Genomic DNA, 42,188 nt, shown 5'->3' on the forward strand with positions numbered 1-42,188 from the left:
CGCGGCGGCGATCTCCGCGGCGGCGTACTGGTCGGCATCGGCCGAATCGGCCCGCGCGACCGCCTGCCCGGCCGCGGCCAGCTCGCCGGTGGGCGGCGGCAGGCTGGCGCAGCCGGCGAGCGCCGAAGCGAGAACCAGCGCCGCAAGGGCGTTGCGCAAGTATGCGAAGCTTGGGGTCATGGGGCCCGGGCCGTGTCGTGGGGACGCGCGGTCATTGTGGCCACGCCGCGTGATGCGGCGCAAACCGCGAGAGATTCCGAGGAGACCGCATGGATATCGGCTACTTCCTGAAGCTGATGACCGAGAAGAACGCGTCGGACATGTTCCTCACCACCGGCGCGCCCGTGTACATCAAGGTCGAAGGGAAGCTGCAGCCGCTGGGCAATACCGGCCTGCCGCCGGGGATGGTCAAGAAGATCGCCTACTCGCTGATGGACGAGGGCCAGGTGCCGGAGTTCGAGAAGACCCTCGAGCTCAACATGGCCTACGCCCTGCCCGACTCGGGGCGTTTCCGCGTCAACGTGTTCAAGCAGCGCGGCGAGGTGGGCATGGTGATCCGCGCGATCCGCAGCGTGATCCCGTCGATCGAGGAGCTGCAGCTGCCGCAGGTGCTCAAGGACATCATCAGCTCGCCGCGCGGGCTGGTGCTGATCGTGGGTTCGACCGGCTCGGGCAAGTCGACCACGCTCGCGTCGATGATCGACTACCGCAATACCCACCAGACCGGCCACATCCTCACCATCGAGGATCCGATCGAGTTCCTGCACCGGCACAAGAAGTCGATCGTCAACCAGCGCGAGGTCGGGCTGGACACCCACAGCTTCCACGCGGCGCTCAAGAACGCGATGCGCGAGGCGCCCGACGTCATCCTCATCGGCGAGATCCTCGACGCCACCACGATGGAGGCGGCGATCGCCTTCGCCGAGACCGGCCACCTGTGCCTGGCCACGCTGCACTCCAACAACGCCGACCAGACGCTGGAGCGCATCCTCAACTTCTTCCCCGAGTCCGCGCACAAGAACGTGCTGATGAACCTCGCGCTGAACCTGCGCGCGGTGGTGAGCCAGCGCCTGGTGCCCGGCGTGGACGGCCGCCGCCTGCCGGCGACCGAGGTCCTGATCAATACGCCGCACGTGCGCGACCTCATGCGGCGCGGGCAGGTGCACGAGATCAAGCAGGCGATGGAGGAATCGCTGGAGGAAGGCATGGAGACCTTCGACCAGTGCCTGTTCCGCCTGCAGAAGGAAGGCCGCATCTCGATGGAGGACGCACTGCGCGCGGCCGACTCGCGCGATGGCCTCGCCCTGCGCTTCCGCCTGTCCGAGGGCGCGGGCGCCGAGCACGATCCCTATGCGGACGTGTTCGATCCGATGGCCCAGTGAACCCGCAGGACTCTAACGCGTAGCCCGGGTAAGCGAAGCGCACCCGGGTGACGGCATCGGCCCTCGATCCAGTCGCGTGACGCGCAGGTCGCGCCCGCCGGAACAGGCACGCCTGCGCGGGATGCGTGCCGCGTTCAGCTGCGCCTGGCCAACCGCGGCGACGCTCAGGCCGACGCGGGAGCGTCGGGCTGGCGTTCGGGACGCGCGGCGTCGAAGGCCGGCAGCGCGAGGCAGGCCTTCTCGATGCGCGAGAGCGTCGGAAAGCGCTGCATGTCCACGCCGAAGCGGCGGGCATTGTAGATCTGCGGGATCAGGCAGCAGTCGGCAAGCGAGGGGCTGTCGCCCTCGCAGAACTCGCCCGTGGCCGGGTGGTCGTCGAGCGTCGCCTCCAGCGCGCCGAAGCCTTCGACGATCCAGTGCCGCACCCATTCGTCGCGCTCGGCCTGCGGAACGCCCCATTCGCCCTCCAGATACCTCAGCACGCGCAGGTTGTTGAGCGGGTGCACGTCGCAGGCGATGAGCTGGGCGATGGCGCGCACGCGCGCCCGGTCGCGCCCGAGCGCCGGCAGCAGCGCGGGCTCGGGCCAGGTCTCGTCCAGGTATTCGAGGATGGCCAGCGACTGCCGGTACTTGCGCGTGCCGTGCTCGAGCACCGGGACCAGGCGCTGCGGGTTGATGTCGGCGAAGTCCGGGCGACGCTGGTCGCCGCCGTCGCGCAGCAGGTGCACGGGCACCGTTTCGTAGCGCAGGCCCTTGAGGTTGAGCCCGATACGCACGCGATAGGCCGCGCTCGACCTCCAGTAGGAATACAGGCGCAGGGGTTCGGTCACGCTCGGCCTCGGTCAGGGCGGGGATTCGCACCTTAGCGGCGGCACGGGCGGCTGTCATGCCGCCCGCGGCGCGGCGTGCTCAGCGCGCGTGCGGCTCGATGCGCTGCTCGATGGCGCCGAAGATGTCGCGGCCTTCGCGGTCGCGCATCTCGATGCGCACGGTGTCGCCGAACTTCATGAACGGCGTGAGCGGCTTGCCGTGCTCGAGCGTCTCCACCGTGCGGCGCTCGGCGAAGCAGGACGCGCCCAGCGAGGTGTCCTCGTTGGCCACCGTGCCCGAGCCGACGATCGTGCCGGCCGACAGCGGGCGCGTCTTGGCCGCGTGCGCCACCAGCTGGGCGAACGAGAACTGCATGTCGACGCCCGCCTCGGGGGCGCCGAACCACTCGCCGTTGACATGCGTCACCAGCGGCAGGTGGACCTTGCAGTCCTTCCATGCGTCGCCGAGCTCGTCCGGGGTGACGAACACCGGGCTCAGCGCCGAGCGCGGCTTGCTCTGCAGGAAGCCGAAGCCCTTGGCGAGCTCGTCCGGAATCAGGTTGCGCAGGGACACGTCGTTGACCAGCCCGACCAGCTGGATGTGCCCGGCGGCCTCATCCGGCGTGACCGCCATCGGCACGTCGTCGGTGACGACCACGACCTCGGCCTCGAGGTCGATGCCGTAGTCCTCGCTGGGCACGCGCACGGGATCGCGCGGGCCGTAGAAGCCGGCGCTGACGGCCTGGTACATCAGCGGGTCGACGTAGAAGCTCTCCGGCACCTGGGCGCCGCGCGCGCGCCGGACGCGTTCCACGTGAGGCAGGTAGGCCGAGCCGTCGACGAATTCGTAGGCGCGCGGCAGCGGCGCGGCGAGCCGGGTCATGTCGAGATCGAACGCGCCCGGGGCATCGCCGGCCTCGAGCTGCGCGTAGAGGGCGTTCAGGCGCGGCGCGACGTTGGACCAGTCCTCAAGCGCGCGCTGCAGCGTGGGCGCGATGCCATCGGCGCGCACGGCGCGCGCGAGGTCGCGGGAGACGACGATCAGCGTGCCGTCGCGGCCGCCTTCCTTGAGGGAACCCAGCTTCATCGGATGCTCCAGAGCCCGGCGCCACGCGGCGCGATGGTTTCAATTGTAACGACCGATGCACTGCGCGAGGCGGTGCCGCGACGTGCGCCCGGCTCGGCGCTCCGCGTGGCGGCCGAGGCGGCGCCCGTCGCGGTCCGGCTGCCGTCGCGCGCTGCCGCGGGGCTTCATGCCGACGTGGCACGCGAGCGCAGGCGAAGCCGACGTCCGTGCGGCCGGCTTCCGCGCGTCCGACGTGACGAAGCAGGGCGTCCGGCGGCCGCCGGACGAGGCCCCAGCCCTCGCGGGATCGCGCGCCGGCGTCGCCCAAGAAGCCGCCCTCGCGGCCGTGATCGTCACCGCCCCGACGTCGCCGGGACCTGGGCCTCGCCCTGGAAGCTACCTGCGCGATAGGTCAGCACGAGGGTGTCACGATGCCCCGGCGTCGCCGCATCCACGGGCTGGATCGGCGTCGACTCGTGGATCACGCGCGTATCGTCCAGCAGCAGCGCCGACCCGGGCTGCTCGAGGGTGAAGCGCTCGCCGCGCGGACCCTCGGCCTCGAACACGCGCGTCTCCCCGCCCTTGATGCCCTGGCGGGCGATGAGCAGCACGGCGACGAAGTCCACGCCGTCGCGATGCGCGCCCTCCGGCGTGGGCCGGCCGACGCCGTCGGTGGTGTCGATGCGGAACTGGTGGGCCTCGACGTACCAGCGCGGCGCCGCGCGCACCTGCGAGAACAGCCGCCCCAGCCCCGAAAGCAGCGCGTGAAGGGCATCGGAGCCCGCGATGCCTGGAAGGATCGGCTCGAACCAGCGGTGCATGCCGCCGTGCAGGGCGTTGTAGTCCAGCGACTGCCAGTGCGCGCGGTGCGGCACCTGCTCGATCCGCCCGGGCTCGACCACGAAGCAGGAATGCCGGCGACGCCGGTAGCGGCCGCCGTCGCGCAGGTAGGCATCGGGTTCGAGCCCGTCCCAGGACGGCGTGATCGCGCCCAGTTGCCGGGAGCTGGTGCCGCAGAGCGCGGCGACCCCGTCGGCCGACACCACCGCATAGCCCTGGGCGCGCAGCCGTGCGGCGGCCGCATCCGGCGGCACGAGCGGCGGTTCGAAGCGCAGGACCACGGGCGTCGCCTCCCGAAAACGCGAAGACCCGCACGCGGCGGGTCTTCGGGTGGCCTCATCGGCCGTATATGGCAGCCCCGGATGGATTCGAACCACCGAATGCCTGAGTCAGAGTCAGGTGCCTTACCGCTTGGCGACGGGGCTATACAACTGATTTTACCGCGACGGAGGCTGACGGCAAGCCCGTCAGCACCGTGCGAAGCGCGATTAACGCTTGGAGAACTGCGTGGCGCGGCGGGCCTTGTGCAGGCCGACCTTCTTGCGCTCGACCTCGCGGGCGTCGCGGGTCATGAAGCCGGCGCGGCGCAGGTCGCCCTTCAGGCCTTCGTCGTACTCGACCAGCGCGCGGGCGATGCCCAGGCGGATCGCACCGGCCTGGCCGGTGATGCCGCCGCCGGCGACGGTGACCACCACGTCGAACTTGTCGGTGGAGTTGGTCAGCTCGAGCGGCTGGCGCACGATCATGCGCGCGGTCTCGCGGCCGAAGAACTCGTCGATCGGACGCTGGTTGATCGTGATGTTGCCCGAGCCCTTGCGCAGGAACACGCGGGCGGTGGAGGACTTGCGGCGGCCGGTGCCGTAATTCTGATTCGTTGCCATGACTTAGATATCCAGGACCTGCGGCTGCTGGGCGGCGTGCGGATGCTCGGCGCCGGCGTAGACCTTGAGCTTGCGGTACATCGCGCGGCCCAGCGGGCCCTTGGGCAGCATGCCCTTGACGGCGATCTCGATCACGCGCTCCGGATGGCGCTCCAGCGCCTGGGCGAGGGTCTCGGTCTTGAGGTTGCCGACGTAGCCCGTGAAGCGGTGGTACTTCTTGTCCTGCAGCTTGTTGCCCGTGACGGCGATCTGCCCGGCGTTGACCACGACGATGTAGTCGCCGGTGTCGATATGCGGGGTGTAGACGGGCTTGTGCTTGCCGCGCAGGCGGCGGGCGAGTTCCGAGGCCAGGCGGCCCAGGTTCTTGCCGGTGGCATCGACGACGTACCAGTCGCGCTGGACCGTCTCGTTCGTGGCGGTGTAAGTCTTCATGGCTGAACCTTGCTGGGTGCCTGGTCGGGCTGATTGGGACGTGCTTCGTCCGAACTTCGCCGCGCGTTGTGGTGAGGCGGATGGAGCAAAGAGGCGGGATTCTAGCCGCCCGGCCCGTCCTGTGCAAGCCACGTCAAGGCCGCGTAGCATCGCCGCCATGCCCGCGCCCTGCCCGCCCTCGGCCGACCCGCTGGTCGCGCTGGCCGACCGCTGCGTGCAGTGCGGCCTCTGCCTGCCGGCCTGCCCCACCTACCGGCAGGACGGCATGGAGCCCGAGTCGCCGCGCGGCCGCATCGCACTGGCCCGTGCCTGGGCGCTCGACGCCATTCCGGTGACGCCCGCGGGCGAGGCGCATCTGGCCCATTGCCTGGGCTGCCGCGCCTGCGAGAGCGCCTGCCCCGCGGGCGTGCGCTTCGGCGCCCTGCTCGCCCTGGCGCGGAGCCGGCAGCGCGAGCGCCGGCCGGTACCGCGTCGCCAGCGCTGGCTGGAAGCCCTGGCCGCGCGGCCCCGCCTGCTGGCGGCGCTGCTTCGCGCTTACGCATGGCTGGCGGCGCCGGTTCCGCGGCGGCTTCGCCCGGTGCCCGTACCGCCGCCGGCGGACGCATGCGACCCCGTACGCCTCCGCCACGCCACGGTGATGCCACCTTTCCCTGACGCGACGGCCGCACGCGCGCAGCAGACCACCGGAGGGCCGGCAGGCGACGCCGGCCCCGTGGCCCTGTTCGTCGGCTGCGCGGGCCGCGCCTACGAGTCCCCGGCCCGCGCCGCGCTGGTGCGGCTGCTCGAAGCCGCCGGGATCGCGACCACCGTGCCGTCCGGCCAGGGCTGCTGCGGCAGCCTGCACGCGCATGCCGGCAACGCCACGGCCGCGGCCTCGCTGGCCGCCCGCAATGCCGCCGCGTTCGCCGGCCATCGGCAGGTGCTCACGCTCGCGAGCGGCTGCCACGAAGCGGTGGCGGCCGCGATGCGGGCCGGTACCGCGGCGGTCGACGCGCTGCAGCTGCTCGCCACGCATGTGGAGCGGCTGGGCTTTCGTCCCACGCGCGAGCGCGCCGCGCTGCACCTGCCGTGCACGCAGCGCAACATCGTGCGCAGCGACGGCGCCCTGCGCCGGCTCCTCGCGGCGGTGCCGGGGCTGGAGGTCGTGGCCCTCGACGCCGGCAGCGGCTGCTGCGGCGCCTCGGGCACGCACTTCCTTCTCGAGCCCGCGCAGGCCTCGGCCCATCGCGCCCCGCTGCTCGCGCAACTGCACGCAAGCGGCGCGACGCGGCTGCTGAGCGCCAATTTGGGCTGCCGGCTGCACCTGCAGGGCGGCACGTGCCTGCCGGTCGAGCATCCGCTGGAATTTCTCGCGCGCCACCTCGAGGCGCCCACGCCCCGCCGGTAAACTGCGCGGCATGAGCACGCGCCGCCTGACCGCCCTCGACCGCTGGATCGACACCGCCCAGCGCGCCCTGGAAACCGTGGCCGGTGATCCGCCGGCGGTACGCCGCAACCCGGCCGACGACCACGCCGAGATCGTGCTGGACGAGGCCGAGCGCCGGCACGCCGCCGGACTCATGCGCATCAACCACGTGGGCGAGGTCTGCGCGCAGGCGCTCTACGTCGGCCAGGCCTCGGTGGCGCGCGACGCGCGCACGCGCGAGCACCTGCTGCATGCCGCACAGGAGGAAACCGACCACCTCGCCTGGTGCGCCGATCGCCTGCGCGAGCTCGACAGCCGCCCCAGCCTGCTCAACCCGCTGTGGTTCGCCGGCGCCTACGCGATCGGGCTGGCCGCCGGCCTGCGCGGCGACGGCTGGAACCTGGGCTTCGTGGTGGAGACCGAGCGCCAGGTCGAGGCGCACATCGACGAGCACCTGGAATCGCTGCCGCCTGCCGACGCCCGCAGCCGCGCGATCCTCGAGGTCATGAAGGAAGACGAGATCCGCCACGCCCACAACGCCGAGGCGGCCGGGGCGCGCGTGCTGCCCGCGCCGATCCCGCAGGCGATGGCGCTGGCGTCGAAGCTGATGAAGGCGGTGGCGTATCGGGTGTGAGGGATTCGGGATTCGGGATTCGGGATTCGGGATTCGGGATTCGGGATTCGGGAAGGCTCGCACGCGGGGCTGACGATGCATCGGCCCGTGCCTGGCGTCGCACCCGACCTCGCGCGCCGCGGGGCTGGCCGCGAGGTTGATCCGCCCCATGCCGGCCAAGGCCCACGCTGCCGGCCCGAACACGAAAAAAGCCCGCCGAAGCGGGCTTTCTTGCTTTTGACTCTGCGAATCCCGAATCCCGAATCCCGAATCCCGGCTCAATCGACCAGATTGCGCCCGTGGTAGAGCTCCTCGATCTCGCGCTTGAGGCGCGCCTCGATCTTCATGCGCTCCTTGAACGAGAGGTTCTTGGCCTTTTCCTCGAACAGGTAGGTGTCGAGGTCGAACTCCTTCAGGTGCATCTTCGTGTGGAAGATGTTCTCCTGGTAGACGTTGACGTCGAGCATCTCGTAGCGGTTCTTGATGTTCTTGGCCAGGTAGTCCTGGATCGAATTGATCTTGTGGTCGATGTAGTGCTTCTTGCCCTTGATGTCGCGCGTGAAGCCACGGACGCGGTAGTCCATGATCACGATGTCGGACTCGAAGCTCTCGATCAGGTAGTTCAGCGCCTTCAGCGGCGAGATCACGCCGCAGGTGGCCACGTCGATGTCGGCGCGGAAGGTCGCGATGCCGTTGTCCGGATGGGTCTCCGGGTACGTGTGCACCGTGATGTGCGACTTGTCCATGTGCGCGACCACGGCATCGGAGATCAGCTCCTTGCCGGCGTCGCGCTTGTCGATGACCGGCTCCTCGGAGATGAGGATGGTCACCGACGCGCCCTGCGGGTCGTAGTCCTGGCGCGCGATGTTCAGGATGTTGGCGCCGATGATGTCGGCGACGTCCGTCAGGATCTGCGTCAGGCGGTCGGCGTTGTAGGCCTCGTCGATGTACTGGATGTAACGCTGGCGCTCGTCTTCGGAGGCGGCGTACGAGATGTCGTAGATGTTGAACGACAGCGCCTTGGTCAGGTTGTTGAAACCTTGGAGCCGCAGGCGCGGCAGTGGCTTGACCACGTGCGTGGATCCCGGTGCGTGAAGAGCGCGGGATTATGGGGCAAGCGGGGTGACGGGGGAACGAATGCCCGCGCAACGCCGGGCGACGGACGGCACGCCCAAAGGGTGACCAAGTGGCCGTTTCCGGGCCGATCGCTTATATAGTCGGGCAAATCCCCCGGAAAACGCCCATGTCCCCCGACCTGGCCTATCCGCACGCGAGCCGGCGCGCACAGAGCCCCCTGCTGCCCGACGCCGCGGCGATCGACCGCTTCCTGGCCCACTGCCACCGGCGGCGCTATCCCTCCCGTACCGACGTCTTCCGGCCGGGCGACGCGGCCACGACGCTGTACTACGTGATCTCCGGCTCGGTGAGCATCATCAACGAGGAGGAGGACGGCCGGGAGCTGGTCCTGGGCTACTTCGGCCCCGGCCAGTTCGTGGGCGAGATGGGCCTGTTCATCGAGAGCGACAAGCGCGAGGTCACGCTGCGTACGCGCACGGCGACCGAGCTGGCCGAGATCGGCCACGAGCGCTTCTACGACCTGCTGATGACCCGGCTGTCCACCGACGCCCCCAAGCTGCTGTACGCGATCGGCGCCCAGATCTCCCGCCGCCTGCTCGACACCAGCCGCAAGGCGGGCCGCCTGGCCTTCCTCGACGTCACCGACCGCATCATCCGCACCCTGCACGATCTGGCCAAGGAGCCGGAAGCCATGAGCCACCCGCAGGGCACGCAGATCCGCGTCTCGCGCCAGGAACTCTCGCGGCTGGTGGGCTGCTCGCGGGAGATGGCCGGCCGCGTGCTCAAGAAGCTCCAGGCCGACGGCGTGCTGCACGCCCGCGGCAAGACCGTCGTGCTCTACGGCACCCGCTGAGCATGGTGGGCGAGACGATCGAGGGTGTCCGGGTCCGCGACGCGCGGATCGGCGATGCCGCCGACGTCGCCACCCTGCTCGACCTGCTCGGCTACCCCTGCAGCCGCGCTGAGGCGGCCGACCGCATCGCCATGGTGCTGGCCGACCCGCGCCAGCGCCTGCTGATCGCGGAGATCGGCGGGCATGCCTGCGCGCTGGCGGGCATGGACCTGCGCTACTCGCTGGTGCGCGGCACCGAGCAGGCCCGCATCACCGCCCTGGTAGTGGCCCCCGACTGCGAACGCCAGGGGGTGGGCCGCCGGCTGCTGCGCGAGGTGGAGGCCATCGCCCGCCAGGCCGGCGCCGCGCGCATCGAGGTGACCAGCGCCGCCAGCCGCGAGGGCGCGCCGGCCTTCTACCACGGCTGCGGCTTTACCGACGGGGCCCGGCATTTCGTGAAGCTGCTGGGCGACTGAGCCGCAGCTTCCGCTTCACCCGATCGGTGGAGCGCGAAAGTAAGCTTGCAGTGGCTGCCGCGATTCGCCCGCGGCAGGCTCGCCCGTCCCATGCCCATGGCTGTTCCATCTCTCCGTCTTTCGAGCCCCTCTCTGGCAAAGCCCGACCCGCGCCGCATCGTCGCGCTGTCGACGGCGATCGCGGTCCATGCCGCCGTCGGCCTCGCACTGCTTCTGCCTGCCCACCCGCTTCCGGTCGCGGTGGAGGAAGCGTCGGCGGTTCTGGTGGGATTCGTGGACAGGGTGCCCCCGCCGCCCCCGCCCCCCCCGCCACCCGTGCCTACGGGCACTGCAAGCGAACCTCCGGCGAAGCCTGCCACTCCTCCCCAGGGCGCGCTCACCGGCCAGGCGGCCACGATGCCCGCCCCATGGGTATTCGACCCCAATGCCGGCGTTTCGCTGGTCGTGTACGGGGAGCGCCCGGCGTTGGATCTCGAGAGCTACGACGTGCCTCCCGCCGAACTCCCGGAGTACCGCGGGGGTTTCGACCCGGCCGCGATCCCTGGTTTCGTCGGAGCGGATGCCGGGGGCGCGGTCACGTTCGACGTGCTTGTCGACGTCGACGGCCTGCCCGTGGCGGTCGTGATACGGCGGCAGGCGTGTTCGGAACGCGCTTTGGACACGGCCATGTCGGTCGTCGGGCAGTGGCGCTTCGCACCCGCGACCCGCGGCGGCGCCCCGGTGCAGGCTTGGCTCGAGGTCAGCCTCGCCTTCTAGGCGGGCACGCCGTGGCCATGAGGGCACAAGTCAACGCGCCGTGGTCGCGGTGCCCTCGCCGCCGCGATCGCGGCAGCCCCAGTTGAGGATGGGCGTGCCCGGCGGCAGCAGGCGGCGGAAGAGGTCCACGCTGTCGCGCTTGGGGTTGACCACGACGGGGCGGCGGGCGGCCTGCAGCAGCGGCAGGTCGGCGGTGCTGTCGGAGTAGGCGGCGGCGACCTCGCCCACGAAGCCCGCCTCGCGCAGCATGCGCATCTTCATGGCGTGGTGGCAGTGGCGGGTGGCGATGACCGCCCCGAAGCGCCGCCCGACCTGGGTGCCCACCACCGGCACGTCCTCGTGCGCGACGAAGGCGAGGATGGCGCGCGCCAGCTCGGGCGGGGCACCGGTGGCGACGACCACCCGGTCGCCCGCCTCGCGGTGGCGATGCAGCACGTCGAGTGCCACCGGCAGCAGGCGCGCGCGGATGGCCTCGGTGTTGGCGGCCACGTAGCGGTCGATCAGCTCGTCCAGGTCGCGCCGGCGGCGAAAACCGATCGTGCCCACCCAGATGAAGGCACCGATGCCACGCCGGCGGGTGGGCAGCCAGGCGATCATCGGGCCGGCCACCGGCGCGATCAGCAGCGCCAGCAGCATGCGCCAGGTGCTGCGCCGGATCATCCAGCGGATGAGATGCGAACCGGAATCGCCGTCATACAGCGTGTGGTCGAAGTCGAAGACCACCAGCGGCGCGTCCGCCTTCGCCGCCGGATAGCGCGGGCCGGCGACGCTCATGCGAACAGGCGGCGCAGCGCCGCACCCGGGTCGGCTTCGCGCATGAAGCTCTCGCCGACGAGAAAGGTCTCGATGCCGGCGCTTCGCATCCTCGCCACGTCCGCGCTGGTGGCGATGCCGCTCTCGGTGACGAGGATGCGGTCGGTCGGCACCGCCGGCCGCAGTCCCAGCGTGGTGTCCAGCGAGACCTCGAACGTGCGCAGGTTGCGGTTGTTGACGCCGATGAGCTCGCAGTCGGTCTGCAGCGCGCGCTCGAGCTCGTCGATGTCGTGCACTTCCACCAGCACGTCCATGCCGAGCGCGCCGGCGAGGTTGGCCATCTCGATCATCGGGCCGTCCTCCAGCGCGGCCACGATCAGCAGGATGGCGTCGGCGCCGATGAAGCGCGCCTCGTACACCTGGTAGGGGTCGACGATGAAATCCTTGCGCAGGATCGGCAGCGCGCAGGATCGGTGGGCCAGGCCCAGGTAGAGGTTGCTGCCCTGGAAGAAGTCGACGTCGGTCAGGACCGAGAGGCAGGCCGCCCCGCCGGCCTCGTAGCTGCGGGCGATCTGCGCGGGGTCGAAGTCGGGGCGGATCAGCCCCTTCGAGGGGCTCGCCTTCTTGGCTTCGGCGATCACGGCCGGCTGCCCCGCCGCATGCCGGCGGCGGATCGCCTCCACGAAGCCGCGCGTGGGCGGCAGGTCGCGCACGCGGGCCCTGAGATCCTCCAGCGACCGCACGCGGCTGCGCTGCTCGACCTCCTCGGCCTTGCGCTTGAGGATGGTGTCGAGGATGTCGCTCATCGGTTACGGCCCTGCGGAATGCGGCGGTCGGTCGGAAACATGGGGAGGCTGCTCAGGTGGCGGCGAGCCCGCGCGTGGCGGCGACGAACTCCGCCAGCTTGGCGCGTGCAGCGCCCGAGGCGATGGTGCGCCGGGCCAGCGCGATGCCTTCGGCGATGGACCCGGCCAGGCCCGCGACGTACAGCGCCGCACCGGCATTGAGGCAGACGATCTCCCGCGGCAGTCCGGGCGTGTCGTCCAGCGCCAGCATCAGCATCGCGCGCGACTCGGCGGCGTCCGCCACGCGCAGGTTGCGGCTGGCGGCCATGGCGATGCCGAAGTCCTCGGGATGCACCTCGTATTCGTGCACCACGCCGTCGCGCAGCTCGCCCACCAGCGTGGCCGCGCCCAGCGAGAGCTCGTCCATGCCGTCGCGGCCCCAGACCACCAGCGCGCGCTCGGCGCCGAGCTCCTGCAGCACGCGCACCTGGATGCCGACGAGGTCGGGATGGAACACGCCCATCAGGATGTTGGGCGCGCCCGCCGGGTTGGTCAGCGGCCCGAGGATGTTGAACAGCGTGCGCACGCCCATCTCGCGTCGCACCGGGGCGACCTGCTTCATCGCCGGGTGGTGCAGGGGCGCGAACATGAAACCGATGCCGGTGCGCTCGATGCAGTCGGCCACGCGCTCGGGCGGAAGCTCGATGTGGGCGCCCAGCGATTCCAGCACGTCGGCACTGCCGGAGCTGGACGAGACGCTGCGCCCGCCATGCTTGGCCACCTTCGCTCCCGCCGCCGCGACCACGAACATGCTCGCCGTCGAGATGTTGAACGTGCTCGCGCCGTCGCCGCCGGTGCCGACGATGTCGACCAGGTGCCGGCGGTCGCCCACGTGCACCGGCAGCGAGAACTCGCGCATGACCTGTGCCGCGGCGGCGATCTCGCCGACCGTCTCCTTCTTGACGCGCAGGCCGGTGAGGATGGCCGAGGTCATCACGGGGCTGACCTCGCCGCGCATGATCATGCGCATCAGCTCGACCATCTCGTCGAAGAAGATCTCGCGGTGCTCGATCGTGCGCTGGAGCGCCTGCTGGGGGGTGATGGGCATTATTCGGGATTCGGGATTCGGGATTCGGGATTCGGGATTCGGGATCAGCGGGAAGCGTCGCGTGATGGAGCGGGGCGTGGTCGACCGCGACGCGGCGCCGGCGCCTTCGCATCACGTCACTCCTCACGACCTTTCGAGGAAATTCCTCAGCAGTGCATGGCCGTGCTGGGTGAGGATGGACTCGGGGTGGAACTGCACGCCTTCGACGGGATGCTCGCGGTGGCGCAGGCCCATGATCTCGTCGAAGCCGCCGGCGTCGTCCTCGGTCCAGGCGGTGATCTCGAGGGACTCGGGCAGCGTGTCGCGCGCCACCACGAGCGAGTGGTAGCGCGTGGCCTCGTAGCCGTCCGGAAGGCCCGCGAACACGCCGCGTCCCTCGTGGCGGATGCGCGAGGTCTTGCCGTGCATGATCGTCTTCGCGCGCACCACGTCGCCGCCATAAGCCTGCCCGATGCCCTGGTGGCCCAGGCAGACGCCGAGGATCGGCGTGCGCGGGCCGAGCTCGCGGATGACGTCGAGCGAGACGCCGGCCTCGTTCGGGGTGCACGGGCCGGGCGAGATCACGATCCGCTCGGGCGCGAGCGCCTCGATCTGCGCCACCGACAGCTCGTCGTTGCGCACCACCTTCACCTCCGCGCCCAGCGCCTGCAGGTACTGGACGAGGTTCCAGGTGAAGCTGTCGTAGTTGTCGATCATCAACAGCATGGTGGCTAGTCCGCGAGCAGGAAGACGGCGTAGATGCGGTCGTTGTAGGTGACGTAGCCGGCTTCGATCGAGCTGCCGCCGCGCACCCCGCCGCCGGCATGGCCGGGGCCGATGCGCGAGCCGGTGACGGTCACGCGGTCGAGACCACCTCCCTCGGCGCTCGGGATCCATTCGTAGAGCGCGGGCCAGTCACCCTCGCGGATGCCGTACTCGAACTGTGGCGCGACGTCCGAGACGCTGTACAACGCGCCCAGGCGCGCGCCATAGGCCTTCGCCATCGTCTCGGCCTTGCGCCGCGACGATTCGATGGACTTCGTGCGCAGCGCCTCGCGCAGCGCGGGCTCGGCGGCCAGCTCGGTCTCGATGTCCGACACTGACAGCTCCTGGGAGGTCTGCAGGCCGTCGAGGAAGCTCTCCAGCGCCGCCTTGCGATCGAAGCGCGCGGTCAGCGAGCGGCGCACGCGCGTGCCGGCGAAGACGTGACGGCGGCCCACCTCCTCGTAGCGCTGCTCCGGCTCGATGGACAACGCAGTGGCGACAATGCCGCCGTCCGCCACGCCCGCCTTGCGAAGGCGCGCCACCACGTCGGCGAGCGATTGCTCCACGCGACGGCGCGCGGCGCCGGGGTCCATGTCCAGCGCCGAGAAGTTGACCGTGATCCTGAAGCGGTCGGGTATCGCGCGAGCCTGCGCGTCGCCATAGACGAGAATGTGCCGCGTGGGCGGCAGCGCGTTGACCTGGGCGAGCGCGGTGCCGGCGAACGCGAGCAGGAGGAGGACGAGGGCGAGGCGACGGATCATGGGATCTCCTTGAATACGTGGCGCATCGGGCGATGCACTGCCTCCAACGCCCGACGGCAGGGAACGGGGTCCATCACAGCCCCTTCGCCGCCTGCGCCACCGCGCGGAACAGCGCGCGGCCCTTGTTCATCGTCTCCTCCCATTCCTTCTCCGGGTCGGAGTCGTAGACGATGCCGGCGCCGGCCTGCACGTAGAGGCGCCCGTCCTGGATGACGGCGGTGCGGATCGCGATGGCGGTGTCGGCATCGCCGTGCCAGCCGATGTAGCCGATGCTGCCGGCATACACGTTGCGGCGGATCGGCTCGAGTTCGCGGATGACCTCCAGCGCGCGGATCTTCGGCGCGCCGCTCACGGTGCCGGCGGGGAAGGTCGCGCGCAGCACGTCGGCGTAGGACAGGCCGGCCTTCAGCCTTCCCGTCACCTCGCTGACGATGTGCATCACGTGGCTGTAGCGCTCGATCACGAACTGCTCGCCCACCTCCACCGTGCCCGGCTCGCTCACGCGGCCCACGTCGTTGCGGCCGAGGTCGATCAGCATCAGGTGCTCGGCGCGCTCCTTGGGGTCGGCCAGCAGCTCGGCCTCCAGTGCGTCGTCCTCGGCCGGGGTCGCACCGCGCGGGCGCGTGCCGGCGATCGGGCGCACGGTGACTTCGCCGTCCTCCAGGCGCACCAGGATCTCGGGCGAGCTGCCGACCACCTGCATGTCGCCCACGTCGAGGAAGTACATGTAGGGCGATGGATTGAGCGCACGCAGCGCGCGGTAGACGTCGACCGGGCGCGCCCTGAAAGGCACCGACAGGCGCTGGCTCAGCACCACCTGGAAGATGTCGCCGGCGCGGATGTAGTCCTTCGACTTCTCGACCGCGGCGATGAAGCCTTCCTGCGTGAAGCCGGAGACGAAGTCCGACTCGTCGAGCGCGGCCGACTGCAGCGTTTCCGGATACCCCGGCCCACCCTGGCGCAGGCGGTGCACCAGCTCGTCCAGGCGCCGGTTGGCCTTCGCGAACGCACGCTCCTCGCGCGGGTCGGCGTGCACGATGAGGTACAACCGGCCCTTGAGGTTGTCGAACACCGCGACTTCCTCGCTGAGCATCAGCAGGATGTCGGGCGTGCCGAGCTCATCGGGCTTGCCGCGGCCGGAGGCGGCCAGGCGCGGCTCGATGAAGTCGATGCATTCGAAACCGAACCAGCCCACCAGCCCCCCCGTGAAGCCGGGCAGGCCCTCGAGCTTGGGCACCGAATGCGCGGTGCGCAGGCGCTCGACTTCGGCGAAGGGGTCTTCGACCTCGCGCGATCCGACCAGCTCGCCGTCCTCGGTGACGAACAGCGTGTGGCCGGCGAAGGCGTACACGCGCCGCGCCGGCAGGCCGATGATCGAGTAGCGCCCGAAACGCTCGCCGCCCTCGACCGATTCGAACAGGTAGGTATGCGGCCCGTCCGCCAGCTTCAGGTAGACCGAGAGCGGCGTGTCGAGGTCGGAGAGGACCTCGCGGACGACGGGGATGCGGGTATGGCCTTCAGCGGCCTGCTGCTGGAACGTCTCGAACGATGTCACGGGGCATTTCCTGGGCGATGTGGACACGGGCGGCGGCGGCCGTCGGCCACCATCGCCAACCCGCGTCGGCCCTGTGGGAATGCACGTGCGCCCGGAAATCCATGGGCGGACTATAGCGGCTCCGTGCCGGCCATGCGATGCGGGTCGGGCATGTGCATCCCGCGCGGCGGGGATGAGCGCGGCGAGAGCAGCGGGCAGTCGCGCGGCAGCAGCATGCGCAGTGCGCGCGGCACGCATTCGATGCGCAGGCGCGCGGCGGCCACGGGTTCGCCGTCGAGGTTGAGCCGGATCGGCGCGGGGCTGCGCACCTCCACCCAGGGCACGCGCGCCTGTTCGGCCACGCGCTCCAGCGTGGCGCGCTTGCCTTCGCGGATCACCGTGGCGACGGTGCGGCCCATGCCCTCGTCGAGCTCCGGGATGATGGTGACGTCGAGCAGGCCGTCGTCGATCAGGGCCTCGGGGCAGAGGGCCTGCCCGCCCCCGGCCTGCCGCGCATTGCCGATGCCCAGCACGATCATCGGCCCGGCCCAGCGGAAGCCCGGCCCCTGCAGCTCGATCGGCTGCGACTCGATGGCATGCAGGCGCGCCAGGCCCCTGACCACGTAGGAGAACCCGCCGAGCACGCGCTTGAGGAATTCGTGCGCCTCGACCGTGGCATCGGTGCCGAAGCCGCCGCTGGCGAGGTTCATGCACCAATGCGAGCGCCCGCCGATGCGTGCGCGCAGGATGTCGACCTCGTGGGCGCGGCCGTGCACGAGCAGGGCGAGCGCGTCGTCGAGCTCGGGCGGGATGCCGGCGGCACTCGCGAAATCGTTGGCGGTGCCCAGCGGCAGGGAGGCCAGCAGCGGGCGGGGCGATGCGTCGTCGCGGCGCGCGGCCAGCGCGCCGGCGACCTCGCCCAGCGTGCCGTCGCCACCGCCGGCGATCAGCACGTCGACGTGGTCGGCGATGGCCTCGTCGACGTAGCGGGCCGCATCGCCGCGCTCCCAGGTCACGCGCACGTCGAAGCGCCGCCCGGCGCCGCGACGCGCGAGCACGGCCTCGCGCAGGCCGGGCGCATCGGCCGACTTGCCGTTCACGATCAGCCGCCAGTGCCTGGAACGCGCCACCGTCGCTCCTCGTCGGGAAGCGGCAGGCTAGGGCGGCGCCGGTCGCATGCGGGTGAAGCTGTCATGCGCCGGTCGCCGCGCGGTCATCGCGGTGTCATGGCGCACACGGAGCATGGAAGGCCATCGCAGGGACGATCGACGAGGCAGGACGCCTCCACCATTCCCCCACCGGTGCCGGAAGGCGCCGGTTTTCTTTTGCCTTCAGCGCGCCGCCGCCACCGCGGCCTTCATGCGGCCGATGACGTCCGCGTAGTCCGGCGCGTTGAAGATGGCCGAGCCGGCTACGAACGTGTCGGCGCCGGCCGCGGCGATCTCGCCGATGTTGTCGGCCTTCACGCCGCCGTCGATCTCCAGCCGCACGGCACGGCCGCTGGCGTCGATCATCGAGCGCACGCGGCGCAGTTTCTCCAGCGCCGACGGGATGAACGCCTGCCCGCCGAAGCCCGGGTTCACGCTCATCAGCAGCACCATGTCGATGTCCTCGAGCACCCAGTCCAGCACGTCCACCGGGGTGGCCGGGTTGAGCACGATGCCGGCCTGGCAGCCATGCGAGCGGATCAGCTGCACCGTGCGGTGCACGTGGCGGCTGGCCTCGGGATGGAAGGTGATCATCGACGCGCCGGCCTTGGCGAAGTCGGGAACGATGCGGTCCACCGGCTCGACCATCAGGTGCACGTCGATGGGCGCGGTCACGCCATGCCTGCGCAGCGCCTCGCAGACCATCGGGCCGATGGTGAGGTTGGGCACGTAGTGGTTGTCCATCACGTCGAAATGCACCCAGTCGGCGCCGGCCGCGAGCACGGCGTCGACCTCCTCGCCGAGCCGGGCGAAGTTGGCCGAAAGGATGGACGGGGCGATGACGGTGGGCTGCATGGCGGCGACCGGAGCGTGCGGGGCGCCCATTGTCGCCGAGGCTCAGCCGCGGCGGGCGCGCAGGGTGCGGATGCGGTCGTAGGCGCCATTGATCTCGCGGGCGCGGCTCTCGGCCCTGCGGCGCAGCTCGGGCGCGGCGGTGGCGAACTTGTCGGGGTGGTACTGCGACATCAGCCGGCGGTAGGCCTGGTCGACCTCGGCCTCGGTCGCGTCCTCGGTGATGCCCAGGATGCGCCAGGGATCGTCGCGGCGCAGGCGGAACCAGTCGCGGTCGAAGGCATGGCCGACGAGCAGCCCGATCAGCGCGCCCAGCGGCGGATTGGCGCGGAAGATCGCCGCGCCCGCCAGGAAGCCCAGCAGCTTGCCGTACCACCGGGTCATCGCTCGCCCTGCCTCCTCCTGCACCCACCGGGCAGTCTACCTGCAGCGCGGCCGCGGCCGGCGTACACTGCCCGGCCCGCCGCGGGCGCGGCGGCCGCCGCCATCCAGGAACCTGCGTGTCCCAGCCGACGTCGCGTTCGCTGCTGACTTCCGACCTCCCCGGCCTGCACCTGCGCCACCGCGGCAAGGTGCGCGACGTCTTCGACGTGCCGGCCGACCGCCTGCCGGCCGACGCGGCCGCGCGTGGCGACCATCTGCTGATCGTCGCCACCGACCGCCTCAGCGCGTTCGACGTGGTGCTGCCCGATCCGATCCCGGGCAAGGGCGAGATGCTCTGCCAGATCTCCAACTTCTGGTTCGGCAAGACCGCGCACCTGGTGCCCAACCACCTCACCGGCATCGACGTGGCCAGTGTGCTGCCCGAGGGCGTGGACGCCTCGCTGTACGAAAAGCGCGCCGTGGTCACCCGGCGCCTGAAGCCGGTGCCCATCGAGTGCATCGCGCGCGGCTACCTGATCGGCAGCGGCTGGAAGGACTACCAGCGCACCGGCCGCGTCTCCGGCATCGCCCTGCCCGACGGCCTGCGCCAGGCCGAAAAGCTGGCCGAGCCCATCTTCACCCCGTCGACCAAGGCCGCCGTGGGCGAGCACGACGAGAACATCGACTTCGACGCCGCCGTGCGCCTGTGCGGCGCGGAACTCGCCGAGGCGGTGCGCGACGCGACCCTGCGCCTGTACGCTTTCGCCGCGGACTTTGCGGCGCAGCGCGGCATCCTGCTGGCCGACACCAAGTTCGAGTTCGGCACCGATGCCGACGGCCGCCTGTACGTGATGGACGAGATGCTGACGCCGGACTCGTCGCGCTACTGGCCGGCCGATTCCTACGAGGTCGGCACCAGCCCGCCCAGCTACGACAAGCAGTTCGTGCGCGACTACCTCGAAGCCGTCGGCTGGGACAAGACGCCGCCGGGGCCGTCGCTGCCGCCCGAGGTGATCGCGAAGACGCGCGCGAAGTACGCCGAGGCGCTGCAGCGGCTGGCGGGCATCTCGATCGACTGACCCGGCCGCCGGCACACGGCGGCCCATGCACGTCGACACCGCGGCGGCGGCGCTGCGTCATCATGCGCGCAGCGTCGACCCGAGGCTGCCGCCATGAACGTTCCCGCCCGACCCATCGACCGCTGGTTCGACAGCTACAGCGGCGACCACCGCGATGCCACCAACCAGCGCATCCACGTCGTCTGCGTGCCGGCCATCCTGTGGAGCGTGATCGCGCTGCTGTGGTGCATCCCCTCGCCCGCCGCCCTGTTCCGCCCGGGCGTCTGGGCCGGCCTGGCCATGGTGGCCGCGGCGCTGTTCTACCTGCGGCAGTCGCGGCGGCTGGGCGTGGGCATGGCCATCGCCTTCTTCGTGCTGGGCCTGATCACGCGCCTGCTGTACGACGCGCTGGGCCCGCGCGACCTCGCGTGGCTGGCGCTGGCGGTCTTCGTGGTGGCCTGGATCGGGCAGTTCGTCGGCCACAAGATCGAGGGCCGCAAGCCCAGCTTCCTGACCGACCTCACCTACCTGCTGATCGGCCCGGCCTGGGTGCTGGCCAAGCTCTACCGCCGCCTCGGGCTGGCGTACTGATGGCGCGCGCCCCGGGCCTGAGCGGCCGCGACCTGGTGCTCGTCGGCCTGATCTGCCTGGCCTGGGCCGGCAACTTCCTGACCTCCGCGCTGGCCCTGCGCGAAATCCCGCCCTTCCTGTTCACCGCGCTGCGCTTCGCGCTGCTGGGCGTGGTGCTGCTGCCGTTCCTCAGGCGCCCGGCGGCCGGGCAGTGGCCGCGCCTGCTCGCCGTCTGCCTGAGCGTGGGCGTGGTGCACTTCGGCCTGAGCTTCACCGCGCTCAAGCTCGCCGGCGACCTCTCCTCGCCCGCCATCGCGATGCAGAGCTACGTGCCGATGACGGCGATCCTGGGCTGGTTCGTGCTGGGCGAGCATTTCGGCTGGCGCACCGGGCTGGCCATCGCGGTGAGCTTCGGCGGCGTGCTGGTGATGGGCTTCGACCCCTTGGTGCTCGACCATCCCGGCTCGCTGGTGACGATGCTGGTTTCCGCGGCGTTCCTCGCGCTGGGCACCGTGCTGATGAAGCCGCTGCGCGGGCTCGACGTCTTCAGCCAGCAGGGCTGGATGGCGCTGGTGAGCGTGCTGCCGCTGCTGGCGGTGAGCGCGGTCGTCGAGCCCGGCGCGATGCTGCGGCTGGGCGAGGTGAGCTGGGTGGGCTGGATGGGCGCGGCGTATGCGGCGTTCGTCTCGTCGCTGCTGGGGCACGGGCTGTTCTACGTGCTGGTGCAGCGCCATCCGGTGGCGCAGGTCACGCCCTGGCTGCTGGTCGCGCCGGTGCTGGCCGTCGGCCTGGGCGTGTGGTTCTGGGGCGACCGCCCCGGCCCGCGCCTGCTGGTGGGTGGCGCGATGGTGCTGGGCGGCGTGCTGATGATCGCCCTGCGCGCGCTGGCCAAGACGCGCACCGCCGCGCCGCGCGACCCGGTGGAGATCTGACTCAGCCGCGCGGCGGGAACATGCGCGCGGTCGGGCGGAACGGGCGCGGCGCGTAGCCGAAGTCGGCCCGCGCCGGCGCGTCGTCGAACACGAGGTCGCGGCGCATGCGGTCGAGCGCGGCATCGCCGAAGCCCGCGGCCATGCCACGCGCCTGCGCCATGCGCACGACCAGGTCGAACAGCGGCGCCGGCAGCTCCAGCAAGCGCGCCGGCGGCTCCAGCGCCTGCAGTACGCGCCGCACCATCTCGCGGTAGGGCAGCGCCTCGCCGCCGGGCAGGTCGTAGCCGCGCCCGGCCGTGGCCGGATGCGCGAGGCAGGCGAGGGCCGCGTCGGCCAGGTCATCCACGTGCACGGGCTGGCGCAGCCCGGTGGCGCGCCGCGGCAGCGGGACGACGCGCACGCGATGCGCCAGCTGCGCGATGCGGCTGAGCGTGGCATCGCGCGCGGCGCCGTAGACCAGCGTGGGACGCAGCAAGGTGGCCGGCGCGCCGCGCGCGGAGGACGTGGCCATCAGCACGTCCTCGGCATGCTGCAGGCGCTGGGCGACGTCGCGTTCGGCCTCGTCGGGCGAGTTCTGCTTCACGCGCACGCTGGTGGAGCTGAAGGCCACGATGCGCGCGGCCTCGATCGGCGACTGCGCATGCCAGCGCGCGAACGCATCGAGCGGGCCGCAGCTGACCACGGCCTCCACGCGCTGGGGAAGAGGTTCGCTCTCGCCCAGTCCACCGCGCAGCCAGGTCAGGCCCGGCTCGTCCGGCTGCGGATCGCGCGACAGCGCGACCACGTCCCAGCCCGCCTGCCGCAGCCTGCCGAGCACGGCGCGTCCGATCTGCCCGGTTCCGCCCACCACCAGCGCCTTGCGCACGTCGACCCCCGGCATCGCCTCATGCATTCTCACCCGGATGCGTCGCCACTGTGGACTAGAATCCCGAGTCCGTCCGAAACGCCGCGCATCGCGGCCGCTACCGGAGCGCGATGCTCGTCCTTCTCGTCGCCCTGCCTTTCCTCGTCGCAGCCTGTCTTCTGGCAGGCCGCCGCCTCGGGCGTGGAGCCGCCGCATGGCTCGCCGGCGCCGGGCCGCTCGGCGGGCTCGGCCTGCTCGCGTTGCTTACCCCGGACGTGCTGGCGCGGCAGGTGCCGTCGATGTCGATGGCGTGGATTCCGCAGGTCGGGCTGGACCTGAGCCTGCGGCTGGACGGCCTGGCCTGGATGTTCGCACTCATGGTGTTGGCCATCGGTGGCCTGGTCGTGATGTACGCGCGCTACTACCTCGGCGAGCGCGAGGACGTCCCGAAGTTCTACGCCTACCTGCTGCTGTTCATGGGTGCGATGCTCGGCATGGTGGTGGCCGGCAACCTGCTGCTGCTCGCGGTCTTCTGGGAGCTCACATCGATCAGCTCGTTCCTGCTGATCGGCTTCTGGGGACACCAGCGCGAGGCGCGCGAGGGCGCGCGCATGGCACTGACGATCACGGGTGCGGGCGGGCTTGCGCTGCTCGGCGGCGTGCTGCTGATAGGCGAGGTGGTCGGCAGTTTCGAGCTCGACGCGGTGCTGGCCGCGGGGGATGCGATCCGCGCGGCGCCGAGCTATCCGGCGATCCTCGGCCTCGTGCTCCTGGCGATCTTCACCAAGAGCGCGCAGTTCCCGTTCCACTTCTGGCTGCCGCACGCGATGGCCGCGCCGACGCCAGTCTCCGCCTACCTGCACTCGGCCACCATGGTGAAGGCCGGCGTGTTCCTGCTGGCGCGCCTGCACCCGGTGCTGTCGGGCACCGATGCGTTCTTCTACGCGGTGAGCGCGATCGGCGCCACGACCATGCTCGTCGGCGCCTGGTTCGCCATCTTCCAGCACGACCTGAAGGGCCTGCTCGCTTACTCGACGATCTCCCACCTGGGGCTGATCACGCTGCTGTTCGGCCTGTCGACGCCGCTGGCGGTCGTGGCGGGCCTTTTCCACATTCTCAACCACGCCACGTTCAAGGCTTCGCTGTTCATGGCGGCGGGCATCATCGACCACGAGACCGGCACCCGCGACATGCGCCTGCTGGGCAACCTGCGCCGGCACCTGCCGTGGACCAGTGCGCTGGCGATCGTGGCGACCCTGGCAATGGCCGGCATCCCCCTGCTCAACGGGTTCCTGTCCAAGGAGATGTTCTTCGCGGAGGCGATCGACGTGGGCGGGTCGGATGGCATGCGGTTCGCCATGACACTTGCCGCCTTCATGGCCGGCGTGTTCGGCGTGGCCTACAGCCTGCGTTTCGTGCACGACACCTTCCTGACGCGCAGCGAGCCGCGCGTGGACGGCGTCATCCACGAACCGCCGCGCTTCATGAAGATCCCGGTCGAGGTGCTCGTCGTGCTCTGCCTGGCAGTGGGCGTCGCCCCTGCCTTCACCATTGCGCCCGTGCTCGACGCGGCCGTGCATGGCGTGCTCGGCGACGCGGCGCCGCGCTATAGCCTGGCGCTCTGGCACGGCGTGAACATGCCCCTGCTGATGAGCCTGGGCGGCGTGGTCGGCGGCGCCCTCCTGTATTTCGGCCTGCGTCGCCTGTTCGACCTGCATGCCATGGTGCGGCAGGCGCGCGGACGCGCGGTGTTCCGCGCGCAGGCCCTGCTGCTGTTGGCGTTCGCGCGCCGCCTCACCTTCAGGCTAACCGATGGCAGCCTGCAGCGCTCGCTCTGGTGGGTCTGGGTCACGCTGCTGGGCGTGGCGCTGGCGCCTGCCGCGGTCCCGATCCTCGGGACCCTGGCCGAAGCGGATGGCCAGCCGATGCCGGCGATCGGCTGGGTGCTGTGGAGCCTCCTCGTGGCCGGCACGCTGGCGAGCGTGGCCCTGCACCGCCGCCGGATCGTGGCCCTGGTGGTGGTGGGCGCGGTGGGCCTGGGCGTCAGCCTGTGCTTCGTGTTCCTCTCGGCGCCGGACCTCGCGCTCACGCAGTTGCTGGTCGAGATGGTGACCATCGTGCTGATGCTGCTCGCGCTCAACTACCTCCCACAGGAGTCGGTGCGCACCGATGGCAACCTTCGCCGCCTGCGCGACGGGCTGCTCGCCGGCGTCGCAGGCCTGGGCGTCGCGGCGTTGGCCTATGGCGTGATGACTCTGCCGCAGGACACCGTCGCCGGCGAGCTGCTCGCGCGTTCGGTGCCCGAAGGCTACGGACGCAACGTAGTCAACGTGATACTCGTCGACTTCCGCGGCTTCGACACGCTCGGCGAGATCACGGTGTTCGGCGTCGCCGGCCTGGTGGTGCACGCGCTGCTGCGGCGCGCGCGCCTGCACCCCGACGCGGCCCCCGCGGCGCCGCCCGAGCGGCTGCCGATGCCGTCGCACCTGGTCCACCTGCTCTTCCCGCTGGCGATCGCCGTCTCGGTGTACCTGTTCCTGCGCGGCCACAACGCACCCGGCGGCGGCTTCATCGCAGGCCTCGTGCTGGCGATCCCGCTGGTTCTGCAGTACGTGCTGCTGGGCTCGCAGTACGTGGAGTCCAGGCTCGGTTTCGACTACGCACGCTGCATCGGACTGGGCCTGCTGATCGCGCTGGCCACCGGCATCGCGCCAATGGTGGGGGGTTATTCCTTCCTCACCAGCGGGCACGCCGAACCGCATGTCCCGCTTGTCGGCGCCGTGCCGCTGGCGAGCGCTGCGGCCTTCGATTTCGGGGTCTATCTGGTCGTGTTCGGCGGGGCCATGCTGATGCTTTCGATGATGGGTACGGTGAAGCCCCCGCGGGCGAAGAGGCCGGTGGAGCGCAGCCGATGATGGAGCTCGCCCTCGCAAGCGTGATCGGCCTCCTCGTCGCAGGGGGGGTCTACCTGCTGCTGCGGTCGCGCAGCTTCGACGTGATCCTCGGGCTTACCCTGCTGTCCTACGCCACGAACCTGCTCATCTTTTCCGCGGGCCGCCTGCGCGTGGGCCAGCCACCGGTGCTGCGCGAGGGCGCGGCCGCGTCGCTGGGCGCCTACGCCGACCCGCTCCCGCAGGCACTGGTGCTGACCGCGATCGTCATCGCGTTCGCCATGACTGCGGTAACGATCGTGATCGCGATGCGCAGCCGTGGCGACAACGGCAGCGACCATGTGGACGCGCCGATGCCCGGCAGGGAGCAGGCATGAGCGCGCACCTGCCCCTGCTCGCGATCGTCGTGCCGCTGGTGATGGGCGCGGCCGCGCTGATGGCCGAGCGTCGTGGCCTGGCGGCCTCGCGCCTTGTGGGCGTGCTCGGCATGGCCATGCTCCTGTGGATCGCGGCGGCACTCGTGCATCGTGCCGGCAACGGAGCGATCGACGTGTACCTGGTGGGCGACTGGCCGGCGCGCCTGGGCATCGCGCTCGTCGCCGATCGGCTGGGTGCGCTGATGGTGCTGGCCACCGCACTCCTCGCCAGCGGCTGCCTGCTTCATGCCATGGGCGGGTGGGACCGCCGCGCCCTGCACTTCCACGCGCTGTTCCAGCTGCAGCTCGCAGGTCTCAACGGCGCATTCCTCACCGGCGACCTCTTCAACCTCTTCGTGTTCTTCGAGGTGATGCTGATCACGTCGTACGGCCTGCTGCTCTCGGGCGGACGCGGGCCGCGGATGCGCGCGGGCCTGCACTACGTGGTGTTCAACGTCACGGCCTCGACACTGTTCCTCGTCGCGTTGGGCCTGCTCTACGGGCTGCTCGGCACGCTCAACATGGCAGAGATGGCGCTGCGCGTCTCCGAGCTGGATGCCGCGCGCGTGCCGCTGGTGCGCGCGGCCTCGGGGGTGCTGCTTGTCGTGTTCTGCGGCAAGGCGGCGCTGCTCCCCCTGTACCTGTGGCTTCCCGGTACCTACGCACGTGCGCCCGCCTCCATCGCTGCGCTGTTCGCGATCATGACGAAGGTGGGCGTGTACGCCGTGCTTCGCGTCTACACGCTGGTGTTCGGCACCGGCGCGCTGGCGGGCTGGGCCTGGGACTGGCTGCTCCCGGCGGGCCTGGCCACGCTGGTGCTGGCCACGCTGGGCGCGCTGGCCGCATCGACGCTGCGCATGCAGGTCGCCTACCTGGTGGTGAACTCGGCCGCCACGCTGTTCATCGCGTTCGCGCTGGCTACCCCGGAGTCCGTCGGCGCGGGCCTGTTCTACCTGGTCCACAGCACGTTCATCGCCGCGGCGCTGTTCCTGGTCATGGACCTCGTGCGCCAGCAGCGGGCCGAAGGGGAGATGCTGGACGTGGCGGCACCGCTGCGCCATGCGGGGCTGCTGGGGCTGCTGTTCGGCGTGGCCGCGGTTTCGGTGGTGGGGCTGCCGCCGTTGTCGGGCTTCGTGGGCAAGTTGATGATCCTCGCCGCCACACCCGGCGCGCTTCGCGGCTGGGTCTGGGGCGCGATCCTGGCCACGAGCCTGGTCGCGCTCGTCGCGCTGGCACGCACCGCGAGCCAGGTGTTCTGGCGCGCCGCGCCCTGGCCCGCGACCACGCCGCATCCCGCGGCGCCGGACCGCCTGCAGCTCGGTGGCACCGTCGTGCTGCTCGTCGCGAGCATCGGGCTGGTGGTGGCGGGCCAACCGGTGGCCGCCTATGCGCAGGCGGCTGCCGAGCAGCTGCTGCGGCCGGACGACTACATCCGGGCCTCTCACGCGGCGCGCCCGGCACTGCGGGAGCCGTCGCCGTGAGGCGGTGGCTGCCCTCGCCCGCACTGAGCGTGGCCGTGCTGCTGCTCTGGCTGCTCCTGGTCGCCGACATGGGGCTCGGACAGATGGTGCTGGGGACGGTCCTCGCGATCGTCCTGCCGTGGCTGGCCGGCCTGCTCGAGCCCGAGCGCACGCGCATCGGCCGCAGGCGGGCCATCCTCCTGCTGGTGCGGCGCGTTCTCTGGGACATCGTGCTGTCCAACGTCGAGGTCGCCCGGCGCATCCTCGGGCCCGAACGCGCGCTCACGCCCACGTTCGTCTGGCTCCCGCTGGACGTCCGCAGCATCCACGGCATCACCGCCCTGGCCAGCATCATCACGCTCACGCCGGGGACGGTCTCGGCCGAGCTCAGCGACGACCGGCGACACCTGCTGATCCATTGCTTCAACCTGCGGGACGCGGAGGCGCTGCTGTCGTCGATCAAGGAGCGCTACGAACGCCCGCTGCTGGAGATATTCGGATGATTGCGACCGCCGTCGTCATCGCCCTGCACGTGGTCGGCATCGCGATGCTGTTGAGCCTGTGGCGCCTGCTGCGGGGGCCGTCGCTGCCCGACCGCATCCTCGCCCTCGACACGCTCTACGTGAACACGATCGCGGCGCTGATGCTGTTCGGCATGCACCTGGGATCGGCGATCTTCTTCGAGGCCGCACTGATCATCGCGATGCTCGGCTTCGTCGGCACCGTGGTCTTGAGCCGGTACGTGCTCGGCCGGGACATCGTGAGGTGAACATGGCATTGGCCGTCGAACTGTTCGTGGTCGCGCTGATCGCGGTGGGAACGTTCTTCGTATTCGTCGGCTCGCTGGGCCTGGTGAAGCTGTCGGAGTTCTTCCGCCGCCTGCACGGCCCGACCAAAGCCACCACGCTGGGCGTAGGTTGCATCCTGATCGCCTCGATCGCGGACCACGCCCTTCGCGGCGAGGGTTTCGGCTTCCGCGAACTCCTCGTGACCGTGTTCCTCTTCATCACCGCGCCGATCAGCGCGCACCTGGTTTCACGGGCCGCCCTGCGCCTTGCGCCGGAGCAGCGACCGCCGGTACCTGCCGCCCGCGATGCCTCGGTCACGCCTGCCCCCGCGCCGGGAACGGCAGAGCGCAGCCCCTAGCCGGCGAGCAAGCTGAGCTCGAAGACGATCCACGCGCTGAACGCGGCCAGCAGCACGGCGCCTTCGCCACGGCTCACGCGCATGTCGCCACGCAGGATCGGCAGCAGCATCAGTGCGAGCACGAGCGCGGCGGGCAGTTCGTAACGCACGAACGACGCCGGAACCGCCAGCCCGCCGCCGATCAGCGCCATGCCGCCCAGGACCAGCAGCAGGTTGACCAGGCTCGACCCCAGCACGTGCCCGGCGACGAGGTCGCCCTGCCCGCGGCGCGCCGCGGCGATGGCGCCGGCGAGTTCTGGCAGCGCGGTGCCGATGGCGACGGGAAGCAGGCCGGTCATGAGCGGCGTGAGCCCCAGCGCCTCGCCCAGCCGCGGAGCGTCGCGCACCACCAGCCAGGCGCCCGCACCGATCAGCGCGACGGCGACGGCCAGTCGCAGCAGGTTGCGGCCCAGCCCGTCGGTGGTCCGCGTGAAGCCTTCGATCTCCGCGCGCACTCCGGCGTCGTCGCTGCCTGCGCGCCGCAGCGCGAGGAGCAGCACGGCCACGAACGCCGCGGCCAGCAGCCCGCCCTCCAGCGCCGAGAGGCGGCCGTCGAGCGCGAGCAGGATCACCGCGACCGTCGCCGCCACCAGCATCAGCAGCAGCGGCGCCAGCACGCGCCAGCGCAGCAGCAGCGGCGCCACCATCGCGGCAGCGGCCAGCGTCAGCCCGACATTGGCGATGTTGCTGCCCACGGCGTTGCCCAGCGCCAGATCGGACTGGCCCGCGAACACCGCGCGGTAGTTCACCGCGAGCTCGGGAATGGAGGTGGCCAGCGCGATCAGCACGAGGCCCACCACGAAGGGTGACCAGCGCAGGCGATGCGCCAGGCCCGACGCGCCCTTGACGATGGAATCGCCGCCCAGTGCGAGCAGCAGCAGGCCCAGCAGGAACCAGCCCAGTGCAGATGCCATGTCGCCTCCTCAGGCGCAGCCTTCGACGTAATCGACCTGCGGCACGCGGCCCACGCGCCAGCGCGTGACGCGCCCGGCTTCGTCGGCCTCGAACACGAGCGCGCCGTCGGCGATCGCCGGGTCGGTGACGCGCAGGTAGTGGCCGCCGGGCACGTACTCGTGCGGGCGCGCCTCGACGCGGCCGGGGTAGAGGCGCTCGATATCGGCGCGCCTCTGCCCGACGCGCCCTCCGCCGGGTGCGGCCAGGTCCGCGGTGGCGACGTCGTAGCGCACGAGCACGCCCTGCTCGAACATGAAGCCGACGCGGAAGTCGGCATCGGCCTGCGGCGTCAGGTAGCCGCAGTTGTCGGGTTCGATGGCATCGCCCTTGAGCGCGCCCTGCCAGGCCTTGCGTGCCTCGTCGGCGGTCATGCCGAAGCGCAGGTCGCCGTAGCCGTCCGCGCGCGCGGGTGCGCCCGGCTCGACGGCGAGCGTGGGCGCAGGCGCCACCTGCGGCGCGGGCGCGCGCGGGGCGGTCGCATTGCCGGGCGCGGTCCCGGCCGCGCCGCCCGTCGCGGCGCCGGCCGCATCCGCGACACCCGCCTCCGGCTGCGGTGCAGGCGCCCGGGTACAGGCGCCGAGCGCGAGCAGCGGGACCAGCAGGACGGCAGGCTTCATCGATCGTTCCGGCAGCGGCAGTGGTGCCGCAGCCTAGCCGCCCGCCGTGAACCCGTCGCGAAGCGTCAGGCCGTGAAGTGCTTCTTCAGCCCTGTCCAGCAGGCCTGGTAGTCGCGCTGGCGGTGCGCGGCGTCGATGGCCTGGCGCGTGGGCCTGATTACCGCGCGGGCCTCGAACATGAAGGCCATGGTGTCGGTGATCACGTCCGGCCTGGAGAGGTCGGCATTGGACGCCTTCTCGAACGTGGCCGCGTCCGGCCCGTGCCCGGTCATGCAGTTGTGCAGCGAGGCGCCGCCCGGCGCGAAGCCCTCGGCCTTGGCATCGTAGGCGCCATGCACCAGGCCCATGAACTCGCTGGCGACGTTGCGGTGGAACCACGGCGGACGGAGGGTGTCCTGCATCGCAAGGATGCGCGGGCCGAAGATCACGAAGTCCATGTTGCCCACGCCCGGCGTGTCCGACGGGCTGGTGAGCACGAGGAAGATGGACGGATCGGGATGGTCGAACGAGATCGAGCCGATCGTGTTGAAGCGGCGCAGGTCGTACTTGTACGGCGCGTGGTTGCCGTGCCAGGCCACGACGTCGATCGGCGAATGGCCGATGCCGGCACGCCACAGGTGCCCCTGGAACTTGGCGACGAGTTCGAAGTCGCCCTCCACGTCCTCGAAGGCGGCGTTGGGCGTGAGGAAATCACGCGGATTGGCCAGGCCGTTCGAGCCGATGGGGCCGAGGTCGGGCAGGCGCAGGTGCGCGCCGAAGTTCTCGCAGACGTAGCCGCGCGCCTGGCCATCGGGCAGCTTGACCGCGAAGCGGATGCCGCGCGGAATCACGGCGATCTCCTGCGGCTCGACGTCGAGCACGCCGCATTCGGTCTCGATGTGCAGGCGGCCCTGCTGCGGCACGATCAGCAGCTCGCCGTCGGCATCGTAGAACCAGCGGCCCTGCATGTCCGCGTTCGCGGCATACAGGTGCACGCCGATGCCGGCACCGGCCGACGCGCCGCCGTTGCCCGCCATGGTGAACAGCCCGTCGAGGAAGTCGACGCGCTCGCCCTCGGGCGGCATCGGCAGCGGGCTCCATCGCATCTGGTCGGGGCTGACCGGGCCGGTGTCGAAATCATTGTGGAAGGTGCCCGCCGCGCGGCCCTCGAAGCGGGCGAACGGGCCGTGCATGGCGGCCGGGCGGATGCGGTAGAACCAGCTGCGGCGGTTCTGGTGGCGTGGCGCGGTGAAGGCGGTGCCGGAGATCTGCTCGGCATACAGGCCATGCGCCACGCGCTGCGGCGAATTGCGGCCGACGGGCAGCGTGCCCGCGCGCGCCTCGGTTGCGAACTCGTTGCCGAAGCCGGACTGGTAGCCGGTGGATTCGATCGTCATGGGATGTCCCGATACGGAAGGCCCCTGCAAGCAGGGGCCGGTGGATCCTGTCGGCTCAGAGCACGCCGCGCTTCATCTGGTCGCGCTCGATCGACTCGAACAGCGCCTGGAAGTTGCCCTCGCCGAAGCCCTCGTTGCCCTTGCGCTGGATGATCTCGAAGAAGATCGGGCCGAAGGCGTTCTGGGTGAAGATCTGCAGCAGCTTGCGCTGCTTGGTCTCGGGGTCGGCGTCGATCAGGATCTTGTTCTTCGCCAGCCGCGCCACATCCTCGCCATGGTTCGGGATGCGCTGGTCGATCACCTCGAAGTAGGTGTCGGGCGTGTCCAGGAACTCGATGTTGCGCGCGCGCATGGCCTCGACCGTCTCGTAGATGTCGTCGGTGAACAGCGCGATGTGCTGGATGCCCTCGCCGTTGTAGGCGCGCAGGTACTCGTTGATCTGGCTCTTCTCGTCGGACGACTCGTTGAGCGGGATGCGCACGACGCCGTCGGGCGCGGTCATCGCCTTCGACAGCAGGCCGGTCTTGGCGCCCTTGATGTCGAAGTAGCGGATCTCGCGGAAGTTGAACAGGCGCTCGTAGTAGTCCGACCACGTCTGCATGTTCCCGAGGAACACGTTGTGCGTGAGGTGGTCGATGAAGGTGAGCCCGAAGCCCCTGGGGTGACGGTCGACGCCCTCGAAGAAGACGTACTCGCCGTACGGATCGGAGCCGTCGTCGATCAGGTAGAGCATGCAGTCGCCGATGCCCTTGATGGCGGGAGCCGGCACCACGCCGGTTTCGGGCTTGAAGTCCACGCGCGCGCCGCCGTTGGCGAGCACGTGCTCGAGCACCTGCTCCGCCGGCTTCCTGAACCGGATCGCGAAGCCCGAGGCCGAGGGGCCGTGCTTGGACGCGAAGTCCGAACCGAACGAATCGGGCTGCTCGTTGAGCAGGAAGTTGATGCCGCCCTGCCGGAACAGGGTGATCGCGCGGTCGCGGTGGCGGGCCACGGCGGTGAAGCCCAGCCGCTCGAGGTAGTCGCGCATCATCGCGCCCTGGCTTTCGGGCGCGGCGAACTCGACGAACTCGAAGCCGTTGATCCCCATGGGGTTCTCGAACGTGGTGACCTGCATGCCGAGATTCGGTTGCGCGCTCATGGGGGAGTCCTCGCGGTGGGCGGCCGCCGTGGCGGCGTGGAAGAAAGGCGCGCCGGGCTTGCGGCGCGGGGTTCGGGCTTTATAGTTTCAGATGAAACTACTTGCAAGGCGCAGTGCCGCATGGCCGACCACCCGCAGGCGTCCCCGTCTCTCGACCTCGAGCACTTCCTGCCCTATCGCCTGTCGGTATTGAGCAACCGGGTGAGCGGCGCGATCGCGCGGGTCTACTCCGAGCGCTTCGGGCTGGGCGTGACCGAATGGCGCGTGATGGCGGTGCTGGGCCGCTATCCGGATCTCTCCGCCGGCGAGGTCGCCCAGCGCACGGCCATGGACAAGGTGGCGGTGAGCCGCGCGGTGGCGGGGCTGGTGGAGGCCGGCCGCGTCGAACGCGAGACCCACGGCGACGACCGCCGCCGCTCGGTGCTGCGCCTGACCGCCGAGGGCCGGGCGATCCACGACGCCGTCGCCCCGCTCGCCCTCGCCTTCGAGCGCCGCCTGCTGGACGGGATGACGGCCGACGAGCGCGAGGTCCTGTTCCGCCTGCTCGACCGGCTCGACGAGCTCGAACTGCAGGCCGAGGCGGATCTCGCGGGCGGCTGAAGCGGTCGCCGGGATCGCGGGCGCGCTCGGCTCCGATCGCATCACCCCGACATCGCGCGACCTGCGGCGCCCGCGCCGTCCGCACGGCGGCCGGCACCGTGGCGCGCCGTCGACAGCACCGCACGCGGCCAGCCCGGCCCAATGCCGGGAACCCGCGGCATGCCGGACCCGACCTGTCGGCGCACTGCGCTCCCCGAAAAAAGAAGGCGGCCCGGAGGCCGCCTTCTTCGCATCCATCGACGCGCTTACTTCACGCCATGCATCAGGCGCTGGATCAGCGGGGCGATCAGGAACAGCAGAACGCCCGGGATCACCAGCGCCCAGAAGCCGAAGGTGTAGCCCGACAGCGCCGACTGCACGTTCATGCCGCCCTCGCCGCTGACGTGGCCGGCGAAGATGCCCGAGAGGTTGTTGCCGATCGCGGTCGAGAGGAACCAGCCGCCCATGCCGAGGCCGACAAGGCGGATCGGCGCGAGCTTGGTCACCATCGACAGGCCGATCGGCGAGAGGCAGAGCTCACCGATGGACTGGATGACGTAGACGGCGAACAGCGTCCAGAACGGGATCTTCAGCGACTGCGGATCGACCAGCGAACCGAGCGCGAACATCAGCAGCAGGAAGGCCAGGCCGTTGAAGATCAGGCCCAGGCCGAACTTGCGCGGGATCGACGGATTCGCGCGGCCCAGGCGCACCCACAGCCACGCCATGATCGGCGCGAACACGATGATCGCCACCGAGTTCACGCTCTGGAACCAGGCCACCGGCCAGGTCCAGTCGCCGAAGTCGCGGTTCACGATCTTGTCGGCGAGGAAGGTGAAGGAGCTGCCGGCCTGTTCGAAGAACATCCAGAACAGGATGTTGAACGCGAAGATGATGAACATCGCGATCACCTTGTCACGCGCCACGGCACCGTTGCGCACGCCCTCGGTGATCAGCATCACCGCAAGGCCGATGAACAGCGCGCTGAGGATCCACTGCAGCGTGTCCGCGCCCAGGTTGAGCAGGAAGTAGACCAGCGGGATCGCGAGCACGCCGCCTGCCGCTGTCATCCACGTGCGCGCCATGCTTTCGGCGCCCGCCGGCGGCAGGCCGATGCCCTTGAGCTGGCTGCGGCCCATGTAGAACCACACCAGCGAGATGAGCATGCCGATGCCGGAGGCGATGAACACGACCTTGTACGCCGGGGCGCCGTCGCTGCCGAACACCTGCTCGGCCAGCCAGCCCGTGAGCACCGGGGCGATGAGCGCGCCGGCATTGATGCCCATGTAGAAGATCGTGAAGCCCGAGTCGCGGCGCTCGTCGGCCGGCGCGTAGAGCTTGCCCACCATCGTCGAGATGTTCGGCTTGAACAGGCCGTTGCCCACGACAATCGTCGCCAGGCCGAACTTGAACAGGTTCTCGTCCGGCATCGAGATCATGAACAGGCCGGCCGCCATGAAGATCGCGCCCAGCAGGATCGAGCGCTGGTAGCCGATCACCTTGTCGGCGATGTAGCCGCCGAAGATCGCGCCGGCGTAGACCAGCGCCAGGTAGGCGCCGTAGATGAAGCCCGCCGGCTGCTCGCCGGACGGGTCGCCGCCGTAGAACTGCGCGACGATGTACAGCACCAGCGCCCAGCGGATTCCGTAGAACGCGAAGCGCTCCCAGAACTCCGACATGAAGAGCATCCAGAGCGGTTTCGGATGCCCGAGGATCTGGCTGAACTCGGGTACGGGCTGCTGGGGCCCGGTGGAAGGTGCGGCTCCGCTCATGCGGTGTCCCCTGTCGGAATGCGAAAAGAAATGCCCCCGTGCCGGCGCACGGGACCGCGAGGTTTACCGGCCGCGGGAGCAGCCGTCAAACGGGCGGGGCTTTGCTGCGATGCAGCAAACCGCTGCATGGCGACCGCGAGAGGTCGCGCATGCACGGAGATACGGTGCCCGCCGCGCCCGGCATGCCGGGGCTAGGAGGCCGTGGCGTTGGCCGGCAGGCCGATGCGGGTGCGGACCTCGAACAGCTCCGGGAAGAACGACAGCTCCAGCGCCTGCTTGAGAAAGCCCACGCCCGAGGAGCCGCCGGTGCCGCGCTTGAAGCCGATGATGCGCATCACCGTGCGCATGTGGCGGAAGCGCCAGAGCTGGAACTGGGTCTCGATGTCGACCAGGTCCTCGCAGAGCTGGTAGGCGGCCCAGTGGGTCGACGGGTCCTCGTAGATGCGCTCGAAGGCGGGCAGCAGGTCCGGGTCGGAGACGTGCGCGACCGACCAGTCGCGCGCGAGGTGCCGCGCCGGCACCGCATGGCCGTGGCGCGCGAGAAAACGCAGCGCCTCGTCGTACAGGCTCGGGGCGTCCAGCACGCCGCGCAGCATCGCGTGGGCGCCGGCATCGTGCTCGAACACGCGCAGCATGGCCGCGTTCTTGTTGCCGAGCAGGAACTCGATGGCGCGGTACTGCAGCGACTGGAAGCCCGACGACGGCCCCAGGATGTCGCGGAACTTCATGTAGTCGGCCGGGGTGAGCGTCTCCAGCACGCTCCACATGTCGGTGAGCTGGCGCAGGATGCCCTTCACCCGGGCGAAGACCTTCTGGCAGGCGCCGATGTCGTCCTCCCGCAGGAAGTCCACGGCCGCGCGCAGCTCGTGGATCATCAGCTTCATCCAGAGTTCGCTGACCTGGTGCTGCGTGATGAACAGCAGCTCGTCGTGCTGCGGCGGGTCCGAAAGCGGATGCTGGGCCGACAGCAGCGTGTCCAGCTGCAGGTAGCCACCGTAGGTGAGGCGACCCGACAGGTCGGTATGGACACCGCTTTCCAGCGGACGCTGGTTGTTCTCGACGCTCATGTCTTGTCCCGATGGCCGGAGGCCAAGGGTACCGCGGGCCGACGGGCGTCACACTTCGGAAACGGAATCCGGCCACAATTCCGGCCGCTCCATGCGCCCGCCGGGCCCATGCGGCGCGCGGCCGGGCAGGCCGCGCCGATCAGCGAGGGGGCACGGCTCCCGCCGGGCCGGTACGCGCACGGGATGGCGCGCGCCGGCCATCCACTGGGGAAACAGCATGGAACGATTCTCGGGGCGGCTCGCCGCGCTCGGCCTGGCGGCCGTCATGGCGGCCGGCAGCGCGCAGGCGCAGGTGGTGATCAGCCAGGTCTACGGCGGCGGCGGCAATGCGGGCGCCACGCTGCGCAGCGATTTCATCGAGCTGCACAACACCGGCGCGACCGCGGTCGACATCAACGGATGGTCGGTGCAGTACGCGTCCAGCACGGGCTCGACCTGGCAGCGCACCACGCTCAGCGGCAGCATCGCGCCGGGCGCCTACTACCTGGTCAAGCAGGCCGATGGCAGCGGCGGCACGGTATCGCTGCCCACGCCCGATGCCACCGGCACGATCGGCATGAGCGGCAGCGCCGGCAAGGTGGCGCTGGTGTCGAACACCACGCTGCTGGCCGGCACCTGCCCGCTGGGCGGGGCGGTGGTCGACTTCGTGGGCTTCGGCAGCACCGCCAACTGCTCGGAAGGCTCGCCCACGGCCACCCTCTCCAACACCACGGCCGCGATCCGTGCCGACGAGGGCTGCACGGACACCGGCAACAACGCCATCGACTTCGCCACCGGCACGCCCGTCCCGCGCAATTCCGCCAGCGCGCCGCGCGTCTGCGGCGGCGTGGTCGCCACGCTGCTGTCGATCGCCGACGCGCAGGCCGCCGAAGGCCAGGCGGGCACGCGCACGCTCGCGTTCCCCGTCACGCTCACGCAGCCCGCCGGTCCCGGCGGCGTGTCGATCCGCTGGTCCACCGCCGACGGCAGCGCGACCGCGGGCGAGGACTACGCCGCGGTCGCCCACGCCGAGGCGCTGATCCCCGCCGGTGCCGACCGCGTCGAGCTCTTGGTGACCATCGCCGGCGACACGCTGCCCGAGGACGACGAAACCCTGCAGGTGCGGATCGACAGCGCCACGGGCGCGGACATCGCCGACGGCAGCGCCACCGGAACGATCGTCAACGACGACTTCCCGCTGGTGCCCATCGCGCAGATCCAGGGCGCAGGCGAGCGCTCGCCGCTGGCCGGCCGCGTGGTCGCCACGCGCGGCATCGTCACCGGCCGCAAGTCCACCGGCTTCTTCATCCAGAGCCGCGACGTGGACGCCGATGCCGACCCGGCCACCTCCGAGGGCCTGTTCGTCTTCCTGCGCACCATGCCCGACTTCATCGCGCCGGGCCGCTGGGTGCAGGTCCGCGGCACGGTGATCGAGTACGTGCCCACCGACGACCCGGGCCAGGCGCCGCTGACCGAGATCGGCGGCACGGTGCTGGTCTCCGAGGTGGATGCCGCGACGTATCCGCTGCCCGCGCCGGTCGAACTGTCGACCTCGTTCCCCTCGCCCACCGGCCCGCTCGACCAGCTCGAGCGCGTGGAAGGCATGCGCGTGACCGTACCCGACTTCGTGGTCACCGCGCCCACCGACGGCTTCACCGACGAGCGCAACGCCACCGGCGGCAGCAACGGCCTCTTCCACGGCACCGTGGCCGGCCTGCCGCGCCCGTTCCGCGAGCCCGGCATCCAGGCGCCCGACGCGCCGCCGGCCGGCACGATCCCGCCCATCCCGCAGTGGGACTTCAACCCCGAGCTGATCACCGTCGACAGCGACGCGATCGGCGGCACGCGCCTGGACGTCTCCACGGGCGCGCGCATCGCCAACCTCACCGGCCCGCTGGACTACGGCTTCCGCCGCTACACCCTGCTGCCCGACAGCGTCGGCGCGGTCACGCCGGGCATGGCGCCGCGCGCCGCGAAGGCGGTGCCCGAGGACGCCATCACCGTGGCCGGCTACAACCTCGAGCGCTTCTTCGACGACGTCAACGACGGCGCGGCCGACGACGCCACGCTCACCACCGAAGGCTACGCGCGCCGCCTGTCCAAGGCCTCACTGGCCATCCGCGGGTACCTGCACACGCCGGACATCGTCGGCCTGGTGGAGATCGAGAGCCAGAAGGTGGTCGACGACCTCGCCGCCAGGCTCAACGCCGATGCGGTAGCCGCGGGCGATGCGGATCCGCGCTACGTCGGCCACCTGTTCGAAGGCAACGACCCGGGCGGCATCGACGTGGCCGTGCTGGTGAAAACGGCCGACGTCGCCGCGGGCACGCCGCGCGTGCAGGTGCGCCAGGTGCTGCAGATCGGCAAGGACACCACGTGGACGCAGCCCGACGGCAACACCGCGCTGCTCAACGACCGCCCGCCGCTGCTGCTCGACGCGGTGGTCCACCATGCCGACGGCCGCAGCTTCCCGTTGAACGTCGTCGTGGTGCACCAGCGCTCGCTCAACGGCGCCGAGGACGCCACGCCCGCCGGCGAGCGCGTGCGCGCCAAGCGCCAGCGCCAGGCCGAATTCCTGGCCGGCTTCCTCGACGGGCTGCAAAAGGCCTCCGACGACGCGCGCCTGCTGGTGCTGGGCGACTTCAACGCCTTCGAGTTCAACGACGGCCTCGCGCACGTGATGGGCACGGTCACCGGCCAGCCCGCGCCCGATGCCGAAACCGCGGTCGCGGGCGACGGCGGCGACTACGTCGAGGACGACCTGGTCAACCTCGGCACGCTCGAGCCGCAGTCGGAGCGCTACTCGTTCGTGTTCAGCGGCAATGCGCAGACGCTCGACCACGTGCTGGTGAGCGAGGACCTGGTGGTCGCCACGCGCGAGCTCTTCCTCGACCACGCGCGCATCAATGCCGACTTCCCCGAGTCCAACCGCAGCGATGCCACCTCGCCCTCGCGCCTGGCCGACCACGACCCGGTGATCGCCTACATCGTGCCGCGCCGCATCGCCGACCTGGCGGTGGCCGCCTCTGCGCCCGCGCAGGCGCATACCGGCGGCGAGCTGCGCTTCGACGTCAGCCTGTCCAACCTCGGCCCGCAGCAGGCCGACCGCCCGGCGATCGCCTTCGATCTCGATGCCGACGTGGCCGCCCGTGTCGATGCGCCGACCGGCTGGGACTGCGGCAGCGACGCCGCGCCGGCCGGCATCACCCGCCTGCTCTGCCGCAGCGAGCTGCTGGCCGACGACGCGGTGGCCGCCTTCACCGTGCGCGCACCGGCCACCGCCGCGCTGCTGGGCCGCACGGTCACGCTGCTGACGGCGGTGAGCGCGCAGTCGCAGGATCGCGTGGCCGCCAACGACGCCGCGAGCGCCGCCAGCACGGTGGTCTCGACCGCCGACCTCGCGGTGGCGCTGGACGGCCCCGGCCGCCACCTGCGCCGCGGCAGCGTGGGCCGCTACGTGGCCCGCGTCGGCAACCTCGGTCCGGACCTGGCCGTGGCGCCGGAGCTGGTGCTCTGGGGCGATGCGCCGGCGGCGAACGTCGCCCTCGACGCACCCGCGGGCTGGGACTGCGAGGTCGCGGCCGCGGCCGGCGGCTTCCAGGCCCTGTGCACCACCCAGGAGCTCGCCGCGGGCGCCAAGCCGATCATCGGGGCCCGCATCACCGCCCCGCGCCGCGCGGGCGATCCGCGCTTCACCGTGCATGCACGCGTGGGCACGCGCAGCACCGACGGCAACGCCGCGAACGATGAGGACCGCTACGAAAGCATCCTGATCGGCCCGCCGCGCTGAGGCGGCATTGCCCACGTGGCCGATCCGGGCCTGCGTGGACCACTCGAAAGGCGCGGCCGCGGCCGCGCCTTTTTTCGTCCCGCGCAAACGCGTGACGCGCCGCGCCATGCCGCTTAACGGGCCGGCGGCTAGAATCGCCGGCTCTTCCGCCGCATCGGAATCCCCACGCGATGACGCTCGCCGCGAGTTTCGAGATCGAATACCTGCAGTACCTCGGCCCGGATGGAACGCCGGTGGCCGAGATTCCCGAGGCCTTCCGCGACGCCTCCACGCTGCTTCCGCTGTTCAAGCAGATGCTGTTCGTGCGCACGTTCGACGACAAGGCCATCCGCCTGCAGCGCACCGGCAAGCTGGGCACCTACGCCGCCTGCCTGGGCCACGAGGCCACCCACGTCGGCATCGGCGCCTCGATGCGCCCCGAGGACGTGTTCGCCCCGAGCTACCGCGAGTACGGCGCGCAGTTCATGCGGGGCGTGAAGCCGCGCGAGGTGCTGATGTACTGGGGCGGCGACGAGCGCGGCAACGACTTCTCCGGCCCGAAGCACGACTACCCCTGGTGCGTGCCGATCTCCACGCAGTGCCTGATGGCGTCCGGCGCGGCGCTGGCCTTCAAGCTGCGCGGTGAGCCGCGCGTGGCCGTGGCCTGCTGCGGTGACGGCGGCTCATCCAAGACCGACTTCTACGCCGGCCTCAATGCCTCCGGCGCGTTCACCTCGCCGCTGGTGCTGTGCGTGATCAACAACGGCTGGGCGATCTCCGTCCCGCGCGGCGCGCAGACGGGCGCGATGACGCTCGCCCAGAAGGGCCTCGCCGGCGGCCTGTACTGCCTGCAGGTGGACGGCAACGACCTCATCGCCGTGCTCGAGGCCATGCGCCGCGCCACCGAGCGCGCGCGCAGCGGCCAGGGCGGCAGCGTCATCGAGTTCATGACCTACCGCCTGCACGACCACACCACCGCCGACGACGCCCGCCGCTACCGCGACGAGCAGGAAGTCAAGGACGCCTGGACGCGCGAGCCCTTCATCCGCCTGCGCAACCACCTCGTCGCACAGGGCGTGTGGAGCGAGGAGCAGGAAAAGGCCTGGATCGAGGAATGCGGCAAGCAGGTGGACGTGGAGATCAACGCCTACCTGGAGACGCCGGTGCAGCCGGTCGAGGCCATGTTCGACTACCTGTACGCCGACATGCCGGAGGACCTGCGCGCCCAACGGGAGTACGCGATCAGCCTGGAGGGCCGTCGATGAACGCACAGGTCAAGCCGACCGAAAACGCGATCACCCTGATCGAGGCGATCACCCAGGCACTTGCCTATGAAATGCGCAACGACCCCTCCGTGCTCGTGCTCGGCGAGGACGTGGGCGTCAACGGCGGCGTGTTCCGCGCCACCGCCGGCCTGCACGCGCAGTTCGGATCGCAGCGCGTGATCGATACGCCGCTGGACGAGACGACCATCGCCGGCCTCACCGTGGGCCTCGCCTCGCAGGGCATGAAGCCCGTGGCCGAGGCGCAGTTCGACGGCTTCATGTACCCCATGGTCGACTTCATCGTCTGCCACGCCGCGCGCATGCGCTACCGCACGCGCGGGCGCCTCTCCTGCCCGATGGTGCTGCGCGTGCCCTGGGGCGGCGGCATCCGCGCGCCGGAGCACCACAGCGAGGCGAACGAGGCGATCTTCACCAACGTGCCCGGCCTGCGCGTGGTGATGCCGAGCTCGCCGCAGCGCGCCTACGGCATGCTGCTCGCCGCGATCCGCGACCCGGACCCGGTGATCTTCTTCGAGCCCAAGCGCATCTACCGCCAGTACAAGGAAGTGGTGGCCGACGACGGCGAGGCGCTGCCGCTCGACGTCTGCTACGTGCTGCGCGACGGCACCGACATCACGCTGGTCACCTGGGGCGCGCAGGTCAAGGAAACGCTCGAGGCCGCCGAGAAGCTCGCCGGCGAGGGCATCAGCGCGGAAGTGATCGACGTGGCCACGCTGCGCCCGCTCGACTTCGCGACGATCGCCGAGTCGGTGGCCAAAACCGGCCGCTGCGTGATCGTGCACGAGGCCCCCAAGACCGCGGGCTTCGGCGCCGAGATCGCCGCGCGCCTGGCCGAGGAATCGATGTTCGACCTGCTCGCGCCGGTCGAGCGCGTCACCGGCTACGACACCCACATCCCGCTGTTCCGCCTCGAGATGAAGTACCTGCCGAGCGTGGACCGCGTGGTCGCCGCCGCCAAGCGCGCGATGGCCGCCGGCTGACCCTTTCCCAGGACCGACGAATGAGCCAGACCAAGACTTTCCTCCTCCCCGACCTCGGCGAGGGCCTGCCGGACGCGACCATCGTCGAGTGGTACGTCAAGGAAGGCGACGTGATCCGCCTCGACGACAACCTGGTGTCGATGGAGACCGCGAAGGCGGTCGTCGACGTGCCGTCCCCGGTGTCGGGCAAGGTGCTCAAGCTGGCCGGCGGCCCCGGCGACGTCGTGGTGACCGGCACGATGCTGGCGGTCTTCGAGGTCGACCCCTCGATGCCGCAGCGCGCGGAAGGCCAGGACACCGGCCACCACCACGGCGGCGGCGCGGCCCATGCGACGCACGGCGGTGCCGGCACCGAGGCGCCGGTGGGCGACGGCCACAAGGTCATCGCCTCCGACGACGGCGGCGTGATCAGCGACGATGCGAAGCCCGCGCCGAAGGGCGAGCCGGGCGAGCGCGCCGACGCCGGCACGGTGGTGGGCGCGATGCAATCGTCGGACGCCGTGCGCAGCGAGGCTGCGGTCGCGGTCGGCGGCGTCAAGGCGATGCCGGCGGTGCGCGCGCTGGCGCGCAAGCTGGGCGTGGACATCACCCGCGTGCGCGCCACCGGCGCCGATGGCGTGGTGACCATGCAGGACGTCAAGAACGCCGCCGCCGACGGCTCCGCGCGTGCCGGCCAGGGCGGCGCCGCGCCCCGCGCG

At 70.9% G+C, this 42,188-nt stretch carries 41 protein-coding genes, 1 tRNA gene and 2 pseudogenes; 20 read left to right on the top strand and 24 right to left on the bottom strand.

The genetic code is table 11. The features are described from left to right. Window positions 1-180, bottom strand: a pseudogene (locus EYQ95_RS20680) (DUF4398 domain-containing protein); the annotation flags it as partial. An 89-nt stretch (window positions 181-269) separates the two neighbouring features. On the opposite strand from EYQ95_RS20680, the gene EYQ95_RS20685 reads away from it, so the two are divergent. Then, a complete protein-coding gene (locus tag EYQ95_RS20685) occupies window positions 270-1,382 on the top strand; it encodes a PilT/PilU family type 4a pilus ATPase (protein WP_132330060.1) in 1,113 nt (370 codons plus the stop codon). A 164-nt stretch (window positions 1,383-1,546) separates the two neighbouring features. On the opposite strand, the gene maiA is transcribed toward EYQ95_RS20685, so the two are convergent. The 6 genes from maiA to rplM all read right to left on the bottom strand — a co-directional run bounded on the left by maiA (window position 1,547) and on the right by rplM (window position 5,410). Then, window positions 1,547-2,212 carry a maleylacetoacetate isomerase gene (maiA, locus tag EYQ95_RS20690; RefSeq protein ID WP_132330062.1) on the bottom strand — a complete coding sequence of 222 codons (666 nt, stop codon included), beginning with the start codon at window positions 2,210-2,212 and terminating at the stop codon, window positions 1,547-1,549. A gap of 79 nt (window positions 2,213-2,291) precedes the next feature. Further along, window positions 2,292-3,278 carry a fumarylacetoacetate hydrolase family protein gene (locus tag EYQ95_RS20695; protein ID WP_132330064.1) on the bottom strand — a complete coding sequence of 329 codons (987 nt, stop codon included), beginning with the start codon at window positions 3,276-3,278 and terminating at the stop codon, window positions 2,292-2,294. A gap of 332 nt (window positions 3,279-3,610) precedes the next feature. Further along, window positions 3,611-4,378: a 2OG-Fe dioxygenase family protein gene (locus EYQ95_RS20700; protein ID WP_207916576.1), complete on the bottom strand. Its 768-nt coding sequence runs from the start codon at window positions 4,376-4,378 to the stop codon at window positions 3,611-3,613. Window positions 4,379-4,447: 69 nt separating this feature from the next. After that, window positions 4,448-4,522: transfer RNA gene (locus EYQ95_RS20705), tRNA-Gln, on the bottom strand. 63 nt (window positions 4,523-4,585) lie between these two features. Beyond that, window positions 4,586-4,978, bottom strand: coding sequence for a 30S ribosomal protein S9 (gene rpsI / locus EYQ95_RS20710; RefSeq protein WP_132330066.1), 393 nt, complete (start codon window positions 4,976-4,978; stop codon window positions 4,586-4,588). A gap of 3 nt (window positions 4,979-4,981) precedes the next feature. Then, window positions 4,982-5,410: a 50S ribosomal protein L13 gene (rplM, locus tag EYQ95_RS20715; RefSeq protein WP_132330068.1), complete on the bottom strand. Its 429-nt coding sequence runs from the start codon at window positions 5,408-5,410 to the stop codon at window positions 4,982-4,984. A 157-nt stretch (window positions 5,411-5,567) separates the two neighbouring features. Here rplM and EYQ95_RS20720 point away from each other — a divergent pair, with 157 nt between their 5' ends. Both EYQ95_RS20720 and coq7 read left to right on the top strand, forming a co-directional pair. Then, window positions 5,568-6,797 carry a (Fe-S)-binding protein gene (locus EYQ95_RS20720; RefSeq protein ID WP_165924806.1) on the top strand — a complete coding sequence of 410 codons (1,230 nt, stop codon included), beginning with the start codon at window positions 5,568-5,570 and terminating at the stop codon, window positions 6,795-6,797. 10 nt (window positions 6,798-6,807) lie between these two features. Continuing rightward, entirely contained in the window at window positions 6,808-7,449 is a 642-nt protein-coding gene (gene coq7, locus EYQ95_RS20725) for a 2-polyprenyl-3-methyl-6-methoxy-1,4-benzoquinone monooxygenase (protein WP_132330072.1), read from the top strand. 257 nt (window positions 7,450-7,706) lie between these two features. On the opposite strand, the gene speD is transcribed toward coq7, so the two are convergent. Beyond that, window positions 7,707-8,501 (bottom strand): adenosylmethionine decarboxylase, encoded by a 795-nt coding sequence (gene speD / locus EYQ95_RS20730; protein ID WP_132330074.1) that lies wholly within the window; start codon window positions 8,499-8,501, stop codon window positions 7,707-7,709. 170 nt (window positions 8,502-8,671) lie between these two features. Between speD and crp the strand changes: the two genes are divergently transcribed. From crp to EYQ95_RS26425, 3 genes are all read left to right on the top strand, one after another. Continuing rightward, the gene (gene crp, locus EYQ95_RS20735; RefSeq protein WP_132330076.1) at window positions 8,672-9,358 is read left to right on the top strand and encodes a cAMP-activated global transcriptional regulator CRP; all 687 of its coding nucleotides are present in this window, start codon (window positions 8,672-8,674) and stop codon (window positions 9,356-9,358) included. Window positions 9,359-9,360: 2 nt separating this feature from the next. Beyond that, window positions 9,361-9,813, top strand: a complete 453-nt coding sequence (locus EYQ95_RS20740) for a GNAT family N-acetyltransferase (RefSeq protein ID WP_132330078.1) — start codon at window positions 9,361-9,363, stop codon at window positions 9,811-9,813. 396 nt (window positions 9,814-10,209) lie between these two features. Further along, a complete protein-coding gene (locus EYQ95_RS26425; protein WP_165924807.1) occupies window positions 10,210-10,569 on the top strand; it encodes an energy transducer TonB in 360 nt (119 codons plus the stop codon). A gap of 30 nt (window positions 10,570-10,599) precedes the next feature. Here EYQ95_RS26425 and EYQ95_RS20750 read toward each other — a convergent pair whose 3' ends face one another. The 9 genes and pseudogenes from EYQ95_RS20750 to EYQ95_RS20790 all read right to left on the bottom strand — a co-directional run bounded on the left by EYQ95_RS20750 (window position 10,600) and on the right by EYQ95_RS20790 (window position 18,638). Continuing rightward, the gene (locus EYQ95_RS20750; protein ID WP_132330082.1) at window positions 10,600-11,343 is read right to left on the bottom strand and encodes an HAD-IB family phosphatase; all 744 of its coding nucleotides are present in this window, start codon (window positions 11,341-11,343) and stop codon (window positions 10,600-10,602) included. Further along, the gene (trpC, locus tag EYQ95_RS20755; protein WP_132330084.1) at window positions 11,340-12,128 is read right to left on the bottom strand and encodes an indole-3-glycerol phosphate synthase TrpC; all 789 of its coding nucleotides are present in this window, start codon (window positions 12,126-12,128) and stop codon (window positions 11,340-11,342) included. The genes EYQ95_RS20750 and trpC overlap by 4 nt, the downstream gene beginning before the upstream one ends. A gap of 52 nt (window positions 12,129-12,180) precedes the next feature. Next, window positions 12,181-13,215 (bottom strand): anthranilate phosphoribosyltransferase, encoded by a 1,035-nt coding sequence (gene trpD, locus EYQ95_RS20760; RefSeq protein WP_132330086.1) that lies wholly within the window; start codon window positions 13,213-13,215, stop codon window positions 12,181-12,183. Between the two features lie 123 nt (window positions 13,216-13,338). Continuing rightward, window positions 13,339-13,920, bottom strand: a complete 582-nt coding sequence (locus EYQ95_RS20765; protein WP_132330088.1) for an aminodeoxychorismate/anthranilate synthase component II — start codon at window positions 13,918-13,920, stop codon at window positions 13,339-13,341. A gap of 5 nt (window positions 13,921-13,925) precedes the next feature. Next, window positions 13,926-14,720, bottom strand: coding sequence for an SIMPL domain-containing protein (locus EYQ95_RS20770; protein ID WP_132330090.1), 795 nt, complete (start codon window positions 14,718-14,720; stop codon window positions 13,926-13,928). Window positions 14,721-14,793: 73 nt separating this feature from the next. Further along, window positions 14,794-16,275 (bottom strand): anthranilate synthase component I, encoded by a 1,482-nt coding sequence (gene trpE, locus EYQ95_RS20775; protein ID WP_132330092.1) that lies wholly within the window; start codon window positions 16,273-16,275, stop codon window positions 14,794-14,796. A 185-nt stretch (window positions 16,276-16,460) separates the two neighbouring features. Further along, window positions 16,461-17,384 (bottom strand): annotated as a pseudogene (gene yegS / locus EYQ95_RS20780) (lipid kinase YegS); the annotation flags it as partial. Window positions 17,385-17,585: 201 nt separating this feature from the next. Then, window positions 17,586-18,257 carry a ribulose-phosphate 3-epimerase gene (gene rpe / locus EYQ95_RS20785; protein WP_132330096.1) on the bottom strand — a complete coding sequence of 224 codons (672 nt, stop codon included), beginning with the start codon at window positions 18,255-18,257 and terminating at the stop codon, window positions 17,586-17,588. A 42-nt stretch (window positions 18,258-18,299) separates the two neighbouring features. Next, window positions 18,300-18,638 (bottom strand): DnaJ family molecular chaperone, encoded by a 339-nt coding sequence (locus EYQ95_RS20790; RefSeq protein ID WP_132330098.1) that lies wholly within the window; start codon window positions 18,636-18,638, stop codon window positions 18,300-18,302. 116 nt (window positions 18,639-18,754) lie between these two features. On the opposite strand from EYQ95_RS20790, the gene EYQ95_RS20795 reads away from it, so the two are divergent. The 3 genes from EYQ95_RS20795 to EYQ95_RS20805 all read left to right on the top strand — a co-directional run bounded on the left by EYQ95_RS20795 (window position 18,755) and on the right by EYQ95_RS20805 (window position 21,177). After that, the gene (locus tag EYQ95_RS20795) at window positions 18,755-19,696 is read left to right on the top strand and encodes a phosphoribosylaminoimidazolesuccinocarboxamide synthase (protein WP_132330100.1); all 942 of its coding nucleotides are present in this window, start codon (window positions 18,755-18,757) and stop codon (window positions 19,694-19,696) included. Between the two features lie 93 nt (window positions 19,697-19,789). Further along, window positions 19,790-20,266, top strand: coding sequence for a DUF962 domain-containing protein (locus EYQ95_RS20800; RefSeq protein ID WP_132330102.1), 477 nt, complete (start codon window positions 19,790-19,792; stop codon window positions 20,264-20,266). Next, a complete protein-coding gene (locus EYQ95_RS20805; RefSeq protein ID WP_132330104.1) occupies window positions 20,266-21,177 on the top strand; it encodes a DMT family transporter in 912 nt (303 codons plus the stop codon). The genes EYQ95_RS20800 and EYQ95_RS20805 overlap by 1 nt, the downstream gene beginning before the upstream one ends. A gap of 1 nt (window position 21,178) precedes the next feature. Here the strand turns inward: EYQ95_RS20805 and EYQ95_RS20810 are convergent, their stop codons facing one another. Next, complete coding sequence (locus EYQ95_RS20810; RefSeq protein WP_132330141.1) at window positions 21,179-22,069, bottom strand: NAD(P)-dependent oxidoreductase; 891 nt, start codon at window positions 22,067-22,069, stop codon at window positions 21,179-21,181. Between the two features lie 83 nt (window positions 22,070-22,152). Here EYQ95_RS20810 and EYQ95_RS20815 point away from each other — a divergent pair, with 83 nt between their 5' ends. Genes EYQ95_RS20815 through EYQ95_RS20840 form a run of 6 tightly spaced genes read left to right on the top strand, consistent with a single transcriptional unit; the run spans window position 22,153 to window position 27,934 of the window. Then, a complete protein-coding gene (locus EYQ95_RS20815) occupies window positions 22,153-24,936 on the top strand; it encodes a monovalent cation/H+ antiporter subunit A (RefSeq protein ID WP_132330106.1) in 2,784 nt (927 codons plus the stop codon). Beyond that, window positions 24,936-25,289 (top strand): Na+/H+ antiporter subunit C, encoded by a 354-nt coding sequence (locus tag EYQ95_RS20820; RefSeq protein WP_165924810.1) that lies wholly within the window; start codon window positions 24,936-24,938, stop codon window positions 25,287-25,289. The genes EYQ95_RS20815 and EYQ95_RS20820 overlap by 1 nt, the downstream gene beginning before the upstream one ends. After that, a complete protein-coding gene (locus EYQ95_RS20825; protein ID WP_132330110.1) occupies window positions 25,286-26,809 on the top strand; it encodes a monovalent cation/H+ antiporter subunit D in 1,524 nt (507 codons plus the stop codon). Before EYQ95_RS20820 ends, EYQ95_RS20825 begins: the two co-directional genes overlap by 4 nt. Beyond that, on the top strand, window positions 26,806-27,291 hold the full coding sequence (locus EYQ95_RS20830) for a Na+/H+ antiporter subunit E (protein ID WP_132330112.1): 486 nt from the start codon (window positions 26,806-26,808) through the stop codon (window positions 27,289-27,291). Before EYQ95_RS20825 ends, EYQ95_RS20830 begins: the two co-directional genes overlap by 4 nt. Continuing rightward, window positions 27,288-27,557 (top strand): K+/H+ antiporter subunit F, encoded by a 270-nt coding sequence (locus tag EYQ95_RS20835; protein WP_132330115.1) that lies wholly within the window; start codon window positions 27,288-27,290, stop codon window positions 27,555-27,557. Before EYQ95_RS20830 ends, EYQ95_RS20835 begins: the two co-directional genes overlap by 4 nt. 2 nt (window positions 27,558-27,559) lie before the next feature. After that, window positions 27,560-27,934 carry a Na+/H+ antiporter subunit G gene (locus tag EYQ95_RS20840; protein ID WP_132330117.1) on the top strand — a complete coding sequence of 125 codons (375 nt, stop codon included), beginning with the start codon at window positions 27,560-27,562 and terminating at the stop codon, window positions 27,932-27,934. Here the strand turns inward: EYQ95_RS20840 and EYQ95_RS20845 are convergent. From EYQ95_RS20845 to hppD, 4 genes are all read right to left on the bottom strand, one after another. Continuing rightward, window positions 27,931-28,887 carry a sodium:calcium antiporter gene (locus EYQ95_RS20845; protein ID WP_132330119.1) on the bottom strand — a complete coding sequence of 319 codons (957 nt, stop codon included), beginning with the start codon at window positions 28,885-28,887 and terminating at the stop codon, window positions 27,931-27,933. The genes EYQ95_RS20840 and EYQ95_RS20845 overlap by 4 nt on opposite strands. A 9-nt stretch (window positions 28,888-28,896) precedes the next feature. Beyond that, window positions 28,897-29,544, bottom strand: coding sequence for a lectin (locus EYQ95_RS20850; protein ID WP_132330121.1), 648 nt, complete (start codon window positions 29,542-29,544; stop codon window positions 28,897-28,899). Window positions 29,545-29,609: 65 nt separating this feature from the next. Then, entirely contained in the window at window positions 29,610-30,920 is a 1,311-nt protein-coding gene (hmgA, locus tag EYQ95_RS20855) for a homogentisate 1,2-dioxygenase (RefSeq protein ID WP_132330123.1), read from the bottom strand. 55 nt (window positions 30,921-30,975) lie between these two features. Then, the gene (hppD, locus tag EYQ95_RS20860) at window positions 30,976-32,058 is read right to left on the bottom strand and encodes a 4-hydroxyphenylpyruvate dioxygenase (protein WP_165924808.1); all 1,083 of its coding nucleotides are present in this window, start codon (window positions 32,056-32,058) and stop codon (window positions 30,976-30,978) included. Between the two features lie 120 nt (window positions 32,059-32,178). Here hppD and EYQ95_RS20865 point away from each other — a divergent pair, with 120 nt between their 5' ends. After that, window positions 32,179-32,658 (top strand): MarR family winged helix-turn-helix transcriptional regulator, encoded by a 480-nt coding sequence (locus tag EYQ95_RS20865; RefSeq protein WP_132330126.1) that lies wholly within the window; start codon window positions 32,179-32,181, stop codon window positions 32,656-32,658. Between the two features lie 245 nt (window positions 32,659-32,903). Here EYQ95_RS20865 and EYQ95_RS20870 read toward each other — a convergent pair whose 3' ends face one another. Further along, window positions 32,904-34,409 carry a peptide MFS transporter gene (locus EYQ95_RS20870; RefSeq protein ID WP_132330128.1) on the bottom strand — a complete coding sequence of 502 codons (1,506 nt, stop codon included), beginning with the start codon at window positions 34,407-34,409 and terminating at the stop codon, window positions 32,904-32,906. Between the two features lie 191 nt (window positions 34,410-34,600). After that, entirely contained in the window at window positions 34,601-35,476 is an 876-nt protein-coding gene (locus EYQ95_RS20875) for a tryptophan 2,3-dioxygenase (RefSeq protein ID WP_132330130.1), read from the bottom strand. A 217-nt stretch (window positions 35,477-35,693) separates the two neighbouring features. On the opposite strand from EYQ95_RS20875, the gene EYQ95_RS20880 reads away from it, so the two are divergent. The 4 genes from EYQ95_RS20880 to EYQ95_RS20895 form a co-directional block, all read left to right on the top strand. Continuing rightward, entirely contained in the window at window positions 35,694-39,245 is a 3,552-nt protein-coding gene (locus EYQ95_RS20880) for a lamin tail domain-containing protein (RefSeq protein ID WP_132330132.1), read from the top strand. Window positions 39,246-39,415: 170 nt separating this feature from the next. Next, on the top strand, window positions 39,416-40,489 hold the full coding sequence (pdhA, locus tag EYQ95_RS20885) for a pyruvate dehydrogenase (acetyl-transferring) E1 component subunit alpha (RefSeq protein WP_132330134.1): 1,074 nt from the start codon (window positions 39,416-39,418) through the stop codon (window positions 40,487-40,489). After that, complete coding sequence (locus tag EYQ95_RS20890) at window positions 40,486-41,490, top strand: alpha-ketoacid dehydrogenase subunit beta (RefSeq protein ID WP_132330136.1); 1,005 nt, start codon at window positions 40,486-40,488, stop codon at window positions 41,488-41,490. Before pdhA ends, EYQ95_RS20890 begins: the two co-directional genes overlap by 4 nt. A 20-nt stretch (window positions 41,491-41,510) precedes the next feature. Further along, window positions 41,511-42,188: biotin/lipoyl-containing protein (locus EYQ95_RS20895; RefSeq protein ID WP_207916579.1), on the top strand; the 678-nt coding region annotated here is incomplete at its 3' end.

This window comes from Lysobacter sp. N42 (assembly GCF_004344885.1).

Bases quoted from the DNA above. Each gene is read 5' to 3' on its own strand.
- EYQ95_RS20890 (WP_132330136.1), top strand. From the start codon at position 40,486: ATGAACGCACAGGTCAAGCCGACCGAAAACGCGATCACCCTGATCGAG.
- EYQ95_RS20875 (WP_132330130.1), bottom strand. From the start codon at position 35,476: ATGAGCGTCGAGAACAACCAGCGTCCGCTGGAAAGCGGTGTCCATACC.
- trpC (WP_132330084.1), bottom strand. From the start codon at position 12,128: ATGAGCGACATCCTCGACACCATCCTCAAGCGCAAGGCCGAGGAGGTC.
- hmgA (WP_132330123.1), bottom strand. From the start codon at position 30,920: ATGACGATCGAATCCACCGGCTACCAGTCCGGCTTCGGCAACGAGTTC.
- EYQ95_RS26425 (WP_165924807.1), top strand. From the start codon at position 10,210: ATGCCCGCCCCATGGGTATTCGACCCCAATGCCGGCGTTTCGCTGGTC.
- EYQ95_RS20790 (WP_132330098.1), bottom strand. From the start codon at position 18,638: ATGACCCGGTGGTACGGCAAGCTGCTGGGCTTCCTGGCGGGCGCGGCG.
- EYQ95_RS20740 (WP_132330078.1), top strand. From the start codon at position 9,361: ATGGTGGGCGAGACGATCGAGGGTGTCCGGGTCCGCGACGCGCGGATC.
- rpsI (WP_132330066.1), bottom strand. From the start codon at position 4,978: ATGGCAACGAATCAGAATTACGGCACCGGCCGCCGCAAGTCCTCCACC.
- trpD (WP_132330086.1), bottom strand. From the start codon at position 13,215: ATGCCCATCACCCCCCAGCAGGCGCTCCAGCGCACGATCGAGCACCGC.
- EYQ95_RS20765 (WP_132330088.1), bottom strand. From the start codon at position 13,920: ATGCTGTTGATGATCGACAACTACGACAGCTTCACCTGGAACCTCGTC.
- EYQ95_RS20850 (WP_132330121.1), bottom strand. From the start codon at position 29,544: ATGAAGCCTGCCGTCCTGCTGGTCCCGCTGCTCGCGCTCGGCGCCTGT.
- EYQ95_RS20865 (WP_132330126.1), top strand. From the start codon at position 32,179: ATGGCCGACCACCCGCAGGCGTCCCCGTCTCTCGACCTCGAGCACTTC.
- hppD (WP_165924808.1), bottom strand. From the start codon at position 32,058: ATGAGCGCGCAACCGAATCTCGGCATGCAGGTCACCACGTTCGAGAAC.
- rpe (WP_132330096.1), bottom strand. From the start codon at position 18,257: ATGCAGCCCACCGTCATCGCCCCGTCCATCCTTTCGGCCAACTTCGCC.
- EYQ95_RS20810 (WP_132330141.1), bottom strand. From the start codon at position 22,069: ATGCATGAGGCGATGCCGGGGGTCGACGTGCGCAAGGCGCTGGTGGTG.
- EYQ95_RS20770 (WP_132330090.1), bottom strand. From the start codon at position 14,720: ATGATCCGTCGCCTCGCCCTCGTCCTCCTCCTGCTCGCGTTCGCCGGC.
- EYQ95_RS20720 (WP_165924806.1), top strand. From the start codon at position 5,568: ATGCCCGCGCCCTGCCCGCCCTCGGCCGACCCGCTGGTCGCGCTGGCC.
- EYQ95_RS20845 (WP_132330119.1), bottom strand. From the start codon at position 28,887: ATGGCATCTGCACTGGGCTGGTTCCTGCTGGGCCTGCTGCTGCTCGCA.
- EYQ95_RS20695 (WP_132330064.1), bottom strand. From the start codon at position 3,278: ATGAAGCTGGGTTCCCTCAAGGAAGGCGGCCGCGACGGCACGCTGATC.
- coq7 (WP_132330072.1), top strand. From the start codon at position 6,808: ATGAGCACGCGCCGCCTGACCGCCCTCGACCGCTGGATCGACACCGCC.
- EYQ95_RS20835 (WP_132330115.1), top strand. From the start codon at position 27,288: ATGATTGCGACCGCCGTCGTCATCGCCCTGCACGTGGTCGGCATCGCG.
- crp (WP_132330076.1), top strand. From the start codon at position 8,672: ATGTCCCCCGACCTGGCCTATCCGCACGCGAGCCGGCGCGCACAGAGC.
- EYQ95_RS20820 (WP_165924810.1), top strand. From the start codon at position 24,936: ATGGAGCTCGCCCTCGCAAGCGTGATCGGCCTCCTCGTCGCAGGGGGG.
- EYQ95_RS20825 (WP_132330110.1), top strand. From the start codon at position 25,286: ATGAGCGCGCACCTGCCCCTGCTCGCGATCGTCGTGCCGCTGGTGATG.
- EYQ95_RS20800 (WP_132330102.1), top strand. From the start codon at position 19,790: ATGAACGTTCCCGCCCGACCCATCGACCGCTGGTTCGACAGCTACAGC.
- EYQ95_RS20805 (WP_132330104.1), top strand. From the start codon at position 20,266: ATGGCGCGCGCCCCGGGCCTGAGCGGCCGCGACCTGGTGCTCGTCGGC.
- EYQ95_RS20840 (WP_132330117.1), top strand. From the start codon at position 27,560: ATGGCATTGGCCGTCGAACTGTTCGTGGTCGCGCTGATCGCGGTGGGA.
- EYQ95_RS20870 (WP_132330128.1), bottom strand. From the start codon at position 34,409: ATGAGCGGAGCCGCACCTTCCACCGGGCCCCAGCAGCCCGTACCCGAG.
- rplM (WP_132330068.1), bottom strand. From the start codon at position 5,410: ATGAAGACTTACACCGCCACGAACGAGACGGTCCAGCGCGACTGGTAC.
- EYQ95_RS20685 (WP_132330060.1), top strand. From the start codon at position 270: ATGGATATCGGCTACTTCCTGAAGCTGATGACCGAGAAGAACGCGTCG.
- EYQ95_RS20880 (WP_132330132.1), top strand. From the start codon at position 35,694: ATGGAACGATTCTCGGGGCGGCTCGCCGCGCTCGGCCTGGCGGCCGTC.
- EYQ95_RS20815 (WP_132330106.1), top strand. From the start codon at position 22,153: ATGCTCGTCCTTCTCGTCGCCCTGCCTTTCCTCGTCGCAGCCTGTCTT.
- pdhA (WP_132330134.1), top strand. From the start codon at position 39,416: ATGACGCTCGCCGCGAGTTTCGAGATCGAATACCTGCAGTACCTCGGC.
- EYQ95_RS20750 (WP_132330082.1), bottom strand. From the start codon at position 11,343: ATGAGCGTCGCCGGCCCGCGCTATCCGGCGGCGAAGGCGGACGCGCCG.